This window comes from Planosporangium spinosum, assembly GCF_049999945.1.
Taxonomy (GTDB): Bacteria; Actinomycetota; Actinomycetes; order Mycobacteriales; family Micromonosporaceae; genus Planosporangium; species Planosporangium spinosum.
This window is the reverse complement of record NZ_JBLYUB010000007.1, coordinates 1-57,671: the sequence shown is the minus strand read 5'-3', so window position 1 is coordinate 57,671 and position 57,671 is coordinate 1. Positions and strand designations below refer to the sequence as shown.

Annotated in this window: 50 protein-coding genes, 1 tRNA gene and 1 other RNA gene (1 of these 52 running past the window's edge); 14 read left to right on the top strand and 38 right to left on the bottom strand. The window is 72.0% G+C overall.

The genetic code is table 11. From position 1 onward, the window contains the following. Both ACNTMW_RS11800 and ACNTMW_RS11795 read left to right on the top strand, forming a co-directional pair. On the top strand, positions 1-167 hold the 3' end of the coding sequence (locus tag ACNTMW_RS11800) for a TIGR01777 family oxidoreductase (protein ID WP_426633505.1). Its footprint begins 730 nt before the window's first position; 167 of the gene's 897 nt are visible here — the last part of the coding sequence; the start codon falls outside the window, past its left edge; the stop codon is at positions 165-167. 157 nt (positions 168-324) lie between these two features. Beyond that, positions 325-2,046: a DUF2079 domain-containing protein gene (locus tag ACNTMW_RS11795; RefSeq protein ID WP_426633722.1), complete on the top strand. Its 1,722-nt coding sequence runs from the start codon at positions 325-327 to the stop codon at positions 2,044-2,046. 64 nt (positions 2,047-2,110) lie between these two features. On the opposite strand, the gene ACNTMW_RS11790 is transcribed toward ACNTMW_RS11795, so the two are convergent. Then, complete coding sequence (locus ACNTMW_RS11790) at positions 2,111-4,267, bottom strand: MMPL family transporter (RefSeq protein WP_426633504.1); 2,157 nt, start codon at positions 4,265-4,267, stop codon at positions 2,111-2,113. 156 nt (positions 4,268-4,423) lie between these two features. On the opposite strand from ACNTMW_RS11790, the gene lipB reads away from it, so the two are divergent. After that, entirely contained in the window at positions 4,424-5,068 is a 645-nt protein-coding gene (gene lipB / locus ACNTMW_RS11785; protein WP_426633503.1) for a lipoyl(octanoyl) transferase LipB, read from the top strand. A gap of 93 nt (positions 5,069-5,161) precedes the next feature. Here lipB and aspS read toward each other — a convergent pair whose 3' ends face one another. Next, positions 5,162-6,436, bottom strand: a complete 1,275-nt coding sequence (gene aspS, locus ACNTMW_RS11780; RefSeq protein ID WP_426633502.1) for an aspartate--tRNA(Asn) ligase — start codon at positions 6,434-6,436, stop codon at positions 5,162-5,164. A gap of 287 nt (positions 6,437-6,723) precedes the next feature. Here aspS and lipA point away from each other — a divergent pair, with 287 nt between their 5' ends. Together lipA and ACNTMW_RS11770 are read left to right on the top strand one after the other, a co-directional pair. Then, positions 6,724-7,638, top strand: coding sequence for a lipoyl synthase (lipA, locus tag ACNTMW_RS11775; protein WP_426633721.1), 915 nt, complete (start codon positions 6,724-6,726; stop codon positions 7,636-7,638). A gap of 146 nt (positions 7,639-7,784) precedes the next feature. Beyond that, a complete protein-coding gene (locus ACNTMW_RS11770) occupies positions 7,785-8,474 on the top strand; it encodes a DUF4191 domain-containing protein (protein WP_426633501.1) in 690 nt (229 codons plus the stop codon). Between the two features lie 58 nt (positions 8,475-8,532). Here the strand turns inward: ACNTMW_RS11770 and ACNTMW_RS11765 are convergent, their stop codons facing one another. After that, positions 8,533-8,949: an RDD family protein gene (locus ACNTMW_RS11765; protein WP_426633720.1), complete on the bottom strand. Its 417-nt coding sequence runs from the start codon at positions 8,947-8,949 to the stop codon at positions 8,533-8,535. A gap of 263 nt (positions 8,950-9,212) precedes the next feature. Here ACNTMW_RS11765 and glnA (ACNTMW_RS11760) point away from each other — a divergent pair, with 263 nt between their 5' ends. Continuing rightward, the gene (glnA, locus tag ACNTMW_RS11760) at positions 9,213-10,640 is read left to right on the top strand and encodes a type I glutamate--ammonia ligase (RefSeq protein ID WP_426633500.1); all 1,428 of its coding nucleotides are present in this window, start codon (positions 9,213-9,215) and stop codon (positions 10,638-10,640) included. Positions 10,641-10,854: 214 nt separating this feature from the next. Further along, entirely contained in the window at positions 10,855-13,449 is a 2,595-nt protein-coding gene (locus ACNTMW_RS11755; protein WP_426633719.1) for a penicillin acylase family protein, read from the top strand. A gap of 81 nt (positions 13,450-13,530) precedes the next feature. Here the strand turns inward: ACNTMW_RS11755 and ACNTMW_RS11750 are convergent, their stop codons facing one another. From ACNTMW_RS11750 to ACNTMW_RS11735, 4 genes are all read right to left on the bottom strand, one after another. Beyond that, on the bottom strand, positions 13,531-14,031 hold the full coding sequence (locus tag ACNTMW_RS11750) for a hemerythrin domain-containing protein (RefSeq protein WP_426633499.1): 501 nt from the start codon (positions 14,029-14,031) through the stop codon (positions 13,531-13,533). 102 nt (positions 14,032-14,133) lie between these two features. Further along, a complete protein-coding gene (locus ACNTMW_RS11745) occupies positions 14,134-15,846 on the bottom strand; it encodes a hypothetical protein (RefSeq protein WP_426633498.1) in 1,713 nt (570 codons plus the stop codon). Continuing rightward, positions 15,836-18,781 carry a bifunctional [glutamine synthetase] adenylyltransferase/[glutamine synthetase]-adenylyl-L-tyrosine phosphorylase gene (locus ACNTMW_RS11740; protein WP_426633497.1) on the bottom strand — a complete coding sequence of 982 codons (2,946 nt, stop codon included), beginning with the start codon at positions 18,779-18,781 and terminating at the stop codon, positions 15,836-15,838. Before ACNTMW_RS11740 ends, ACNTMW_RS11745 begins: the two co-directional genes overlap by 11 nt. Positions 18,782-18,854: 73 nt before the next feature. After that, a complete protein-coding gene (locus tag ACNTMW_RS11735; RefSeq protein WP_426633718.1) occupies positions 18,855-19,649 on the bottom strand; it encodes a type 1 glutamine amidotransferase in 795 nt (264 codons plus the stop codon). Positions 19,650-19,874: 225 nt separating this feature from the next. Here ACNTMW_RS11735 and ACNTMW_RS11730 point away from each other — a divergent pair, with 225 nt between their 5' ends. Further along, complete coding sequence (locus ACNTMW_RS11730) at positions 19,875-20,993, top strand: MGDG synthase family glycosyltransferase (protein WP_426633496.1); 1,119 nt, start codon at positions 19,875-19,877, stop codon at positions 20,991-20,993. 35 nt (positions 20,994-21,028) lie between these two features. On the opposite strand, the gene glnA (ACNTMW_RS11725) is transcribed toward ACNTMW_RS11730, so the two are convergent. Beyond that, positions 21,029-22,381: a type I glutamate--ammonia ligase gene (gene glnA, locus ACNTMW_RS11725; RefSeq protein WP_426633495.1), complete on the bottom strand. Its 1,353-nt coding sequence runs from the start codon at positions 22,379-22,381 to the stop codon at positions 21,029-21,031. A gap of 214 nt (positions 22,382-22,595) precedes the next feature. Here glnA (ACNTMW_RS11725) and ACNTMW_RS11720 point away from each other — a divergent pair, with 214 nt between their 5' ends. Both ACNTMW_RS11720 and panB read left to right on the top strand, forming a co-directional pair. Next, positions 22,596-24,374 (top strand): NAD+ synthase, encoded by a 1,779-nt coding sequence (locus ACNTMW_RS11720; protein WP_426633494.1) that lies wholly within the window; start codon positions 22,596-22,598, stop codon positions 24,372-24,374. A 123-nt stretch (positions 24,375-24,497) separates the two neighbouring features. Further along, positions 24,498-25,337: a 3-methyl-2-oxobutanoate hydroxymethyltransferase gene (gene panB / locus ACNTMW_RS11715; RefSeq protein ID WP_426633493.1), complete on the top strand. Its 840-nt coding sequence runs from the start codon at positions 24,498-24,500 to the stop codon at positions 25,335-25,337. Between the two features lie 201 nt (positions 25,338-25,538). On the opposite strand, the gene ACNTMW_RS11710 is transcribed toward panB, so the two are convergent. The 12 genes from ACNTMW_RS11710 to rnpB form a co-directional block, all read right to left on the bottom strand. Next, positions 25,539-26,732 (bottom strand): cytochrome P450, encoded by a 1,194-nt coding sequence (locus ACNTMW_RS11710; protein ID WP_426633492.1) that lies wholly within the window; start codon positions 26,730-26,732, stop codon positions 25,539-25,541. A gap of 32 nt (positions 26,733-26,764) precedes the next feature. Further along, positions 26,765-27,499 carry a helical backbone metal receptor gene (locus ACNTMW_RS11705; protein ID WP_426633717.1) on the bottom strand — a complete coding sequence of 245 codons (735 nt, stop codon included), beginning with the start codon at positions 27,497-27,499 and terminating at the stop codon, positions 26,765-26,767. Positions 27,500-27,597: 98 nt separating this feature from the next. Next, positions 27,598-28,293: an NADPH-dependent F420 reductase gene (gene npdG / locus ACNTMW_RS11700; RefSeq protein ID WP_426633491.1), complete on the bottom strand. Its 696-nt coding sequence runs from the start codon at positions 28,291-28,293 to the stop codon at positions 27,598-27,600. A gap of 211 nt (positions 28,294-28,504) precedes the next feature. After that, positions 28,505-29,902: an RNB domain-containing ribonuclease gene (locus ACNTMW_RS11695; RefSeq protein ID WP_426633490.1), complete on the bottom strand. Its 1,398-nt coding sequence runs from the start codon at positions 29,900-29,902 to the stop codon at positions 28,505-28,507. Between the two features lie 68 nt (positions 29,903-29,970). Further along, a complete protein-coding gene (locus tag ACNTMW_RS11690) occupies positions 29,971-31,704 on the bottom strand; it encodes a hypothetical protein (protein ID WP_426633489.1) in 1,734 nt (577 codons plus the stop codon). Between the two features lie 61 nt (positions 31,705-31,765). Continuing rightward, positions 31,766-31,966, bottom strand: coding sequence for a hypothetical protein (locus tag ACNTMW_RS11685; protein WP_426633488.1), 201 nt, complete (start codon positions 31,964-31,966; stop codon positions 31,766-31,768). 220 nt (positions 31,967-32,186) lie between these two features. Then, positions 32,187-32,342 (bottom strand): hypothetical protein, encoded by a 156-nt coding sequence (locus tag ACNTMW_RS11680; RefSeq protein ID WP_426633487.1) that lies wholly within the window; start codon positions 32,340-32,342, stop codon positions 32,187-32,189. Between the two features lie 142 nt (positions 32,343-32,484). Further along, a complete protein-coding gene (locus ACNTMW_RS11675) occupies positions 32,485-32,754 on the bottom strand; it encodes a DUF2795 domain-containing protein (protein ID WP_426633486.1) in 270 nt (89 codons plus the stop codon). Between the two features lie 205 nt (positions 32,755-32,959). Further along, complete coding sequence (locus ACNTMW_RS11670) at positions 32,960-33,571, bottom strand: histidine phosphatase family protein (protein WP_426633485.1); 612 nt, start codon at positions 33,569-33,571, stop codon at positions 32,960-32,962. A gap of 84 nt (positions 33,572-33,655) precedes the next feature. Further along, positions 33,656-34,456, bottom strand: coding sequence for a hypothetical protein (locus tag ACNTMW_RS11665; protein WP_426633484.1), 801 nt, complete (start codon positions 34,454-34,456; stop codon positions 33,656-33,658). A gap of 505 nt (positions 34,457-34,961) precedes the next feature. After that, entirely contained in the window at positions 34,962-35,321 is a 360-nt protein-coding gene (locus tag ACNTMW_RS11660) for a nuclear transport factor 2 family protein (protein WP_426633483.1), read from the bottom strand. A gap of 40 nt (positions 35,322-35,361) precedes the next feature. Beyond that, an RNA gene (gene rnpB / locus ACNTMW_RS11655) (RNase P RNA component class A) lies at positions 35,362-35,772 on the bottom strand. 128 nt (positions 35,773-35,900) lie between these two features. Between rnpB and ACNTMW_RS11650 the strand changes: the two genes are divergently transcribed. After that, on the top strand, positions 35,901-36,692 hold the full coding sequence (locus ACNTMW_RS11650; RefSeq protein ID WP_426633482.1) for a sulfite exporter TauE/SafE family protein: 792 nt from the start codon (positions 35,901-35,903) through the stop codon (positions 36,690-36,692). 38 nt (positions 36,693-36,730) lie between these two features. Here ACNTMW_RS11650 and ACNTMW_RS11645 read toward each other — a convergent pair whose 3' ends face one another. The 4 genes from ACNTMW_RS11645 to ACNTMW_RS11630 all read right to left on the bottom strand — a co-directional run bounded on the left by ACNTMW_RS11645 (position 36,731) and on the right by ACNTMW_RS11630 (position 39,573). Further along, positions 36,731-36,973, bottom strand: a complete 243-nt coding sequence (locus ACNTMW_RS11645; RefSeq protein ID WP_426633481.1) for a helix-turn-helix domain-containing protein — start codon at positions 36,971-36,973, stop codon at positions 36,731-36,733. Then, positions 36,973-37,575 carry a DUF2975 domain-containing protein gene (locus ACNTMW_RS11640; RefSeq protein WP_426633480.1) on the bottom strand — a complete coding sequence of 201 codons (603 nt, stop codon included), beginning with the start codon at positions 37,573-37,575 and terminating at the stop codon, positions 36,973-36,975. The genes ACNTMW_RS11645 and ACNTMW_RS11640 overlap by 1 nt, the downstream gene beginning before the upstream one ends. Before the next feature lie 117 nt (positions 37,576-37,692). Next, entirely contained in the window at positions 37,693-39,339 is a 1,647-nt protein-coding gene (gene mctP / locus ACNTMW_RS11635) for a monocarboxylate uptake permease MctP (protein WP_426633479.1), read from the bottom strand. 6 nt (positions 39,340-39,345) lie between these two features. Continuing rightward, entirely contained in the window at positions 39,346-39,573 is a 228-nt protein-coding gene (locus tag ACNTMW_RS11630; protein WP_426633478.1) for a DUF3311 domain-containing protein, read from the bottom strand. A gap of 124 nt (positions 39,574-39,697) precedes the next feature. Between ACNTMW_RS11630 and ACNTMW_RS11625 the strand changes: the two genes are divergently transcribed. Further along, the gene (locus ACNTMW_RS11625) at positions 39,698-40,969 is read left to right on the top strand and encodes an SLC13 family permease (protein WP_426633477.1); all 1,272 of its coding nucleotides are present in this window, start codon (positions 39,698-39,700) and stop codon (positions 40,967-40,969) included. A 59-nt stretch (positions 40,970-41,028) separates the two neighbouring features. Beyond that, on the top strand, positions 41,029-41,514 hold the full coding sequence (locus ACNTMW_RS11620) for a universal stress protein (protein ID WP_426633476.1): 486 nt from the start codon (positions 41,029-41,031) through the stop codon (positions 41,512-41,514). A 19-nt stretch (positions 41,515-41,533) separates the two neighbouring features. Here the strand turns inward: ACNTMW_RS11620 and ACNTMW_RS11615 are convergent, their stop codons facing one another. From ACNTMW_RS11615 to ACNTMW_RS11555, 14 genes are all read right to left on the bottom strand, one after another. Further along, positions 41,534-42,367 carry a DUF4262 domain-containing protein gene (locus tag ACNTMW_RS11615; protein WP_426633475.1) on the bottom strand — a complete coding sequence of 278 codons (834 nt, stop codon included), beginning with the start codon at positions 42,365-42,367 and terminating at the stop codon, positions 41,534-41,536. Positions 42,368-42,385: 18 nt separating this feature from the next. Beyond that, a complete protein-coding gene (locus tag ACNTMW_RS11610; protein WP_426633474.1) occupies positions 42,386-43,531 on the bottom strand; it encodes a bifunctional RNase H/acid phosphatase in 1,146 nt (381 codons plus the stop codon). Further along, positions 43,528-44,265, bottom strand: coding sequence for a zinc ribbon domain-containing protein (locus ACNTMW_RS11605; protein WP_426633473.1), 738 nt, complete (start codon positions 44,263-44,265; stop codon positions 43,528-43,530). Before ACNTMW_RS11605 ends, ACNTMW_RS11610 begins: the two co-directional genes overlap by 4 nt. Continuing rightward, positions 44,262-45,197, bottom strand: coding sequence for a Nif3-like dinuclear metal center hexameric protein (locus ACNTMW_RS11600; RefSeq protein WP_426633472.1), 936 nt, complete (start codon positions 45,195-45,197; stop codon positions 44,262-44,264). The genes ACNTMW_RS11605 and ACNTMW_RS11600 overlap by 4 nt, the downstream gene beginning before the upstream one ends. Positions 45,198-45,258: 61 nt before the next feature. Then, positions 45,259-46,491, bottom strand: a complete 1,233-nt coding sequence (locus ACNTMW_RS11595) for a helix-turn-helix domain-containing protein (protein WP_426633471.1) — start codon at positions 46,489-46,491, stop codon at positions 45,259-45,261. 345 nt (positions 46,492-46,836) lie between these two features. Then, positions 46,837-47,985, bottom strand: coding sequence for an AI-2E family transporter (locus ACNTMW_RS11590; protein WP_426633470.1), 1,149 nt, complete (start codon positions 47,983-47,985; stop codon positions 46,837-46,839). 30 nt (positions 47,986-48,015) lie between these two features. Then, on the bottom strand, positions 48,016-49,200 hold the full coding sequence (locus ACNTMW_RS11585) for an MFS transporter (protein WP_426633469.1): 1,185 nt from the start codon (positions 49,198-49,200) through the stop codon (positions 48,016-48,018). A 130-nt stretch (positions 49,201-49,330) separates the two neighbouring features. Beyond that, complete coding sequence (locus ACNTMW_RS34300) at positions 49,331-49,444, bottom strand: Sec-independent protein translocase family protein (protein WP_483428537.1); 114 nt, start codon at positions 49,442-49,444, stop codon at positions 49,331-49,333. Positions 49,445-49,577: 133 nt separating this feature from the next. Then, positions 49,578-49,757 (bottom strand): hypothetical protein, encoded by a 180-nt coding sequence (locus ACNTMW_RS11580; RefSeq protein ID WP_426633468.1) that lies wholly within the window; start codon positions 49,755-49,757, stop codon positions 49,578-49,580. Positions 49,758-50,302: 545 nt separating this feature from the next. Beyond that, positions 50,303-50,374, bottom strand: a tRNA-Val gene (locus tag ACNTMW_RS11575). Positions 50,375-50,596: 222 nt separating this feature from the next. Continuing rightward, positions 50,597-51,058, bottom strand: coding sequence for a peroxiredoxin (locus ACNTMW_RS11570; protein WP_426633467.1), 462 nt, complete (start codon positions 51,056-51,058; stop codon positions 50,597-50,599). Positions 51,059-51,281: 223 nt separating this feature from the next. Beyond that, positions 51,282-51,716, bottom strand: a complete 435-nt coding sequence (locus tag ACNTMW_RS11565) for a DUF3052 domain-containing protein (protein WP_426633466.1) — start codon at positions 51,714-51,716, stop codon at positions 51,282-51,284. 134 nt (positions 51,717-51,850) lie between these two features. Further along, positions 51,851-54,307, bottom strand: coding sequence for a thiamine pyrophosphate-dependent enzyme (locus ACNTMW_RS11560; RefSeq protein ID WP_426633716.1), 2,457 nt, complete (start codon positions 54,305-54,307; stop codon positions 51,851-51,853). A gap of 72 nt (positions 54,308-54,379) precedes the next feature. Beyond that, on the bottom strand, positions 54,380-54,784 hold the full coding sequence (locus tag ACNTMW_RS11555; protein WP_426633465.1) for a YjbQ family protein: 405 nt from the start codon (positions 54,782-54,784) through the stop codon (positions 54,380-54,382). 102 nt (positions 54,785-54,886) lie between these two features. Here ACNTMW_RS11555 and aceE point away from each other — a divergent pair, with 102 nt between their 5' ends. Continuing rightward, positions 54,887-57,625: a pyruvate dehydrogenase (acetyl-transferring), homodimeric type gene (gene aceE / locus ACNTMW_RS11550; RefSeq protein WP_426633464.1), complete on the top strand. Its 2,739-nt coding sequence runs from the start codon at positions 54,887-54,889 to the stop codon at positions 57,623-57,625. Positions 57,626-57,671 lie beyond the last annotated feature (46 nt).

Below are 57,671 nucleotides of genomic sequence, written 5' to 3'. Positions count from 1 at the left end.
TGCTGCCGGTACCCCGCCCGGCGCTGCGGGTGGCCCTCGGTGAGTTCGCCACCGAGGCACTCGCCAGCCAGCGGGCCCTTCCCGGCGTGCTGACCGCGGCCGGCTTCGATTTCCGGTACCAGGATGTGACCTCGGCGTTGCGCTGGGCGGTCAACCATGGTGACTGACAGGCGCGACGGATCTCCCGACGAGCGCATTGATACCCTCCCCCGAGTGTCAGTGACGCAGCGAGACAGTGCCGGTACGGTCGACCGCGGCACCCGGGCCGGGACAGCGCCCCGGCCAGCCGATGACCGGCGGCGCAGTCGCCGCGCAGACCTGCTCATGGTGGTGCTGGCGGTGGTCGGCGCCGGGTGGCTCACCAGCGGCCTGTGGGTCGGCCCCCACCACCGGGCGCTGGTCGTCAACGCCAGCGACCAGGCCCTCTTCGAGTGGATGCTGTCCTACGCCGCGAACGCGCTGCGCCACGGCCACAACCCGTTCTTCACCCCGGTGCTCAACGCACCCCTGGGGGCGAACCTCGCCGTCAACACGGCGGTCAGCGTCGTGGGCTGGGTACTCGCTCCGGTGACGCTGCTGCTGGGCCCGTCGGTGTCGGTCACGCTCGCGCTGACGTTCGGGATCGCCGCCACCCCGGTGGCCTGGTACCTGCTGCTGTCACGGCACGTGGTGCACAGCCGGGCGGCGGCGATCGTCGGGGCGGCGTTCTGCGGCTTCGCCCCGGGGCTGGTCTCGCACGCCAACGGGCACGTGAACTTCGCCTCCGGGTACCTGGTGCCGCTGATCGTGTGGCGGGTCCTCCAACTCCGCCACCCCGGTCGGAGCCTGCGCAACGGGCTGATCCTCGGCGTACTGGTCGCCGTGCAGTACTCCCTCGGCGGCGAGACGCTGTTCTTCACCGCCCTGGCCACCGGGGTGCTCCTCGGCTGCTGGGTGCTGGCCGGCCACCGGGAGCCGCGCGCCAACCTGGTGGCGTTCGCCAAGGGGCTGGGCGCTACCGCGGTGACCGCGGGCGCGCTGCTGGCGTACCCGCTGTGGATGATGTTCCTCGGTCCGCAGAGTTACCACGGCACCGGGTTCGACCAGGTCCAGCACAGCGAGGACCTGCTCGCGTACGGTGCGTTCCCGCGCCGGTCGCTGGCCGGCGTGGTCGGGCTCGACAACCGGCTGGCGCCCAACTCGACCGAGGAGAACAGCTTCTTCGGCCTGCCCGCGCTGCTGCTCCTGATCGCCGCCGGGGCGCTGACCGTGCGCGTCGGCGACCTCGCCCGCCGACGGCTGGCGCGGGCCGTCGTCGCCAGCACGCTGGTGTTCGCGCTGCTCTCGCTCGGGCCCCGGCTGCGGTTCGACGGCCAGCGCACCGACTACCTGCTGCCGTACGCGCTGCTGCGGCACGCTCCCCTGTTCGACTCGGCGCTGCCCGGCCGGCTGGCGCTGATCGTGGCGGCGCTGGCCGGCGTGCTGCTCGCCCTGTTCCTCGACGAGCTGCCCCGGCTCCGGTACCCCCGGCTGGTCGCGGCGGGCGTGGCGGTCGGGCTGCTACCGATCGTGCCGGTGCCGCTGCTGACCATGGAGCGCACGCCGGTGCCGCACTTCTTCAGCTCCGGTGCCTGGCGCGGGTACGTCAAGCCGGGCGAGACCCTGATCCCGGTACCGCTGCCGTCGGACTGGCTCCCCGACGGCCAGCGCTGGCAGGCGGCGGCGCTGTCCAGCGGCGACGGCGCGACGTTCCGGATCCCGGCCGGGTTCTTCCTCGGTCCGGACGTGACCGGCCGCGGGCGCATCGGCCCGGTGCCGCGCTGGACCCAGACCACCTTCTCGCGGGCGGCGCTGGCGGGCGAGCGGCCGCTGGCCGTCACCCCGGTGATGCAGGAGGAGGCGCGCAAGGACCTGCGGTACTGGGGCGGCAGCGTGCTGGTGATGCCCGACCACGGCGGCCGGGGCAACCGGTGGTGGCGCAACCACGGCCTGGTCCTGAAGCTGGCGACCGAGCTGTACGGCCAGCCGACCCACGTCGACGACGTCTACCTGTGGCGGGTCGGCTGAGACCCTCCTTTCGCAGCTCGTGGGCTGACCCCTCCGGGGCTCAGCCCACGGGTCCCTCGGGCGCTCAGCCCACGAGCTCCGGTTCGCGCCGCTCGGCGCGGTCGGGGTCCGGCCGCCGCCACAGCCGGCCCGGCCACCACACCGGCCGGCCGACGTCGACGGTGAGCGCCGGTACCAGCAGCGACCGCACGACCAGGGTGTCGAGCAGGACCCCGAACGCCACCGCGAACGCCAACTGCGCGACGAACACCAGCGGCAGCACCGACAGGGCCGCGAACGTCGCCGCGAGGACCACCCCGGCCGAGGTGATCACGCCGCCGGTGACGGACAGGCCGGCGAGGGTACCGGGGCGGTGGCCGCGCCGGCCGGCCTCCTCGCGTACCCGGGTCATCAGGAAGATGTTGTAGTCCACTCCGAGCGCGACCAGGAACACGAACGCGAACAGCGGGAACGACGAGTCCGCCCCGGCGAAGCCGAGCAGGTCGCGGAAGACGACGCCGCAGACGCCCAGGGTGGCGAAGAACGACGCGACCACGGTCACCACCAGCAGCAGCGGCGCGACGACCGCGCGCAGCAGCAGCATCAGCACGACGAAGACCACCGCGAGGACCAGCGGGATGACCAGTTTGCGGTCGCGCTGCGCGGTCGTCTGCACGTCCAGGTTGAGGGCGGTGTACCCGCCGACCTTCGCCTCGGCGCCGGGCAGCGCGTGGACCGCCGCGCGGAGGTCCCGGATCACGTCGTCGGCCTTCTCCGAGTCGGCCGGTACGGCCAGGGTCACGTCGACCCGGACCAGCCCGTCGATGATCTTGGGCAGGGGCGTGGCGATCGGCGGGGTGGCGCCGGGCGGCGGTACCGGTGTGAACGGCGTCACCTCGGCCACCCCCGGTACGCCCTGGGCGGCTTTCACCACGGCGTTCAGCGCGTCCGCCTTCGCCACCACGATCGCGGGGCTGCCGGCGCCGGCCGGGAAGTGCCGGCCGATGTCGGCCTGCGCGACCTTGGAGTCCGGGTTGCCCACGAACTGCTCGGTCTGCGGGATGCCGCTGGCCTCCAGCCGGAACAGGCCGGTGGCGAACAGGCCGAGGACCAGCGCGGTGGCGATCCACACCATCCGCGGCCGGGCGCCGACCACCCGGGCGACCCGGGCCCAGATGCCGTGCTCCTCGGCCGGGTGGGAGCCGAACCGCGGCCGGAACGGCCAGAACGCGACCCGCCCGCACAGCGCCAGGACGGCCGGCAGCAGGAACAGCATGCAGACCAGGGCGCAGGCGATGCCGATCGCGGCCACCGGCCCCATCCCCTGGTTGGACTTCAGGTCCGACACCAGCAGGCAGAGCAGGCCCAGGATGACCGTGGCGGCGCTCGCCACGATCGGCTCGACCGACGCGCGCCAGGCGGTGCGGATCGCGTCGTAGCGCGACTCGTGCCGGCGCAGCTCCTCGCGGAACCGGGAGACCATCAGCAGCGCGTAGTCGGTGCCGGCGCCGACCACGAGCACGTCCAGGATCGCCTGTGTCTGTCCCGATACGGTCAGAATGTCATTCTTGGCGAGCAGGTACACCAGCCCGTTGGCCATGCCCAGGGCCACGCCCGCCACGCCGAGGACCACGATCGGCAGGATCGGGCTGCGGTACACGACGACGAGGATGAACAGCACGATGCCGGCGGTCGTGACCAGCAGCATCCCGTTGATGGCGTCGAACACCTTCATCAGGTCGGCCATGATGCCGCCCGGTCCGCCGACGTGGCCGCGAAGCCCAGGGGTGTCGCCGGCGCGTGCGCGGATCCAGTTGATGTCGGTCTTGAGCTTCTGCGGGTCCGAGCCGGCGAACTGCACAATGATCTGGGCTGCCTGCCGGTCGGCGGACGGGACCGGCCCGATCGGCGGCGCGACCAGCTTGGCGCCGAGCCGGTCGTTGATCGCCCGCAGGTCGCCGGCGATCTTCTGCTGGTCTGCGGGGGTCAGACCGCCGGGACGGCTGTACACGATCACCGCCGGCATGCTGTCGCCGCCGGCGAACCGCTTGACCAGGTCCTGCACCCGGGTCGACTCGGCGCTGGCCGGAAGGTACTCGGCACTGTCGTTGCGCTGTACCTCGCCGACCTTGCCGGCGAAGCTGCCCAACCCCCCTCCGACCAGCAGAAACGCGATGATGCCCAGCGCCGGTAGCAGCCAGCGCAGCCGCCGTCGGACCACCGTGCCGCCGTCACCCGCCATGACCCCTCCGCTCCCCGTCGTCACAAAGTGGCACGCACTGCCAGAACGCAGAGAGGGTACCGGCGGCGGTGCGTCCGCCTGACGGGTACCCCGCAGTGCCGCCCGGCTCACCTGGGTACGCGCAGGTAGCGGCCCCACAGCGCTACGCTCATCGACGTGACCAGTGCGAGCCTTGGCACCCTACGAACGGTGCATGCCGGTGTGATGGACTATCTGACCGCCTGGGACGAGCAGCGGCGGCTGCACGAGGCGGTGGTGACCGGCACCGAGTCGGACACCGTTCTGCTGCTGGAGCACCCGAGCGTCTACACCGCCGGCAAGCGCACCGACGTGTGGGACCGGCCGATGGACGGCACGCCGGTCGTCGACGTCGACCGCGGCGGCAAGATCACCTGGCACGGCCCCGGCCAGCTCGTCGGGTACCCGATCATCAAGCTGCCGGACCCGATCGACGTCGTGGCGTACGTGCGCCGGGTCGAGCAGTTGCTCATCGACGTCTGCGCGGAGTTCGGCCTGCCGACCATCCGGGTCGAGGGCCGCAGCGGGGTCTGGGTGGCGGCCGACGAGCGCGGCCCGGAGCGCAAGGTCGCCGCGATCGGGATCCGGGTCGCCCGGGGCGCCACCATGCACGGCTTCTCCCTCAACTGCGACTGCGACCTGGGCGCATACGACCGTTTCGTGCCCTGCGGCATCCGGGACGCCGGCGTCACGTCGCTCTCGGCCGAACTGGGCCGGCAGATCACCGTCGCCGACGCGCTGCCGGTCGTCGAGAAGCACCTGTCGACGATCCTCGCGTCCTGAGTGCCCCCTCGGGCCTCCTTGATCGTCACAACGTCCCGGACGTTGTGGTCTCGGTTCACCACCATGACCACAACGTCCCGGACGTTGAGTCGATCAGGGCGTCAACCGGTGCAGGTCGCGCGGGAACAGCGTGACCTCACGGACGTTCGCCGCCCCGACCAACCGCGCCACGAACCGTTCCAGGCCGATCGCGAACCCGCCGTGCGGCGGCATGCCGAAGCGGAAGGCGTCCAGGTACCACCGGTACGGCTCCAGCGGCTGCCCGGCCAGCGCCGCGACGTAGTCGTCGTACCGGTGCAGCCGCTGGCCGCCGGTGACCAGCTCGACGCCCCGGAACAGCAGGTCGAAGCTGTTCGAGTACGCCGGGTCGGGCGAGGGGTGGGTGTAGAAGGGCCGCTTGCGCATCGGGTACCCGGTAACGAACAGGAAGTCGGACCCGTGCTCGGCGACCGCCCACTCCCCCAGCGCCCGCTCGTGCGCCGGCGCCAGGTCGGGCTCGTCGTCCGGCGCGACGACCAGCGCGAGGGCCTCGGCGAAGTGGATCTCCGGGATCGTCTCGGGGACCGAAGGCACGTCGGCCGCGGACAGCGCGACCTCCGCGGGCCGGGCGGCCACCGCGTCGACCATGGCGTTGATCACGTCCCGCAGGACCGCCATCACGTCCCGGTGGTCGCGGACGAACCCCAGCTCCGCGTCGAGGGACGTGTACTGCGCCAGGTGCCGGGCGGTGTCGTGCGGCTCGGCCCGGAACACCGGCCCCACCTCGTACACCCGCTCGAACACCCCGACCAGGGTCTGCTTGTAGAACTGCGGGCTCTGCGCCAGGTAGGCCGGCCGCCCGAAGTAGTCGACCTCGAACAGGTTCGCCCCGCTCTCGGTCGCGGCGGCGACCAGCTTCGGCGTGTGTACCTCGGTGAACCCGAGGCCGTCGAGCACCGACCGGAAGCCGCCGGCCGCGGCCGCGGCGAGCCGGGCCGCCGCGCGCCGGGCCGGGTGACGCAGCGTCACCGGAGCCGCGTCCAGGGTCACCGGCAGGCTCGCGGAAAGGCGGGGCCGGAAGAGGTCGACCGGCACCGGCTCGGCGCCCGGTGACAGCGCGGTGACGGTCGGGTCGGCCAGTTCGAACCCGCCCGGTGCGTCGGCGTTGGCCACGACCGTGGCGGTGACCGACACGGCGGTCTCCTCGGGCAGCTTCTCCAACCGGGCCCGGGTGTCCGGGTCGGTGACCACGACCTGGGCCAGCCCGGCCCGGTCCCGCAGGATCAGGAACGCCACGGTGCGCAGCAACCGGCGGCGGTGCACCCAGCCGGCCAGCGTCACCTCGGCGCCGGCGTGTGCGGACAGTTCGGTGGACAGGATGCGTTGCATGTGGCGCACCTCCTACTCGGGTCGCAACGCTTCCCCCGGTAGGTGTGGGCGAGTGGGGTGCTCGCGGTGCCACCACACCTTCACCGCGCGTGGGCACGCGCGGCCTCATTCGGGTCCTCAAGCTCGGGAGTCGTCAGTTCCGTCATCGCTTTGATCCCAGTCGTACCGGACCCGGCCGTCCGGCGCGACCCATTTCGTGACGCTCATCGCGGTCATTGCCACGGCAGGGAAACGGCGCCTGGGCGTACGCTGGCCACGTGACGATCGTCCAGCCCGAGGGCCGCCGGATGCTGCGCATTGAGGCCCGCAACGCCGAGACCCCCATCGAGCGCAAACCGCCGTGGATCAAGGTCAAAGCCAAGATGGGCCCCGAGTACACCGAGCTGCGCGGCCTGGTGAGCCGTGAGGGGCTGCACACGGTCTGCCAGGAGGCGGGCTGTCCCAACATCTACGAGTGTTGGGAGGACCGGGAGGCGACCTTCCTCATCGGCGGTGACCAGTGCACCCGCCGCTGCGACTTCTGCCAGATCGACACCGGCAAGCCGGCCGAGTTCGACGCCGACGAGCCGCGCCGGGTGGCCGAGTCGGTCGCGACGATGGGACTGCGGTACGCCACGATCACCGGCGTGGCCCGGGACGACCTGCCCGACGGCGGCGCCTGGCTGTACGCGGAGACGGTCCGCCAGATCCACACTCTCCTGCCCGGCTGCGGTGTCGAGCTGCTGATCCCCGACTTCAACGCCGACCCCGCACAGCTCGCCGAGGTCTTCGGCGCCGCCCCCGAGGTGCTGGCACACAACGTCGAGACCGTCCCGCGCATCTTCAAGCGGATCCGGCCGGCGTTCCGGTATGAGCGCTCGCTCGAGGTCATCACCAAGGCCCGCGCGGCCGGACTGGTCACCAAGTCCAACCTGATCCTGGGCCTGGGCGAGGCGCGCGCCGAGGTGTCGCAGGCGCTGCGCGACCTGTACGAGGCCGGCTGCGAACTGATCACGATCACGCAGTACCTGCGGCCGACCCCGCGCCACCACCCGGTCGAACGCTGGGTGAAGCCGGAGGAGTTCGTCGAGCTGCGCGAGGAGGCCGAGCAGATCGGCTTCGCCGGTGTGATGTCCGGCCCACTGGTCCGCTCGTCCTACCGGGCCGGCCGGCTGTACCAGCAGGCGATCGACGCCCGCAGCGTCACGCCGACCTCCGCCTGACCCGAACCGCGGTCGTGGACACGGCGCGGGGCCGATGACCCCGTCCCGTGTCCACGATCGCGGGTGAGTCGTCTCCCGGGTGACCTCGGGCGACCAGGTGCGGCACCGCCAATGGCATGCCGACCGCGCCCACTAGACTCTGCTGCATGGCCACCGCCCCGGAGAAAGTCAAGTTCCGCGATCGCCTCAAGCAGATCGGCATGGTGTTCTCGTTCACCGCCAAACGGGACAAGCTGTTTGTACCCCTTGTCCTGGTCGCGACGCTCGTACCGCTTCTGGCTGCCGGCATCGCGGTGGCGCTGGGTGCGAGCTGGACCTGGCTGGCGCTGGGCGTCCTCGGCGCGGCGCTCGCCGTGATGATCGTGCTGAACCTGCGCTCCAACAAGGCCATGATGTCGGAGATGCACGGCCAGCCGGGCGCCGCCGCCGCCCTGGTCGAGAACATGCGCGGCGACTGGCGGGTGACCCAGGCCGTGCAGTTCACGGGCCAGTTCGACGTCGTGCACCTGGTGGTCGGCCGGCCCGGCGTGATCCTGCTCGGTGAGGGCAACCCGCAGCGGGTACGCCAGTTGCTGGGCCAGGAGAAGCGGCGGCTGGCGAAGGTGATCGGCAGCGTCGAGATGCGCGACTTCATCGTCGGCGACGCCGAGGGCCTGGTGCCGCTGGGCAAGCTGCGCAACACCCTGATGCGGCTGCCCCGTACGGTCAGCGGCAAGGACGTCAACGCACTGGACAAGCGGCTGAAGGCGCTGTCCGCCCGGCCGAAGATGCCCCAGGGGCAGATCCCGAAGAACATGCGGCCGAAGGGCGCGTTCCGCGCGATGCGCGGTCGCTGACGTCCGCGACGCGGCCACCCCGGCAGCGCCCCGGCCGGGGAAAACAGCCCCGGCCGGGTCAGTGCACGGCGGTCCAGTGTTCCCGGTCGGCCGCCGCGGCGGGCTTCGTGGCGACCACGACCGAGCCGGCGGCCCGGTCGTGCCAGCCACGCCGGTACCGGTCCATGATCAGCGCCGGCACCAGGAGCGCCAGGAGCACGCCGCGCAGGAACGCGCGGGGAATGCCGATGGGGCGCCCGTCGGCCGCCGACACGCAGGCGATCCCGGTCAGCCGCATGCCGGGGGTCTGCCCGAACAGGCCGAGGAAAAAGGCGTACTCGACGACCAGGACGAACACCGCCCAGTTGTTCGGGAACCGGCCGAGGAATCCGGCGACCAGCAGGCACAGCAGCCAGTCGATCATGAGCGCGCCGAACCGGCGCTGCAGGCTCGCGACCGGCCACGGCGCGGCTCCCGCCGTCCCACCTGCGGGCATCGTGCCATCGGGCGCGTTACTCTCGGTCACGGCTGCCGGCTTCGCCGGCTTCTGGTGTTCCGCCACGGCTCACCAGCCTATTCGGCCGGGCAGGGACAGTCACGCTGGGTGCCGTCGACCGACGGGACCTGACCAACAGCGGCGATCACGGACGGAAACATGACCGAAACAGTCGGGACATGCGAGGGCAATCCCATCCGCCTACGGTCGCCCCTAGCTTTCCGTACGAGCCTGCTACCTGCACCACTCAGCCTGGAGGACGTGTGTTCGCCAATTCCGAGGAGCTTCTGCGGTACCTCAAGGACGAGGGCGTCCGCTTCATCGACGTGCGCTTCTGCGACCTGCCCGGCGTCATGCAGCATTTCAACCTGCCGGTCGAGTCGGTCGACGACAGCCTGTTCACCGAGGGTCTGGCCTTCGACGGCTCGTCGATCCGTGGTTTCCAGGAGATCCACGAGTCGGACATGCTCCTCCTGCCGGACGTGGCGACCGCGTTCATCGACCCGTTCCGGATCGAGAAGACCCTCGCGCTGAACTTCTTCGTGCACGACCCGTTCACCCGCGAGGCCTACAGCCGCGACCCGCGTAACGTCGCCAAGAAGGCCGAGGCGTACCTGGCCGCGAGCGGCATCGCCGACACCGCGTACTTCGGGGCCGAGGCGGAGTTCTACGTCTTCGACTCGATCCGGTACGCGGCGAACTCCGTGAACGAGTCGTTCTACCACATCGACGCCATCGAGGGCTCCTGGAACACGGGACGCGAGGAGCCGGGCGGCAACCGCGGCTACAAGACGGCCCTCAAGGGCGGCTACTTCCCGGTCCCGCCGGTCGACCACCTCGCCGACCTGCGCGACCAGATGGTGCGGCGGCTGATCGGCGCCGGCTTCACCGTCGAGCGCTCGCACCACGAGGTCGGCACCGGCGGCCAGTGCGAGATCAACTACAGGTTCGGGACGCTGCTGCACGCCGCGGACCAGCTGCAGCTGTTCAAGTACATCATCAAGAACGAGGCCTGGGCCGCCGGCAAGACCGTGACGTTCATGCCCAAGCCGCTGTTCGGTGACAACGGCTCCGGCATGCACACCCACCAGAGCCTCTGGCTGGGTGGCGAGCCGCTGTTCTACGACGAGACCGGCTACGCCGGCCTCTCCGACATGGCCCGCTGGTACATCGGTGGCCTGCTGCACCACTCGCCGTCGTTGCTGGCGTTCACCAACCCGACGGTCAACTCGTTCCGCCGCCTGGTACCCGGTTTCGAGGCGCCGGTCAACCTGGTGTACTCGCAGCGCAACCGCTCCGCCTGTACCCGCATCCCGGTGACCGGCACCAACGCCAAGGCCAAGCGCGTCGAGTACCGGGTGCCCGACCCGTCGAGCAACCCGTACCTGGCCTTCTCCGCGATGCTGATGGCCGGCCTGGACGGCATCAAGAACAAGATCGAGCCGGCCGAGCCGATCGACAAGGACCTGTACGACCTGCCGCCGGACGAATTCGCCAACGTCAAGCAGGTGCCGGGTTCGCTGGACGCGGTGCTCGACAGCCTGGAGGCCGACCACGACTACCTGCTCGAGGGCGGCGTGTTCACCCCCGACCTGATCTCGACGTGGGTGAGCTGGAAGCGGGCCAACGAGGTCGACCCGGTCCGGCTGCGCCCGACCCCGCACGAGTTCGCGATGTACTTCGACTGCTGATTCGTCGCCTGACCGGAGAGGGCCGGACCCGCCACCGTGGCGGGCCCGGCCCTCTCGTCGTGCGCGCCGGACCCGATTCTGCGCGCCGGCCCACTCCCGGTGCACCCTTTCGGCTGGTACTGACGGGTAGCCGGTACCTCTAAAGTCTGCCGATGTGAATGATGCACATGTTCCGTTCCGGCGGCGCCGCTGGCTGCGCGTCCTGACCGGATCGTTGGTGGCGCTGCTGGTCCTGGCGCTGGTGGCAGCCGCCGCCGGGGTCTGGACCGTGCGCCGGTCCTTCGCCCGGTACGACGGCACCCTCCGGCTGGACGGGCTGTCCGCCGACGTGACGGTGTACCGCGACGACCACGGCATCCCGCAGGTGTACGCGCGTACCGCCGACGACCTGTACCGGGCGCAGGGCTACGTGCACGCCCAGGAACGGTTCTGGGAGATGGACTTCCGCCGGCACGTCACCGCCGGGCGGCTGTCCGAACTGTTCGGCTCCGGGCAGGTCGAGACCGACGTCTACCTGCGCACCCTGGGCTGGCGCCGGGTGGCGCAGCAGGAGTGGGACCTGCTGTCGGCCGACACCCGCCGGTACCTGACCGCGTACGCCGACGGGGTCAACGCCTGGCTCGCCGACCACGACGGCAGTACGGCCAGCCTGGAGTACGCGGTCCTGGGACTGCAGAACAGCGGGTACCGCATCGAGCGGTGGGACCCGGTCGACAGCCTCGCCTGGCTCAAGGCGATGGCCTGGGACCTGCGCGGCAACATGGCGCAGGAGATCGAGCGGGCGGTGCTGCTGGGCTCCGGCCTGACCCGCGCGCAGGTGGAGCAGCTGTTCCCGGCGTACCCGTTCGACCGCAACGCCCCGATCGTCTCCGGCGGCACCGTCACGGCCGGGGCGTTCACCGCGAGCGGGACCAGCGCGACCTCCACCCCGGGCGGCGGGGCCGCACCGGCGTCGGGCACGGGCGGCGGCACCGGCACCGACCTCGGCGACGCGCCGGTGACCGGCGCGGAGTTGGGCGCCGCTCCCCTCGGCCGGCTCGGCGACGACCTGGCGCGCCTGCCCGAACTGCTCGGCACCAACGGCGCCGGCATCGGCTCCAACTCGTGGGTGCTGGCCGGCTCCCGGACCGTCACCGGCAAGCCGATCCTCGCCAACGACCCGCACCTCGGCCCGAGCATGCCGGCCATCTGGTTCCAGATCGGACTGCACTGCGACTGCGGCCTGAACGTCGAGGGCTTCAGCTTCTCCGGCCTGCCCGGCGTCGTGATCGGCCACAACGACCGGATCGCCTGGGGCTTCACCAACCTCGGACCGGACGTGACCGACCTGTACCTGGAGAAGGTCGACGGCGACCGGTACCTGGTCGACGGCCAGTGGCGCGACCTCGACAAGCGCCAGGAGACGATCACCGTCGCCGGTGGGAAGCCGGTGACGGTGACCGTCCGTACCAGCAAGGACGGCCCGCTGCTGTCCGACGCCTCCGCCGAGCTGCGCGGCATCGGCACCGCCGCACCCGTCACCGCCGACGGCCGGGCCACCGACACCGCGGCGAAGACCAGCCCCGGGTACGCGGTGGCGCTGCGCTGGACCGCGCTGGACCCCGGCCGCACCGCCGAGGCGATCTTCACGCTCAACAACGCGCGCGGCTGGTCGGACTTCCGCCGGGCGGCGGCCCAGTTCGAGGTACCGGCGCAGAACCTGGTCTACGCCGACGTGGACGGCAACATCGGCTACCAGTCGCCGGGACGCATCCCGGTACGCGGCAAGGGCGACGGCCACTGGCCGGCACCCGGCTGGGACTCCGCGTACGAGTGGAAGAGCTTCGTCCCGTTCGACGAGCTGCCCAGCGTGTTCAACCCGGAGCAGGGGTACGTGGTGACCGCCAACCAGGCCGTCATCGACGCCGCGTACCCGCGGTTCCTGACCGACGACTGGTCCTACGGCTACCGGGCGCAGCGCATCAAGGACATGATCGACGGCGCGGGTACCCGGATCAGCGTCGCCGACGTCACCCGGATGCAGATGGACAACCGCAACGGGATGGCGCCGGCGCTGGTACCCGCCCTGCTGCGGGCCGACCTGACCGGCCAGGCGGGCCGGGCGCAGGAGCTGCTGCGCGGCTGGGACTTCCAGCAGCCGGCCGACGGCGAGCCCGGCAGCCCCGAGGCGAAGGGCTCCGCCGCGGCGGCGTACTACAACAGCGTCTGGCGGCACCTGCTCCTGCGCACCTTCGACGAGCTGCCCGCCGATCACCGGCCGGACGGCGAGGACCGGTGGTTCGAGGTGGTCCGCGCGCTGCTCGACGACCCGGCGTCGGCCTGGTGGGACGACCGGAGCACACGGGCGCGCGAGACCCGCGACGAGATCGTGGCGGCGGCGATGCGCGACGCGTACGACGAACTGTCGCAGCGCCTCGGCGGCGACCCGAGTACGTGGCGGTGGGGCGCGCTGCACGAGATCACGGTCCGCAACCAGAGCTTCGGCACGTCCGGTATCGCCCCGATCGAGTGGCTGTTCAACGTCGGTCCGGCGCCGACCTCCGGCGGCGGGTCGATCGTGAACGCGACGGGCTGGGACGCGCGCAACGGGTACCAGGTCGACTGGGTGCCGTCGATGCGGATGGTGGTCGATCTGTCCAACCTGGACACTTCGCGCTGGGTGCAGCTCATGGGCCAGTCGGGGCACGCGTTCAGCCCGCACTACCGTGACCAGTTCGAGCTGTGGCGCACCGGCGGGACGCTACCGATGCGCTGGGAGCGCGCCACCATCGCGCGCGAGGCGAAGCACACGCTCACGCTGCACCCCTGATCCCCCTCCGCACGAGGATCGCGGAGGCTCTTGTCGTGTCAGGGCACGGAAGAGCCTCCGCGATCATGAGATGCGGGGCCGCTACGACACGATCGCGTCGACGGCCTTCTTGAGCGCGCTCGGCTGCTGCGGCCGGCGCGGGGCGTCCTCGCGCTTGGCGATCATCGCCTCGCCGATCTGCTGCAGTTCCTTGCGGCCCAACCCCTCGCGGACCTTCGGGAACCACTCCTGCTCCTCCTCCTCGATGTGGTGCGTGACGTTCTCGATGAGGACGGTGGTCTTCGCGTCGAAGTGCTCGTCGTCGGGGCTCATGGCGGCCAGCTCCATGCCCAGGACGTCGGCGACGTGGTGCTCCTCGTAGGACTCCAGCACGTCGTCCTCCAGCTCGGGCATGGCCTTGCGGACGGACGGGTACATGATCTCGTTCTCGAGGTAGGTGTGGACCGTCAGCTCCTCGAGAATCTGATCAACGATCTTGCCCCTCTGGACCCGTGCTCCCTTGCTGGCCTGTTCGAACTCCTTGAACAGCTTCCGGATCTTCTTGTGGTCTTCCTTCAACAACACGATCGCGTCGGTCGACATCTGGCCCCCTCAAACAGGTTGACGCCAGCCCTCTTGCCCCGACACGCGCCGGACGAAACTCCCGGGCGACGGTCGATTCAGCGGTTCGACCCCGGTCACGGCCTACCGCAGCGCGCTGGTGACGGTGTAGCGGCCGGGCCGGGACACGGTCACCAGGCTCCATTCGCCCTGCCGCCTGATCTCCGCCGCGGCCGGGCCCCGGACGGCCAGCCACCGGGAGTACCGCACCCGTACCAGGACGTCCCCCGCCGCGGGAACCTCCATGGTCACCCCGCCCGGCCCGGACGAGACCAGCCGGGCGCCGGACACGATCGACGGGTCGCCCGCCACCCGGTAGAGCACCCATCCTCCGCCGTGCCACACCGGAGACAGGTACGGCAGGCCGCCGCGTACGAGCGTGGCCTCGCGCTGGCCGACCCAGGACGGCTCGGCGCCGGCCAGCGCCACGTAGGAGACGCCGTTCTCGCGCAGCCAGGAGTGGTACCGGTCCGCGGTCAGGGCGCCGTCGAAGAACAGCGGGTGGTACGCCAGGTCGGCCTGGCGTAGCCAGCCCCGCGCCAACGGTGCGACGTCGGGCAGGTACGCCGCCTCCCAGTAGTCCCGGGTCGGGATCACCTCGACCCGGCCCACCGGCGCCCGTCGCGCCAACTCCTCCCGCAGCGGCCGGACGTACTCCCGCGAGGACACCGGATTGCCGGCGTCGGCGAGGTCGGCCCACAACACCGGCGGCTGCCAGCCCGCCGTCGCCAGCAGGACCACCGGGAGCGCGGCGCCGGCGAGCCGGCGCGGCACGGCACCGGATCTCCGGACCCACCCGAGGTCGGCGTACCCGGCCAGGACCGGCAGGGCGAACATCGTGGCGAGCCGGGTGGCGTTGAGGCCGACCGGGGTGTGCAGCAGACAGGCGGCGAGTACGCCCAGCGCCGACAGCGACGCGCCGATCCGTACCGCGCGGCGCGGTACCAGGACCGCGACGGCGAGGCTCGTCACCACCGCGTGGACGGTGTCGGACCGGCTGATGTTCATCCATCCCCCGGAGCCGAAGACGACGCTGGTCACGCCCATCGGCACCGCCGCGCCGAGGGCCACCAGCAGCCCGTCGAGGGCCGGCCGGATCCGGCCGAGGGCCGCCCGCGCCCGGTCGGTCCGTGCGGACGGGCCGACGGTGGACCGACGGCCGGCGAACAGCCGGGAGGCGACCAGGGCGACGCCGGCGAGGCCGACGAACAGCCCGGCGACGGGGCTGGTCAGCGCGGCCAGCGCGGCACCGGCCACCGCCGCGACCATCCGCTGCCGGCGCGCCGGCAGCGTCAGCGCCACCAGCGCGAGCAGGCCGAACGCGACACCCACCGCGTAGGTGGTCCGGCCGGAGACCAGGTTGCCGACGAAGCAGACCGCGCCGATCGCCCCGGCCAGCGCCGGCCGCCGCGCTCCGGTACGGGCCAGCAGGAGCGCGAGCGCGACCGCGGACACCACGGCGGCCAGCGCACCGGCCAGCCGGGCGCCGAGCAGGCCGCCACCCAACCACGTCATCAGCGCCGGGGACACCAGGCTGTACCCGGCCGACGACACACCTCCGTACCAGCCGAAGTCGATCGGTGTCAGGCCGTGCCGGTCGAAGAAGCCGGCCCGGGCCACCTGCGCCGACAGGTCGGTACCCAGCGGCGGTGCCAGCAGGTACGCGGCCGTCAGCACGACGGCGACGAGCGCGGCCACCACCGCCGGCCGCGCGGCGGTGCGCCGTACCCGGACCGGCCCCGGCGAGGCGGGAGCCGGCGGGGCGGACGTGGCCGTGGCCGCTGCCCTAGCCCGCATCGAAGACCCGTTCCACCGCCTGGCGCGCCCGCCGCGCGGTCCGCAGGTACTCGTCGAGGAACTCCTGCGGGTCACCGTGGTCGCCGCCGAGCACCTGGACGGTGGCGGCGAGGTCCACGCCGTGCCGGGGTAGCTGGTCGATCGCGCGGCCACGGACCAGCGTCAGCGCGTTGCGTACCCGGGTGGCCAACCGCCACGCCGCGTCAAGGTCCGCCGCGTCGTCGGCGTCGACCAGCTCCGCCTGCCCGGCGGCGGCGAGCGCGTCGAGGGTACGGGTGGTGCGCAGCCCCGGCATGGAGTGCCCGTTCCGCAGCTGCAGCAGTTGGACCGTCCACTCCACGTCGGCCAGCCCGCCGCGGCCGAGCTTGGTGTGCGTCGCCGGGTCGGCGCCGCGCGGCAGCCGTTCGTTGTCGACGCGCGCCTTGATCCGGCGGATCTCGGTGACCTGGTCGCGGGACAGCCCGCCGTCGGGGTACCGGACCCGGTCGGCCATCTCCAGGAACCGCCGGCCCAGGTCCGGGTCGCCGGCCACGTACCGGGCGCGCAGCAGCGCCTGCGCCTCCCACACCTTCGACCAGCGGGAGTAGTAGCGCCGGTACGCGTCGAGGCTGCGCACCAGCGGACCCTGGCGCCCCTCCGGCCGCAGGTCGGCGTCGACCCCGAGCGGCGGGTCGGGGCACGGCATGGACAGCAGCCGGCGCAGCTCCTCGGCGACGGCGGCCGCGGCGCCGCTGGCGGCGTCGTCGGGCATGCCCGGCGGCGGCTCGGACACGAACAGCACGTCGGCGTCGGACGGGTAGTTCATCTCGGCGCTGCCCAGCCGCCCCATCCCGATGATGGCGAGCGGCAGTCCGGTCGGGTTGGCGATGGTGAGCGCCGCGGCCAGGGTCGCGTCGGTGACGTCGGCGAGCGCCTCCCCGACGGCGCACACGTCGAGCTGGCCGAGCAGGTCGGCGGCGGCGATCCGGAACAGCTCGCGCCGGCGCAGCGCCCGGACCGCGGCGATGGCCTGCTCCGGGTCGTCGTGGCGGGCTGCGGCGGCGAGGAAGCCCTCGCAGAGCGCGTCGGCGGACCGGGGCACCAGCTCGCTGTCCTCGGCAAGCAGCCGCAGCGCCTCCGGGTCGCGGCTGAGCAGGTCGGTGACGTACCGGGACAGCCCGAGCAGCCGGGCCAGCCGCAGCGCGACCGGCCCCTCGTCGCGCAGCAGCCGCAGGTACCACGGGGTGCTGCCGAGCTTGTCCGACACCTGCCGGTAGGCCAGCAGTCCCCGGTCCGGCTCGGGCGCGTCGGCGAACTCGCTCAGCAGCGCCGGCAGGAGCTGGCGCTGGATCAGCGCGGTCCGGGACACGCCGCCGGTGAGCGCCTGGATGTGGCGCAGCGCGCCGGCCGGGTCGGCGTAGCCGAGCGTCTTCAGCCGCGCCCCGGCCGCCTCCGGGGTCAATCGCAGCTCGTCCGACGGCACCCGCGCCACCGCCTCCAGCAGCGGCCGGTACAGCAGTTTGGCGTGCAGCCGCCGGACGTCGCCGGCGTGGTGGTGCCAGTCGGCGGAGAACGCCTCGACCGCGTCGCGGCGGGCGTCGCCGGAGTACCCCAGCGAGTGGGCCAGCCAGCGCAGCGCCTCGGGGTTGTCGGGCACGGTGTGGGTACGCCGCAGCCGCTGCAGCTGCAGCCGGTGCTCGACGGTGCGCAGGAACCGGTACGCCCGCCCGAGCGCCTCCCCGTCGGTACGGCCGACGTAGCCGCCGTCGGTGAGCGCCCGCAGTGCCTCCAGCGTGGACGGTGACCGCAGCGACTCGTCGACCCGCCCGTGCACCAGCTGCAGCAGCTGCACCGCGAACTCGATGTCGCGCAGGCCGCCGGGGCCGCGCTTGATCTCGCGGTCCAGCTCGCTCTTCGGTACCGCGTCGATGATCCGTCGGCGCATCGCGCGGACCTCGTCGACGGCCTCGGGGCGTTCGGCGGCGTGCCAGATCAGCGGCTGCAGCTCGCGCAGCCACTGCGCGCCCAGCTCCAGGTCACCGGCGGCGGGCCGGGCCTTGAGCAGCGCCTGGAACTCCCACGTCTTCGCCCATTTGCGGTAGTAGGCCAGGTACGAGGCGAGGGTACGGACCAGCGGCCCCCGGCTGCCCTCCGGCCGCAGCGCGGCGTCCACCGGCCAGGCGACCAGCCCGCAGATGTGAATCATCCGGCTCGCCAGCAGCGCGGCGGCCCGCAGCGCCGCTTCCTGGTCACCATCCGGCGCCCGGTCACCGACGCCACCGGCCGGCTCGGCGACGAACACCACGTCGACGTCGCTGACGTAGTTGAGCTCGCGGCCACCGCATTTGCCCATCGCGACGACGGCGAGCCGGCAGGCCGCCGCGAGGTCCGGCTTCTCGGCCGCGGCGAGCCCGAGCGCCGCCTCCAGGGTGGCGTCGGCCAGCGCGGACAGCGCCGTCATGATCTGCTCCACGTCGCGGGCGCCGGTCAGGTCGTCCGCGACGATCCGCAGCAGCGTGCGCCGGTACGCCCGGCGCAGCGCCGGCACGTCGGGCGCCTCGTCGAGGACCCGGTCGGCCGGCGGCTCGGCCAGCACCCGCCACTCCCCCGGGCTCGCGACGAGGTAGTCGCCGAGGGTCGCCGAGGCGGCGAGGACGACGAGGAGCCGCTCCCGCACGCGGGCGTCGGACAGGACGGCCGCCAGGACCCCGTCGCCGGCGGGGGTGGCGTCCCGGCGTTCGGCCTCCACCATGCGTTCGAGCTGGAGCAGCGCCAGGTCGGCGTCGGCGACCCCGGCGAACGCCTCCAGCAGCGCGTCCACCGCGCCACCGGCCGTCGGTTGGCCGGCGTCGTCCCACAGTCCCAGGCCCTGCGGCCCGAGCAGTTCCCGGGCCCGCGCTCCGTCGGTGAACCCGCTCCGCGCGAGCCGCGCCGCCACGCCGGACGGTCGGGTCATGCCGCGCCTCCCGCGCAATCGTGGACACGTACCGGGGCGGTAGACCCCCTGAGTGTCCACGATCGCAGAGGCTTCATGCTTCGATCACCGGAAGGTGCCGGGAACCGATCGCCGTCGGCCCGGTCAGGGCCAGCGACGCGAAACGCCGGGCGAACGGCCGCCACACCTCTTCCACGTCGGTCATGACCGCGTCGCACGCCTCCAGCAGGTCGATCGGGTCCTGTCCGAGGTCGGCGAGCACGTCGAGGTTGCCCGAGGTCCACTCGGCGAGCATCTCGATGTCGCACTCGATGTGGAACTGCAGTCCCCACGCCGCGTCGCCGAGGCGGAACGCCTGGTGCGGGTAGTGGGTCGAGGCGGCGAGCAGGACCGCGCCGGCCGGAAGCTCGGTGATCTCGTCGAGGTGCCACTGGAACACGTCGGGCGCGAACGGTACGCCGGCGAAGAGCGGGTCGGCGTCGGCGACGTCGCGGCGGGCGACCAGCCGGGGACCGATCTCCGGGCCGGCCGGGCTGCGGTCGACGGTACCGGCGTGGGCGGCCGCGAGCAGCTGCCCGCCCAGGCACACCCCGAGGGTCGGTACCCGTTCCCGGACCGCCTTGCGCAGCAGCCGTTCCAGCGCCGGGAACCAGGGGGCGCCGGGCTCGCCGTCGGGTCCCGGGTAGGCGCTCTGCTCGCCGCCGAGCACGACGACGGCGGCGTACCCGTCGAGCGTGTCGGGTGGCGCCTCGCCGGCGTGCGGGCGCAGGACGGTCAACTCCAGGCCGCCGTCGACCAACCAGTCACCCAGTCGGCGTACGTCGTTGGTCGGGTCGTTCTCCACGACCAGGCATCGGCGGCCCCGCGGCGCCGCGGCTCCGGGTGCCACGGGGCGGTCCGCCGGGCGGTCGGCGCCGCCGGGCTGCTCGGCTTCGCTACTCACGCGTCGAGGCTATCCGGTGGCCCCGGCCGCTCCGGCCGGCCCCGGCCGGGTCGACGACGTGCCTGGCGTACCGGCCGGGAAGATCCCTGATACCTACCGGGGTACGACTGGGGGCTATCTCGGGGACGCGCCCCGGATGGCAGGCGCGGCGGCCATCGGAAGGGTGCAGGCATGACTCTTGCGTTCACCCCACCCCGCCGGGTCGCCGTCGTGTCCGCGAGCATCGGTGCCGGTCACGACGGGGCCGCCCGGGAACTGGGGCGCCGGCTCGCGGCGGCCGGCCTGCGGATCGACCGGTACGACTTCCTCGATCTACTGCCCGCCTCGCTCGGCGCCGCCGTGCGCCGGCTGTACCGGGCGGAACTGGAGGTCGCGCCGCACAGCTGGGAGTGGCTGCTGGGCACCCTGGAACGGCACCCGGGGGTCGCCGCCGCCGTCGGCGCGGCCGCGGGCGTGGCGCGCCGCGCGACCCGGCGCCGCCTGACGGGTGACGGGGGCGCCGACCTGGCCGCCGTGGTGTCCACGTACCCGCTGGCTAGTCAGGTACTGGGTCAGCTGCGGCGGCGTGGGGCGGTACGCGCGCCGGTCGTCACGTACCTCACCGACCTGTCCGTACACCGGCTGTGGGTCGCCCGGGGCGTCGACCTGCACCTCGCGCTGCACCCGGTCGCCGCCGAACAGGCCCGACTCGCCGGTGCCGACCGGGTACGGGTGACCGCACCGGCCCTGGCGCCCGGTTTCGGCCCGGCCGGTGGCGCGGCGCGCCGGCTCGCGGCACGCCGCCGGTTCGGGCTGCCCGCCGCCGCACCGCTGGCCCTGGTCGTCGCCGGCTCCTGGGGCGTGGGTGAGGTCGCGGCGGCGGCGACCGACCTGGCGGCGACCGGGCTGGTCGCTCCGGTCGTGGCCTGCGGGCGCAACGAGACGCTGCGCCACCAGCTCGCCGCCCACGGCGTGATCGCGCTGGGCTGGACCGACGACATGCCGACGCTGCTCGCCGCCTGTGACGTCGTGGTACAGAACGCCGGCGGCCTCACCTCGCTGGAGGCCCTCGCCACCGGCGTTCCGGTCCTCACGTACCGCAGCCTCGACGGCCACGGGCGGACGAACGCCGCCGCGCTGGAGGCGGCGGGCTGGATCCCCTGGGTACGCCACCGCGACGAGCTGGGCCCGCTTCTCCGGTGGGCGCTCGCCCGGCCGGCAGCCAGTGCCCCGTTCCTCGGCGACGACCCGGCCGCGGTAATAGCGGAACTGGGAAGCTTCCGTGATCACCGAGAGTTCGCGGTGCTGTGACACCACGAACTCTCGGTGATCACGGAAAGGCACATTCAGAGCATCGTCAGGTAGCGCTGCCGCTCGTACGGCGTCACCACCCGGCGGTACTCCTCCCACTCGGTGCGCTTGTTCTTGAGGAAGAAGTCGAACACGTGCTCGCCGAGGACCTCGGCCACCAGCTCCGAGCCGGCCATCACATCGAGCGCCTCGGACAGGTTCTCCGGCAGCGACTCGTACCCGGCGGCCTTGCGCTCGGCGTGCGACAGCGACCAGACGTCGTCCTCGGCGCCCGGCGGCAGCTCGTACCCCTCCTCGATGCCCTTCAGGCCGGCGCCGAGCAGCACGGCGTAGGCGAGGTACGGGTTGCACGCCGAGTCCAGCGAGCGCACCTCGACGCGGGCGGAGTTGGGCTTGCCGTAGGCCGGTACCCGCACCAGGGCACTGCGGTTGAGGTGGCCCCAGCACACGTACGCCGGGGACTCGGTGATCCGGTTGGGCAGCACCTGCGGGAACAGTCGCTTGTAGGAGTTCACCCACTGGTTGGTGATCGCGGTGTACTCGCGGGCGTGGGTGAGCAGCCCGGCGATGAAGGACCGGCCGACCTTCGACAGCTTCATCGGGTCGCCGGGGTCGTGGAAGACGTTGCGCTCGCCCTCGAACAGCGACAGGTGGGTGTGCATGCCGCTGCCCGGCTGGTCCGAGAAGGGCTTGGGCATGAACGTGGCGTGCACCCCGTGCGAGAGCGCGACCTCCTTGATCACGTGCCGGAACGTCATGATGTTGTCGGCCGTGGCGAGGGCGTCGGCGTACCGCAGGTCGATCTCCTGCTGGCCGGGGGCGACCTCGTGGTGGCTGAACTCGACCGAGATGCCGATGCGCTCCAGCGACAGCACCGCCTGGCGGCGGAAGTCGCGCGCGGCGGCGTGGGTGGTGTTGTCGAAGTACCCGCCCTGGTCGACCGGGCGCGGCTCGCCACCGTCGGTCGGCGCGTTCTCCAGCAGGAAGAACTCGATCTCGGGGTGGGTGTAGAAGGTGAAGCCCTTCTCGGCCGCCTTCGACAGCGCCCGGCGCAGCACATGGCGCGGGTCGGCCCAGGACGGCGAGCCGTCGGGCAGCAGGATGTCGCAGAACATCCGCGCGCTCTCGCCGCTGGCGCCACCCTCGAACGGGAAGACCTGGAAGGTGGTCGGGTCGGGCATGGCGACCATGTCGGACTCGTACACCCGGGCGAAGCCCTCGATGGCCGAGCCGTCGAAGCCGATCCCCTCGTCGAATGCCGCCTCCAGTTCGGCCGGCGCTACCGAGACGCTCTTGAGCGTGCCCAGCACGTCGGTGAACCACAGGCGCACGAACCGGATGTCGCGCTCCTCGAGCGTACGGAGGACGAACTCCTGCTGACGGTCCACGGTGTTCCCCTGGTCGAGTCGGCCATTTCCGGGCAAAGTCTTGCCCGGTCTTGTTACGCAGACGTTACGGCGCCGGGGCCGACCGGCATTTCCTTGGGGTGGTCGGCCCACGCCGGACCCCGACGGCCGACAATCGGGCGCCGCGGAGGCTACCCGGTCGCGGCCGTGGAGGGTGTCCTCCCGGCTCGCGGGCGAGCTGCGCGAAGATGGATAGATGCCGCAGCTCCGCATCGCCCTCGCCCAGGTCGACCCTACCGTCGGTGACCTGCCGGGCAACGCCGCAATCGTGCGAGAACACACCCGCCGGGCCGCCGAGGTGGACGCCCAGCTCGTCGCGTTCCCGGAGATGATGATCACCGGGTACCCCGTCGAGGACCTGGTGTTCCGGGAGTCGTTCGTGGCCGCCTCCCGGGCCACGGTCCACCGGCTCGCCGCCGACCTGGCCGCCGACGGGCTCGGCGACGTGGCCGTGGTGGTGGGTTACCTCGACGCCGACGGGCCGGCGAAGCGCGGCGCCGACGCCGCACCGGACCGCGGTCCGCGCAACGCCCTGGCGCTGCTGCACGGCGGGCGCGTGGTCACCACGTACGTCAAGCACCACCTGCCCAACTACGGCGTCTTCGACGAGGACCGGTACTTCGTGCCCGGCGACACGCTGAAAATCGTGCGTATCGGCGGTGTCGACGTCGCGCTGACCGTGTGCGAGGACATCTGGCAGCCGGGCGGCCCGTTCACGGTCGCCGGGCAGGCCGACGTCGGGCTGGTCCTCAACATCAACAGCTCGCCGTACGAGCTGAACAAGGACGACGTGCGGTTGCCGCTGGTCCAGCGGCGGGCGGCCGAGGCGGGTTCGGCAGTGGCGTACGTGAACGTGACCGGTGGCCAGGACGAGCTGATCTTCGACGGCGACTCGATGATCGTCGCGACCGACGGCACGCTGCTGGCACGGGCCCCGCAGTTCGCCGAGCACCTGCTGGTACACGATCTGGACCTGCCCGAGGCGCGCTCCGACGCCGAGGGTGACTTCGGCGAGATGGCCGTCGAACGCCTGGACCTGGGTGGCGAGCTGCGGGCGACGTCGGGCGCGCTGCTGCCGCCCCCGCTCACCGAGCGCCTGCCCGACGACGCGGAGGTATGGCAGGCGCTGGTCCTGGGCCTGCGCGACTACGTGAACAAGAACGGCTTCCGCTCGGTCGTGCTCGGGCTGTCGGGCGGGATCGACTCGTCCGTCGTCGCCGCGATCGCCTGCGACGCGATCGGCCCGGAGCGCGTCGTCGGCGTGTCGCTGCCCAGCCAGCACTCCTCCGAGCACTCCAAGGACGACGCCGCCGACCTGGCCAAGCGCACCGGGCTGGACTACCGGGTCGAGCCGATCCAGCCCATGGTCGACGCGTTCCTGGCCACCATGTCGCTGTCCGGCGTGGCCGTGGAGAACCTGCAGGCACGGGTACGCGGGGTCATCCTCATGGCGCTGTCGAACTCCGAGGGGCACCTGGTCCTCACCACGGGCAACAAGAGCGAGCTGGCGGTGGGGTACTCGACGCTGTACGGCGACTCGGTCGGCGGGTTCAACCCGATCAAGGACGTGTGGAAGACGCGGGTGTGGCGGCTGGCGCAGTGGCGCAACGCCGAGGCGGTACGCCGGGGCGAGACCCCGCCGATCCCGGAGAACTCCATCACCAAGCCGCCGAGCGCGGAGCTGCGGCCGGGCCAGCTCGACACCGACTCGCTGCCCGACTACGCGGTCCTCGACGCGATCCTCATCGGCTACATCGACCGTGACCTGGGCCGCGACGAGCTGGTCGCGGCCGGCCACGACCCGGCGCTGGTCGACCGGGTGCTGCGGATGGTCGACCTCGCCGAGTACAAGCGCCGCCAGTCCGCGCCGGGGCCGAAGATCTCCATCAAGGCGTTCGGCCGCGACCGCCGGCTGCCGATCACGAACCGGTTCAGAGAAGGATTCAGTCAGGAGGGAGCCGCCCCCACGGTCTGATGGCACCGCGGCCGGTTGTGAGATTCCGCATCGAACGTTGCTCGGCGGGGCGGCGGGAGTGCGACGATCGACACATCACCCGGGGACCCGACAGCGGGCCTCGAGGAGCGTGAGGAGACAGCGATGTCCCAGCCCGACGTGGTATCCCTCTACGGTGGCGTCACCAGCCGCCGGGTACGCACCCGCGACCTGCTCGCCGCCAAGGAGCGCGGCGAGCGGTGGGCGATGCTCACCAGCTACGACCAGTACACGGCGTCCATCTTCGACGCGGCCGGCATCCCGGTCCTGCTGGTCGGCGACTCCGCCGGCAACAACGTGTTCGGCTACTCCACGACCCTCCCGGTCACCGTCGACGAGCTGCTGCCGCTGGTACGCGCGGTGGTACGCGCCACGAAGCGCCCGCTCGTCGTCGCCGACCTGCCCTTCGGCTCGTACGAGGAGGGGCCCGTACAGGCGCTGCGCACGGCGGTTCGGTTCATGAAGGAGGGCGGTGCGCACGCGGTCAAGTTGGAGGGCGGCCGCCGCTGCGCCCCGCAGATCGCCGCGCTGACCGGCGCCGGCATCCCGGTGATGGCGCACATCGGGTTCACCCCGCAGAGCGAGCACACCCTCGGCGGGTACCGGGTGCAGGGCCGCGGGGACGCCGCCGCCGACCTGCTGGCCGACGCGCACGCGGTGGCTGAGGCCGGCGCGTTCTCGGTGGTCCTGGAGATGGTGCCGGGTGAGGTGGCCAAGGAGGTCACGCACGAGCTGCCGATCCCGACCGTCGGCATCGGCGCCGGACCGGACACCGACGCCCAGGTACTGGTCTGGCAGGACATGGCCGGCCTGCGTGCCGGCACGGGCCCCCGCTTCGTCAAGCGGTACGCCGACCTGGCCGGCGTCCTGACGGACGCGACCCGTCGCTTCGCCGACGAGGTACGCGACGGCGCCTTCCCGGCGGCCGAGCACACGTTCGAGTAACCGGCACGCCCTTGATCGGCTAACCGGCACGCCCTTGATCGGCGCAACTTCCGGGAAGTTGTGGTCTCAGCACCACCGTGAGACCGCAACTTCCGGCAAGTTGTGTCGATCAAGGGCGGCCTGGGCGGCCGTCAGGCCTTGCCCGTCAGGCCTTGCCCGTCAGGCCTTGCCCGTCAGGCTTTGCCCGTCAGGCCTTGCCCGTCATACCTCGACCAGCAGGGCCTCCAGGCCGCGCATGACGTAACCCGGCTTCCACTGCGGCGTCTCCACCAGCTTCATCGCCGGCGCCTTCGCCAGCAGCGCGCCGTACGAGGCGGTCAGCTCGATGCGCGCCAGCGGGGCGCCCAGGCAGTAGTGGATGCCCGCGCCGAACGTGATGTGCGGGTTGTCGGTACGCCCGAGGTCGAGCCGGGCCGGGTCGGTGAACACGGCCGGGTCATGGTTGGCCGATCCGAACAGCAGCGCCACCTCGCTCCCGCGTGGGATGTCGACGCCCTGTACCGAGAGGTCCTCCAGCACCCAGCGCTCGAACATCTGCAGCGGGGTGTCGTAGCGCATCAGCTCCTCGATCGCGGTCGGCAGCAGGTCCGGCGTAGCCCGCAACCGCTCCAGCTCGCCAGGGTTGCGGAACAGCGCCCACCAGCCGTTGCCGGTCGTGTTCACGGTCGCCTCGTGGCCGGCGTTGAGCAGCAGCACGCAGGTGCCGATGAGCTCGTCCTCGGTCAGCCCGTCCACCTGGGTAAGCGCGCTGATCAGGTCGTCGCACGGCTCGGCGCGACGCTCCGCCGCCAGTCCCCGCAGATAGTCGGAGAACTCGAGGCAGGCCCGTACCGCCCGGTCTGCGGTCTCCCGCGACGGGTTCAGCTCGTACATCCCGCAGATGTCGGCCGACCAGGGGCGCAGCAGGTGCCGGTCGGCTTCCGGTACGCCCAGCATCTCGGCGATCACGGTGACCGGCAGCGGCTCGGCGATCCGCGCGATCAGGTCTCCCCCGCCGTCAGCGACGAACGCGTCGACCAGTTCGTCGGCGATCCGCCGCACGGTCGGCCGCAGGGCCTCGACCCGCCGCGGGGTGAACGCCTGGGAGACCAGGCGGCGCAGCCGGGTGTGGTCCGGCGGCTCCATGTCGAGCAGACCGTTGCGGATGAGGTGCCAGAACGGCGCGAGGTACTCGGGGTCGTCCGGGCGGCCCATCTCGGCGTGACTGGCCACGTGCAGGTAGGTGCGGCCGAGTCGCCGGTCGCGCAGCAGGGCGTTGACGTCGGAGTGCCGCGAGATCAGCCACTGCCCGGTGGGCTCGAACCAGCTGACCGGTTCGTGCTCGCGCAGGTGGGCGTAGACGTCGTACGGATGGGCCACGAACATCGGCGACCAGGGGTCAAAAGCGGGTCTCACGCCATGCAGCGTAACTGTGCAGCTCAGCGGCCCTACCGACCCGCCCGTACCCACGCCTCCGGGGTCAATTGCGCGCGCAGCACCGACCGGGCCTCCACCAGCGACGGCCCGTACCAGGTCAGGTGCCGGCCGGAGACCAGCGCGCAGGGCCGACCGCCGAACGACTCGGGCCCGTCGGCCGCGCTGAACGCGTACGGCTCGTCGGGCAGGACGACGAGGTCGCACGCCGGGATCTCGGCCAGCGCCGGCCGGGGATAGCGCTCGGGCGCCTCGGCGTAGGCGTTGACCAGGCCCAGCCGGGCGAGCACGTCGCCGGCGAACGTCCCGCCACCGAGGACGATCCACGGGCGGCGCCAGACCGGCACCACCACCCGCAGGTCGTACTCCGGCGGAGCCGCCCACTCCCGCCTCGCGTCGTCCAGCCAGCCCGGCCGGTCGGCGCCGAGCACGGCCAGCATCCGCGCGAGCGAGCCGAACGCCTCGTCGACGGTGCGCGGGAACGTCACCCACACCGGCACTCCGGCGGCCCGCAGCGCGGCGACGTCCTCGGGCCGGTTCTCCTCCGCGTTGGCCAGGACCAGGTCCGGGCGCAACTCGAGGACGCGCGGGAGCGACGGGTACTTCGACCCGCCGACCCGTGCCACGTCCAGTGACGCCGGATGGGTGCAGTAGTCCGTCGCGCCGACCAGCAGGCCCGGCGCGGTGACGGCGACCGTCTCGGTCAGCGACGGCACCAGCGACACCACCCGCCGGGGCGGCGCCGTCAGCGGAAGCGGCTCACCGAGGTCGTCGCGCGGGCTCGGCGTCGACAGGTCGTCGCGCGGGCCCGGCGTCGACAGGTCGTCGCGCGGGCTGACGTGCCGGCTCACACGTCGGTGACGCGGACGCCGGCGTGCGCCTTGTACCGCCGGTTCATCGCGATGAGGTTGGCGGTCAGCCCCTCGATCTGGCCGGCGTTGCGCAGCCGTCCGGCGTGCAGGCCGCGCATGCCGTCGATCCGCCCGGCGAGCGCCTGCACCACGGCGACCGCGCCCCGGTCGTCACCGAGCACGAGCACATCGAGGTCCATCGCGGGCACCTCCGGGTCGCTCAACAGCACCGCGCTGACGTGGTGGAACGCCGCGCACACCCGGGACTCGGGCAGCAGCGCCTCGGCCTGCTGCGCGGCGCTACCCTCGGGTACCGGCAGCACGTACGGCCCCTGCTTGTCGAACCCGAGCGGGTTGACACAGTCGACGACGATCTTCCCGGCCAGCGCGCCGGCGAGGCTGGTGAGCAGGTCGTCGTGCCCCTCCCACGGGACGGCGACGATGACCACGTCCGCGCCGCAGGCGTACGCGTTGTCGCCACCGGTGACGTGGTTACCGCTGACGACACCGGGCATCCCGGCGATCTCCGCGGCGGCCTGGGCACCTCGCTCGGTCGACCGGGAACCGATGCGTACCTGCTGGCCGGCGCGGGCGAACCGGTAGGCCAGCCCGCGGCCCTGTGGTCCGGTGCCGCCGAGAATGCCGACGGTCAGGTCCGACACGTCCGGCAGAGTGGTCGGGTCGAAGCTCATGCCGCCAGTCTCGCAGAACCGGTCGCCCGCGCATGTCGGGCGTCGCGATCATCACAGGTTTCCGGCACCGCCCGATGAACGCGCTCTCCGCCGCGAACGGCGAGACGTGGCAGCAGCGTGGAACTGTCGAGGTCTACGACGCCGGGGCGCACCCCTGCCGGTACACGGTGGACAGGTGCCCTGAGCGCTCTGGCGTTCCGGTGGCGCACGCTCAGGCCAGCTCGAAGACGACCTTCCGCCGAGAGGGATCGGCTTCGATCAGCCGTACGCGTACCCGGTCCCCCGGGACGAGTCCGTCGCCGGAGCACCGGGCCCGCACCGCCGGCTCGTCCAGCGCCACCACACCGGGGTGGACGTCCAGCACGGCCGCGTCGAACACCTCACCGACCCGGCCGGCCAGCAGCACCGCCTCCACCAGGTCGACCGCGCCCCGCTCGGCCGCACCGGCGATCCGGTCGGTCGACGCCATCACCTCGGGCAGCCCCGGCAGCGCCTGCCGTACCCAGGCCGGCACCTCGACGCCGCCGCGCAGCGCCACGCAGACCTCGCTCGCGTACCGGTCGGCCAGCCGCCGCAGCGGCGCAGTGACATGAGCGTACGGCGCGGCCACCGCACCGTGGCCGGCGTCGACCGGGGCTTCGCCGGAGAAGGCCCGGTAGCCGGCACCCCGCATCAACTCCGCCGCCTGGTCCAGAAACGCCGCCGCCCGCGGATCGGCCGGGTCGAGCGTGGCGATGACCCCACCGACCTGCACGCCGTCGGGCCAGAGCACGCCGAGCGCCGGCGCCGCCGCGCGCAGCCTGGCGACCGCCTCGGGGTCGGGAGCGGGCATGGTCCGCAGCAGGCCCACCCGCCCATCGATCATGATTTTCGCCGCGCACACGCCGGTGAGCAGGGAGATCTGGGCGTTGTACTCCTCCACCACCAGCGGCGCCCGCAACCGCAGCCGCCAACCGTCGCCGTCGCGCTCCACCTCCTGGTCGGGTATCGGCAGGTTGACCGCGCCCCGGGCGAGGCCCCGTTCGATGAGCAGCTTGCCTATCTCGGGCAGCAGGGCCACCGGATCGGCCGCCCGGCCCGCATCCACCTCGGACTGCACCCGCTCGTAGTCGAGCTTGGCCCGGCTGCGTACCAGCGCGCGTTCGACCGCCACTCCCACGGTGGCGCCATCGGCGTCGAGGTCGATCGTCCACAGCACCGCCGGCCGGTCCCGGTCTGGCAGCAGGCTCGCGGCGCCCTCGCTGAGCACCTTCGGGTGCAGCGGCACCGTACCGTCGGGCAGGTACACCGTCTGCCCGCGGCGCCAGGTCTCGAGGTCCACCGCGCCGCCGGGGCGCACCCACGCCGCGACGTCAGCGATGGCGTAGTACACCCGGTAGCCACCCCCTGACCTGCGCTGCAGGCACATCGCCTGGTCGAGGTCGAGCGAGCCGGGCGGGTCGATCGTCACGAACGGGATGTCGGTGCGGTCGACCGGGGATCTCGGGGGCTGGGCGGCGCTCTCCTCCGCCTCCGCCTGGGCAGCCGGCGGGTAACCCTCCGGCAGGTTCAGCTCGCGGCGCAGTGCGCCGAAGTCGATGTGGGGCGCACGGACGCGTCGAAGAGCCACAGGTATGTCCTATCACTCCCGCGTACGGCGCCCCACCCGTCTTACCTGCGAATGTGCTCCGCGTTCGGTCAGCCGGCGGCCGGAGCGGTACCGGTCTCGCCGTTACCGTTGCCGCTGGCCCGCCGACGCGGGGCCGGCACGGTGACACCGGCGGCCTTGGTGGCCTTGGTGGCCTTGGTGGCCTTGGCCGCGGCGGTCTTCGTCACCTCGGTCGCCTTGGCCGCGGCCACCTCGGTGGCCTTCGCCGCAGCCGCCTCGACAGCCGACGCAGCCTTGGCCGCGATGGTCGCCGCCGACTTGGCGGTGTCGGCCGCCTTCGTCACCGCCGACCGGGCCGTCTTGGTGGCCCGCTGCGCCGTACCGGTCGCCGTGGCGGCGGTCGGCTTGGCCGTGGTCGCCCTGGCCGTGGTCGGCTTGGCCGTGGTCGCCCTGGCCGTGGTCGCCCTGGCCGTGGTCGCCCTGGCCGTGGTCGCCCTGGCGGTCCTCGCCTTCGGCACCATCACCTTGGCGGCGGTCGGCTTGACCGCCGTCGCTTCGGCGGCAGCAGCGCGCGGGCGCATCTTCCGAGTCGCCGCGGTGGTGACCGCCTTCGCCGCCGGCGTCGCCTTCCGGGTCGCCGTCGTGGTCGCCTTCGTGGCCGCCGTCTTACGCGGAGCGGCGGGCGCCGTCGTGGCCGCCTTCGTGGCCACCGTCTTACGCGGAGCGGCGGGCGCCGTCGTGGCCGCCTTCGTGGCCACCGTCTTACGCGGAGCGGCGGTCACCTTCGGCGCCGCCGTCTTCCGAGCAGTGGTCGCGGTCTTCTTGGCGGCAGCGGTCCGGGCGGAGGCCGGCCGGGTCGCGGCCGTCTTCTTGGCCGGTGCGGTCTTCTTCGCCGCGGCCACCGTGGCGGCCGTCTTCACCGGCGCGGCCTTCCCGGTGACGGGCGTCCCCTTCTTCGCCGCGGTCACCGACTTCGTCGGCGCGGTCTTCCTGGTGGCGGGCGCCGCCTTCGCGGTCGCCTTCGTCGCCGTCTTCTTGGCGGCAGCGGTCCGGGCAGAGGCCGGCCGGGTCGCGGCCGTCTTCTTGGCGGCAGCGGTCCGGGCAGAGGCCGGCCGGGTCGCGGCCGTCTTCTTGGCCGGCGCGGTCTTCTTCGCTGCGGCCACCGTGGCGGCCGTCTTCACCGGCGCGGCCTTCCTGGTGGCGGGCGCTGCCTTCTTCGCCGCGGTCACCGACTTCGTCGGCGCGGTCTTCCTGGCGGCGGGCGCCGCCTTCGCGGTCGTCTTCGCGGTCGCCGCCTTCGCGGTCGCCGCCTTCGCGGTCGTCTTCGCGGTCGTCTTCGTCGTGGCCTTCTTCGCCTCGGCGGTCGACGTCGGCGCCGGCGTCTTCCGCGCAGGCGCCGACTTGGCGGCGGACCTGGTGGCGGGCGCCGACTTGGTGGCGGACCTGGTGGCGGGCGCCGTCTTCCGGGCGGTACCCGTGCCTCGCGCTGCCGACGCCGTCGTGGTGCGCCGGGCGTCGGTCGCCTGCGCCGCCACCGACCGCTTCGCCGTCTTGGCAGCGCCGGCCTTCGCGGTACCCGCCGGCTTCGCCGAGGCGGTGGTGACGGCCTTGGACCCGGCCGTACCGGGTTTCGCCGCGGCGACGGTCTTCTTGGCCGCGGCTGTCTTCGTGGTCGCCGTCTTCGCCGCATTGGCCCGCGTGCCGGCGCTCTTGGCCACGCCTGCCTTGCTGGTCACGGCACGGGTACCGGTGCTCTTGGTCGTGGTCGCACCGGTCGCGCGCTTGGCAGCCGGCGTGGTGGTGGCCTTGTTCGCTACGGCCATCGTCGTTTCCCCCTTGTCGGGGACTTCCGCTGGTCAGCCGACGAGGGCGTTACGAGAACACCTACGTCCGTTCCCCGCTCCAGCGGCTGTCCTCCGCATCCCAAGTCTCGTTTCGTTCGCGTACGCGCTCGAGGGCATGCTCGGCTTCCTGTGCCGACGCATACGGCCCGAGGCGGTTGACCGAGGCACAGGCGTTCTCCTCGGTCTCGACACGGTGATGCAGAATGCACCAGTAGTACTGGGTGGCACCGCTGCTGCTCATGTCATCACTGTGCACCGCAAATCGTCCGTCCGCTACCGATTCTTATAAATTTGTCCAAGAGAATCCATAATAGACCCGCCGGGCCGACAACCGGGCCTCGCAGTGATGCCCTGAATCCCACCGGTGAAACGCTCCCCCGGGGCGATCGAACGGGCCTCGGGTTTTCGTCGCAGTACCGGACGGATGCGATTCGCACCGAGTAGTACCGGCCGGATGCGATTCACACCGGCGTCCTCGATGCCGTCACCCTGCGAATGACCTTGGTACGCAGATACGGCGGGACGCCACGGATACGCCCGGCACGACGCCGGCTGGTGAACGCCGACAGGATCCGGTCGGCGGTGCGGAAAATGCGATGGGGCGACGGCAGGGTCATCAGACCGTCAGGGTCGTCGGGCCGTCGTCGCGATTCACCCCTCGACTCGCCAGACTGCGAGGAGGACGCGCGGAACAGGCGCCGTCAGCGGACCGGCGGCGTTACACCACGCAGCGCCGGGTCAGGTGATCAATGCTGGCGGTCAGGTCCGCCGCAGGTACTCGGCCACCCGCTGGTGTTTGTGGTCGCGAGCCTTCTCGGCCTTCTCGGCCGGTGTCTCTTCCGCGATTTCGGTCTTCGCCGAACGAAGAACCTCCTCCTTGTTGTGATAATCAACGGGCGGCATGCCGCGCAGTGCCTTCACGACATCCTCCGAAGCCCCCAGCTTCCGGGCCGCTTCGACGATCTCGTCCCGACTGGCCGGGAAATCCACGTCCTTGAGGTACGGCCGTACCCCGTCCCTGGTCACCATGACGATCGCGCCTCTCGACTCCCGTCTGGTCGTCAAATGAGCGCCTACCCGAGAACCTCGACACGAACCACGGTGGTCCCGCGACCGGTCGGCACCGATTTCCGCACCCCATTCCCGCGGCATAGACGACAACCGGGGACGACGCTCGACGTGGATCGCGCGAGGGCCCGGCGGGGTACCGGACCGACCACGCGGGGCGTCACCCTCAGATGCGGGCTTCGGGCGGGTAATCGGTTCCGCGCAGCGCGGGTGGTAGGTGTCCGGTGTCGTTGTACGTGATGACCTTGACCCGGTCGTCCAGGTACATGATCACTGTCAGCGCGCAGTTGTAGTCGAGCATGCGCATCCAGGCCCAACTCGGCGCGTCCAGCGTCCGGCACACGAACCAATTGATCAGGTTGCCATGGGTGACCAGCAGTTCGTGCTGGCCCTCACCCTCCAACCCGGCGAACCGCGCGACAACCGCTTCGGCCTGCGCCGCACCCTCCACGACGAGGTCCGCCGAAAGTTCCTCGAACCAGCTCACCTGACCGGCCGTCAGCCGGTCCGCCGGTGGCACCACGGGAACGCACTCCCGCAGGAGGTCGGACGGGTGGACCGGAACGCCGGGAAAGCGCGCGGCGATGACGCCCGCCGTCTGCGCCGCCCTCTCCCAGGGGCTGTGGTGGATGGCCGCGAACGGAACGTGCCGCAACCGCTCGGCCAGCAACTCGGCTTGCTGCCGGCCCAGATCGGTGAGGGACCCCGCGTCCGGCCCGGCGTCCGGGTCCGCCGTGCTCTCGCCGTGTCGTACCAGGTACAGCAGCCGATGCGCCATCGCGTCCCTTCCGTATCGGGCGCGGTCCACCCGGAGCCGTCAGGTCGCCGGGCCGCGACCACGCCACCAGGAAACACGATCATGTCAAGCGCCCGCGGCGGCGGGTCGGACCGGCCGCCGGCCGGTGAGCGCCCGGACCAGGCGGTCGTGCTCCGCCTGGGTGCCGATCGCCGCCCGGCACCGGGGGTACGCGACGTAGTACGCGATCGCGGCGCCGAGGAACCGTGGGTCGACGGCGTCCGCGCTGATCCAGCGGCGACCGAACGTCAGACCGCGACGGCGCACCAGTTCCGGCCTGGTGTAGGTGAGGGTGAGCCAACCGGCCGAGAGAGAACGCAACCGCGGGTAGCCGGGCGCCAGCGCCTCCCACGGCACGGTCAGCGACCCGAACAGCTCCCCGCAGACCAGGCCGTCCGGCCGCAACCGCACGTCGAGAGCGCCCCGCCACACTCCGACTACCCACCCCGTCGCCGCGATGGCGGACAGGCCGATGGATACGGCGCTCATCCAGGCCATGACCCGTGGCTCCGGGTCGTCGAGCGACGGGTCCCGCCCGGCGCTGTCGAGCGCCATGGCGACCTGACTAGCGAGGAGGAGGACGAGTCCGACAGCCAGGTAGACGTTTCGGGTGCCGGACATCGTGCGGAACGCGCGGGCACGCGTATCGACAGCGAACATCCACGGCCGCGACCACTGCGTGAAGACCAGGGCCAGTACCGACGACGCCATTCCCAGCACAAGGGGCAGCACCATGAACACGGAACCGATGAGACTCATCGGCGGCATCGCCAGCCCGATCCACGGACACGCCACCGCCAGACCGATGCCCACGCCGAGGATCAGGCGTTGGCGCCGGACCGTGCCGGCAGCGATCGTCGAGAGCATGGCGGCAGCGTACGGAATCACCGGTGATCGAGGCGACCACCAGCGGTGCGACCGGCCGATCGGGCCAGGGCGCCGGACGGTACCCAGCTTGATCAACACGCTATGCGTGCGGCTCGCTGTGTGATGGTCACGCCTGGTGGCTACCGCCAGCGTCGCCGACGGTCGACGCGTACCGGTTCGGATGGTCCACGGTGCCAGCCGTCGACGGATTCCTCCCGCGCTCACCATCGACGGCGCCGTGCAGCATCTCCGCGATGACCGGTTGAACCCGTCGTGTCAAGCATCTACTGAGACCGGACATGCTCGACGCGTAGCTAATGCCGAATTCGCCTTTGATGACTCAAACGCGCCGCGCAAGCGCGGCGGGACCGTGCCGGCGCGGCGCGGCGCGCTCTGGACCTCCGGCCCGCCACGCACGCGCCGGACGGCCGGCCGCACCGTTGCTACGGTGATTGCCCGGGAACGACAGCGCCAAGACACCCGGACCCGACGGCAGCCGCACTCCTCAGCCGATCTCGGCGTTGCCCTCGCGGTAGATCTTCGCCGACGCGATGCGCCCGTCGCGCACCTGGTAGAACCCCGCGATGGAGAACGTCCGCTCCTCACCGTCCCACGTCAGCCTCTCGGTCATTTCACACGCGGCCCGGTCGCTCTCGGCAAGCAAGTTCCGGATCGCCAACGTCGGCAGCAGGCCTTCCATCGCACCAGCGAAGAGTTCGACCAGCTCACTGTGCCCTCGGGCCACACTGGTGCCGGTGACCCACAAGGCATTCTCCGTGAAACCAGCCATCAGGCCATCAAGGTCGCGGGCGTTGAAGGCCTCCACGTGCCTCCGCACGACATCGGCCGCATCTACTTCGATCACGGAGGGGAGTCTGGCAGAGCGGCGCCGGCCAGGGGGGCGACGGACGAGTCGACCTGTACGCCGGGTTCTGTGGACCCGCCTTGCGGCGGGCCGGCGGCCATCCATCTCGGCCTGCCGTCGCCGACAGGCTCTAGCAGCCTACCCGCAGGCATCGGACGGGCCGTCCTCAAGCGCCTGCGCAGGCCACCACCGTTGCGGGTGGCGGCCCTCTTGGCCTTGCTCCGGGTGGGGTTTACCTAGCCACCCCGGTCACCCGGGGTGCTGGTGGGCTCTTACCCCACCGTTTCACCCTTACCTCGACGCCGTGGGGCGCGAGGCGGTCTGTTTTCTGTGGCACTGTCCCGCGGGTCGCCCCGGGTTGCCGTTAGCAACCACCCTGCCCTGTGGAGCCCGGACGTTCCTCGGCAGCGCGGCTGCGAAGCCACGCTGACGCGACCGCCCGGTCGACTCGTCCGTCGCACCGTCAATGGTACTAACCACCCCCGACCCGCCGCCGTTACCCATGATCAGGCCGCGTGTGGCGGTTCATACCGGCACAAAGTGTTCAGGTTCATGAATAGCCGCTAGCCTGGCGGCACCATGACTGCCGCTCACATCGCGCTCCTGCTGGCCGCCGGCCTCGCCGCCGGTACCGTCAACGCCATCGCCGGCGGTGGTTCGCTGGTGACGTTCCCGGCGCTGCTGGCCACCGGACTGCCGGCGGTCGCGGCCAACGTGACGAACTCGATCGCCGTCTTCCCCGGGTACGTCGGCAGCGTCGTCGGCAGCCGGCACGACCTCGCCGACCTCGCCGCCGAGGACGGTCCGCACGGTCGCCGCCGACTGCTGGCCCTCCTACCGACCGCGGTCGCGGGTACGGCCGCCGGCTGCGCCCTGCTGCTCGCCACGCCGGCGAGCGCGTTCGACCTGGTCGTACCGTTTCTCGTCCTCGGCGCGGCCGCGGTGCTCGCGTTCCAGACCCGGCTGCGTGGCCTGGTCGGGCATCCGCACGACATGTCGCCGCGCCGCCGGACGCTGTCCCTGCACGGCATGGTCTTCCTCGGGTCGGTGTACGGCGGGTACTTCGGCGCGGCGCTGGGCGTCATGCTGGTCGCGGCGCTGGGGCTGGTGCTCGCCACGAACCTGGCGCGCATCAGCGCCCTGAAGAACGCGCTGTCGGCGCTCGTCGGCCTCATCACGCTGCTGGTGTTCGCCGCGTTCGGCCCGGTCGACTGGGCGGACGTGGCGCTGCTCGCGCCGGCGACGGTGACCGGCGGGTACGTCGGCGCCCGGGTGGCCCGCCGGCTGCCGGCGCCGGTCCTGCGCGCGGTCATCGTCGTCTTCGCCGGCGCCGTCGGCCTGGTCCTGCTCGTCAAGGCGTTCGCACGGTAGCGCCACGCCGCACGGTAGCGCCACGGCGCGCGGTAGCGTCACGGCGTCCGCGCCGCGGCGCCCGGCCGGATGGTGAACAGGTCCCCGGGTTGGCAGTCCAGCGCATCGCAGAGCGCGGTCAGGGTGGAGAACCGGATCGCGCGGGCCCGGCCGTTCTTCAGCACCGACAGGTTGGCCAGGGTGATGCCGACCCGGTCGGCCAGCTCGGTCAGGGTCATCCCCCGCTCGGCGACCAGCCGGTCGAGGTGCACCTCGACCCGGTGCTCCTCCTCCGGCGGCACTAGATCACCTCGTCCAGTTCGGCCCGCATCGTCCGGCCACGACTGACCACCTCGGCGATCGCGAGGAACCCGAACCCCACCAGGTACCACCATCCGGACAGCTCGATGGTGGCCCCGGGCGCCACACCGGGCGCGACGCTGCTGCCGAGCGCGAATGCGCTGACCGCACCGGTGACCGTGTCCGCCACTCCGCCAACCAGCACCACCAGGCCCAGGACCCGCAACCGGCGCACGTTCACGGCGGCGAACGGGTCGCCCCGGCGCGCGGTACGCACGATCCGCAGCAGCGTCACCAGCGTGTACGCGACGACCAGGAACACCGGCGCGGAGCCGGCCAGATACCAGGCCACCTGCGCGCTCGTGGGGTGGTCCACGAGAACCTGGACGGTCCCGCCGTCGCCGAGTCGGACGTTCGGCCGGACGCCGGACAGGTCGGGGCGCACGATCCCCTCGCTGGGCAGGTCCACCGGGATGGGGTCGCGCCGCACGAGGGACACGGCGGCGACGACCACACCCACCCCGACGAGCACGAGCCCGGTCACCAGTACCGCCTGCATCTCCGCCAGCCAGTCCGGACGGCGGAGGCGTTCCGACAGACTCATGACGCCGGCCTTCCCTTATCGAAAAACGATATGCCGATAATCGATAAGGGAAGGCCGGCCGTCAAGTGGCCGGGCGGCCGAGTGGCTACACGGCCGAGTGGCTACACGGCCGAGTGGCTACGCGGTCGCCGGCTCCGGGTACTGCTCGCTGCCCGGCTTGACCCGGGGGTCGCCCTCGTCGACGTGGTAGTCGTCCTCGACGGTGGCGTCGACGCCGTCGGGCGTCTTCAGCGCCCGCAGCACCAGCGTCCCGAGTACCGCCACCACCAGGTTGATCAACACCGCGAGGAACCCGGTGTACACCGTCACCTTGGTGTCGATGCCGAGGTGGCTCAGGGCGAACGCCGACCCGCCGAAGTGCTCCCGCTTCGTGGCGAGGTTCGGCGTCAGCCACAGCATCCAGAACCCGGCGGCCATGCCCGCCGCCCACCCGGCGATCAGCGCGCCGCGGTGGAACCAGCGGGTGTACAGGCCGAGCGCCACCGCCGGCAGCGTCTGCAGGATGATGACGCCACCGATGAGCTGCAGGTCGATGGAGAACTGCGGGTCGAGGAAGATGATGAACGCCAGCGCGCCCACCTTCACCACCAGCGAGGTCACCTTGCTGACCTGAGCCTCCTGTGCGGGCGTGGCACCCGGGCGCAGGTACTCCTTGTAGACGTTGCGGGTGAACAGGTTCGCCGCCGCGATCGACATGATCGCCGCCGGGACCAGCGCGCCGATGCCGACGGCCGCGAACGCGATACCGGCGAACCACCCCGGGAACATCTTCTGGAACAGCAGCGGCACGACCGTGTTGCTGTCGACCGTGCCCTGCGTGGCGCCGGCGAGCGGCTTGATGCCCGCGGCGATCGCCATGTAGCCCAGCAGCGCGATCAGACCGAGCAGCAGCGAGTACGCCGGCAGCGCCGACATGTTCCGCTTGATCACGCCACGGTTCCGGCTGGCCAGCACGCCGGTCACGCTGTGCGGGTACAGGAACAGCGCGAGCGCCGACCCCAGCGCGAGCGTGACGTACTGCCACTGGTTGGCCGAGTTCAGCAGGATGCCGTCGGTCGCCGCCGGTGTCTTGTCGAACTTGGCCTGCGCCGCCCCGAACACCGCGTCCCAGCCGCCGAGCTTGGCCGGGATGTACAGCACGGCGACGATGATGACGAGGTAGATCAGGGTGTCCTTGATGAACGCGATCAGCGCCGGCGCCCGCAGGCCCGACTGGTAGGTGTAGGCGGCGAGGATCGCGAACGCGATGATGATCGGCAGGTGCCGGGCGAGCAGGCTGTCGCCGGTCACGCCCATCGTCTTCAGGACCGCCTCGATGCCGACGAGCTGCAGCGCGATGTACGGCATCGTGGCGACGATGCCGGTGATCGCGACGACCAGCGCCAGGGTCGGCGAGCCGAACCGGGCCCGGACGAAGTCGGCCGGCGTGACGAAGCCGTGCCGGTGCGACACCGACCACAGGCGCAGCAGCACCAGGAACACCATCGGATAGACGATGATCGTGTACGGGACCGCGAAGAAGCCCATCGCGCCAGCACCGAACAGCAGCGCGGGTACGGCCACGAAGGTGTACGCGGTGTACAGGTCACCACCGATGAGGAACCAGGTGATCCAGGAACCGAAGCTGCGCCCGCCCAGGCCCCACTCGTCGAGGTGGGCGAGGGTGTCCGGGCGCCGCCACCGGGCCGCGACGAAGCCCAGGGCGCTGACGGCCAGGAACAGGACCGTGAAGATGACGATCTCGGTGAGATGGTCTTTCCACATCGACGCTCACCCCCGCCGCTTCGTGGTCCGGTAGACCAGCGTGGTGGTGGTCACGCCGACGATGATGAAGGCGAGCTGGAGCCAGTAGAAGCGCGGGAGCCCGAACAGCCGGGGTCCGTCGGCGTTGAACAATGGTACGAGCAACGGCACCACGACAGGTACGAGCAGCAGCCAGTTGAGCGGGCTACGCTCGCGTCGGTTCGCTGGTACCGGCTCGTTATGAAGGGATGTCACAGTGATCCTCCTGACGTACCGGCGGTGTGGCGGAGGTAACCAGAGCCACGCCGAACCGCGACAGCGCGGCACGCTGCCGTGCGCCCAGCGGCCGCACCGGTGCGCCCAACGGTCGTCGATGTAGATGGCGTTCGTCGCGACCGTCGCCCTTCTCATCCTGCTCGCCGTGCTCGGCTTCGCGGTGGCCCGGCCCTTCGGCCTGCCCGAGGCGGTCGCCGCCGTACCCGCGGCCGCGCTCGTCCTCGGGTTGCACCTGGTGCCCTGGGACGCGGCCGTCGCGGAACTGGCCGCGCTCGCCCCGACGGTCGGGTTTCTTGCCGCGATCCTGGTCCTGGCCCACCTCTGCGACACCGAGGGCGTGTTCCGCTACGCCGGTACGCTCGCCGCCCGGCTCAGTCGCGGCTCGCCCCGGCGGCTGCTCGGCGTCGTGTTCGTCGTCGCCGCCTTCGTCACCGCGGTGCTCAGTCTCGACGCGACGGTCGTGCTGTTCACCCCGGTCGTGTTCGCCACGGCCGCCGCTGTGGGCGGCCGGCCGCGCCCGCACGTGTACGCCTGCACGCACCTGGCGAACTCGGCGTCGCTGCTGCTCCCGGTATCCAATCTGACGAACCTGCTGGCGTTCGCCGCGAGCGGGCTGTCGTTCGGCCGGTTCGCCGCGCTGATGGCCGCGCCGTGGCTGGCCGCCATCGCGGTGGAGTACCTGGTGTTCCGCCGGTTCTTCGCCGCCGACCTCGCCACCCCGGTACACCCGGTGGCTCCCGCCTCCGTCGCCACCCCCGCGTTCGCGCTGACCGTCCTGGCGGCGGTGCTCGCCGGCTTCGTCGTCCTCGAACCGCTCGGCGTGCACCCCGCGATCGTGGCGGCAGTCGGCGCGCTCGCCCTGGCGGCGCGGCGCGGCGCCAGGACCGCCGTCGGCCGCGCCGGCGAACTGGTACAGGCGGCCAACCCGGCGTTCCTGGCGTTCGTGCTGGCGCTCGGCGTCGTGGTGCTCGCGGTCCGCCGCAGCGGCCTGGGCGCGGCCGTCGCGCACGTCACCCCGGCCCACGGCGACCTGCTCGGGCTGCTCGCGATGGCCGCGCTGGCCGCGCTGCTGGCCAACCTGCTCAACAACCTCCCGGCCACGCTGATGCTGGTGCCGCTCGTGACGCACTCCCCCGCCCTGGTGCTCGCCACGCTCATCGGAGTGAACGTCGGGCCGAACCTCACGTACGTGGGATCGCTGGCCACCCTGCTGTGGCGCCAGGTCCTGCACGCCCGGGACGCGCCGCCGTCGACGGCCGAGTTCCTGCGGTTGGGGCTGCTCACCGTACCGGCCTGCCTCGTCGTTGCGGTGGCCGCGCTCTGGACCGGTCTGCGGCTCTGGGGACCACTCCCGTTACCGCTTACGCCGCGCTGACGCCCGGCCGGCGGCACACTGGCGATTGTGCCGGTCAGACACGACAGATCGGGGGGACCATGAGGACCGTCGTCTGGATCGCGGAGGGCACGTGGGAGGCATGCGTCGACGCGGCCCGGGACTCGGCGAGGGGTCCCGTCACACTGGTGCACGCGTCGGATCCGGCATTGGACGCGGCCATGCACGGCGCCCGGCTGGGGCTGCTCGGACGGTGGCGGCACACCTCGGATCCGGAGGTCGTGCTCGAACGAGCCATCGCGGAGGCGGAGGAGGCGCTGTTCCACGCCGCCGAACGCCGACTCGGCCGGCCATGCGTACGTAAGGCGCTTCGCGGCCGCCCCGAACAGGCGGTGATCGCCGCGTGCGCCGGGGCGGACCTGCTCGTCCTGGCCCGCGACGGCGACCATTCCCGGCTCGGCCCGGCCAGCCTCGCCCCGCCGACCCGCTTCGTCGTCGACCACGCGCCGTGCCGCGTCCTGCTCGTCTGGCCCGACGAGCCACCCGACCTGGCGACGCTGCCGCCTGCCCCGCACCCGGGGTCGTGAGGCGGCGGCCGGCCACAGGTCACGAGGCGGCCGGCTCGACCGCCTCACTGAAGCGGCGGACGTGCCACTCGCCGTCCCCGTCCAACCACGCCTGGCTGTCGGGGGCCAGGTCGGCGAACCGGACCAGCCAGGGCTGTGCCTGGTACAGCGCGCCGAAGTGGACCCGGCCGGCCGCCTCGTCGGCGTACCCGCGCGGGTCGAGGAAGTCCCACCCGCCGTCGGCGTCGTGGGTGACCGCCACGATCGGCAGTTCCCCGGCGACCACCTCGGCCGAGACCATGACGGTGGTGTCCGGTTCCAGGGACGGGAAGGGCCAGTCCGCCGACAGCTCCCCGACCAGCCGCCAACCACCCTCGGCGTGCCGGTCCACCGGTACCCACGCCCGCGGCTGGCGCTCCCGGCAGCTCACGGTGGCCGCGTCGTGCCACGGCCAGATCCCGTCCCGGTCCGGCCAGACGAGCTGCCGCACCGGGACGTCGAACGAGCCGTAGTAGCCGCCCATGGCGCCGAACAGCGGCCGGTACCAGGACGGGTCGACCGCGCGCAGTTGTACCGGGAAACGGTCGAGGACACCGCCGAACGGCGTCCCGTCGGCGATCGGGGGCCGGCTGTCCCGCAGGATCCGGCCGCAGTTGTTCAACCAGATCTGCATGTCCTGCCCGCGCAGGCCGAACATGGCCACCTCGGGCAGCCCGTACGAGTGCCAGAGGCCGATCGTGAACGCGTACGGCGTCTCGCCGCTGACCGCGACCACCGCCCAGCCGGCATCGGCGACCGTGTCGCGTACCCAGCGCTCCCAGGGGCCGCGGTCACCGTCCGGGCGGCAGCAGCCCAGCCCGGCGTGGCCGGTCATGCTCGTCACCATCCGACGTCACGCGATCCCCGGCAGGTGGCCCGTCTCGTTGACGCCGCGCACCGCGATCCCGCCGTCCGGCCAGAAGTCCACGGTGGACAAACCGGCCGGGTCGAGATAGCAGCGGTGCAGGAAGGCCGGGCCGGCGGCGAGCGCGTCCCGCAGCACCAGTTTGATCGGCGACACGTGGCTGACCACGACGACCCGGCCGCCGGGGTACTCCGCGCGCAGCCGCTCCACCGCCCGGCTCACCCGCCGCGCCACCTCGTCGAACGACTCGCCGCCGGGCGGCGGATGAGCCGGCGACGCCAGCCATTCCCGCATCTCGTCCGGCCAGCGCTCGCTCACCTGCGCGAAGCTCAGCCCCTCCCAGGCACCGAAGTCGCACTCCACCAGGTCGGCGTCGGTGCGCACCGGCACGCCCCCGGCCGCCTGCGCGACCAGTTCGGCGGTGCGGGTACACCGACTCAGCGGCGAGGTGACGACGGCGGCGACCGGCTGTGCCGCCACCCGCTGCGCCGCCGCCCGCGCCTGGGCGAGGCCGTGGGGGGTCAGCGCCGCCTCACCCCGGCCCGAGTACAGCCGGCGCACGGTGTACTCGGTCTCACCGTGGCGGACCAGGATCAGCCGGGTGGCCGGTCCGGTCGGCGGCACCCAGGACCCGGTGCCGGCCGGCGCGGCGGCCGCGCGGTTCGTGCTGCTCGTCGGTTCCGTGGCCGCCGGCGCGGTGGCGGCGGCCACGGGAGCGGGATCCGCTGGCGCGGGCCGGCCGTCCATCGCGGCGTTGGCCAGCGCGTCGGCCCGCTTGTTGCGCTCCCGCGGGATCCAGGTGAACGTCACCGACCGGAACCGGCGGACCAGGTCGGCCGCCTGCGCGGCGAGCGGACGCAGCCCCGGATGCTTGATCTGCCACCGGCCCGACATCTGCTCCACGACGAGTTTGGAGTCCATCCGGACCTCGACCGAGTCCGCGCCCAGTTCGGCCGCGGCCGCCAGGCCGGCGATCAGCCCCTGGTACTCGGCGATGTTGTTGGTGGTGACGCCCAGCGCTCCGAGCCGCTGTGCCAGCACCTCGCCGGTGTCCGGGTCAAGGACGACGGCGCCGTACCCGGCGGTGCCCGGGTTGCCCCGCGAGCCCCCGTCGGCTTCGACAACGAGCTTCACAGACCGGACTCCTCGGTACGGACCATGATGCGTCCGCACTCCTCGCACCGTACGACCTCGTCCGCCGGGGCCGTCTTCACCCGGGACAGTTCGCTGCCGAACAGTTCCAGCCGGCAGGCGCCACAGCGGCCGGCGCGCAGCAGCGCGGCGCCGATACCGCTCTGTTCCCGGATCCGCTCGTACAGCGCCACCAGGTCGGCCGGCAGGTCGGACGAGAGCGGCGCCCGGCCGGAGCGGCGGAACTCCTCGTCCCGCGTGATCTCCGACAGCGCCTCGTCGCGGCGCCGCTCGACCTCGTCGCGCTGCTGGCGCAGCGCGATCAGGCGCTGGTCGATCTCGTCCAGGGTGCCCTGGGCGGACTCGCGCTGCTCCATCAGCTCCAGCTCGGCGTCCTCCAGCTCGCCCTGCCGGCGGGCCAGCGTGCCCAGCTCGTGCTGCAACGCCTCCAGCTCCCGCGCCGGGCCGGTGCCGGCGTCCAGCCGGGTCTGGTCCTTGGCCGCCCGCGCGCGTACCTGGTCGACGTCCTTCTCCAGCCGGGCGATGTCGCGGTCGAGGTCGTCCACGCCGACCTGGACGCGTACCCGCTCGTCCTCCAACGCGGACAGGTCCCGCGCCAGCCGATCCAGCTCCGCGTACTCCGGCAGGGTCTTGCGCTTGTGCGCCAGCTGCGCCAGCGTCGTGTCGATCGTCTGCAGGTCGAGCAGGCGGCGCTGGGCTTGCGGGTCGGCCTTCATCGGCGGAGCTCCTCGGGTGTCGTCTGCGGTCCGCGCGCGGTGTCAGCTGCGTGCGACTGCGATCCTCGCAAGTCGCGGTCCTCGCGCTGCGCCGTGGTGATGGTGGGAGAGCCAGCGTGCAACGTCCACGGATCGGTGTCGAGGTCGGAGACGACCGTGTCGACACCGAGCGCGCCGCGCAGGTGGCCGGCGACGTCGTCGAGCCACGGCCGTTCGGTGGCCCAGTGGGCGGCGTCGAGCAGGGCCGGCCCGCCCTCGGACAGGAACTCGCTGGCAGGATGGTGGCGCAGGTCGGCGGTCAGGTAGGCGTCCACACCGGCCGCGACGGCATCGGCGAGGAAACCGTCGCCCGCACCACCGCACACCGCCACGGTTGCTATCTTGCGCCCCGGCACTCCGGCGGCCCGCACCCCCCACGCGGTCGCCGGCAGCGCCCGCGCCGCGAGGTCGGTCAGCTCGGCCAGCGTGACCGGCTGCGGCAACCGGCCGATCCGTCCGGTACCGCGCCCGGCGCCGGCCGCGACGCCCGACGCCGGGCGCAGGGGCCGCAGGTCGACCAGTCCCAGGCGCGCGGCGAGGGCGTCGGAGACGCCGGGGTTGGCGACGTCGGCATTGGTGTGTGCGGTGTACAGCGCGATCCCGGCGCGGATGAGCCGGTGGATCAGGCGACCTTTGTACGTGGTGGGCGCGATCGACGACACCCCACGCAACAGCAGCGGATGGTGCGCCACGATCAGGTCGGCGCCGCCCGCGACGGCCTCCTCGACCGTCTCGGGCACGCAGTCGACGACGCACAGGACCCGCCGCACCGGCGCTTCGGGCTCGCCGAGGACGAGGCCGACGCGGTCCCAGTCCTCCGCCCAGGCCGGTGGGTAGCGCTCCTCGAGGACGGCTACGACGTCGGTCACGGTGGGCGGCTGGGCGACGGTCACGGGCGAGACGCTACCCCACTGACGGTTACCGGTCAGCGCGGTGCGACCACCGGCGCCCCGGCTACGCCGCCACCCCCATGTTCTCGGCCAGCTCCGCGAGGGGCGCCGGCGGCGTACCCCGGCTGCGGCGCAGCACGTCGGTCAGCACCTCGCGGGCGATCGGCCGGCAGCGGATCTCCGACGGGGCGAGCCGGTCACCCTCCAGCAGCATCTCGCCGGCCCCGTCCACGTCGCCGATCTGGGCGTACCCGCGGGCGAGGTCGAGAAAGTGGTGCGCCCGCCGCTCGGGCAGCAGGGCGCCGAAGCCGTACCGGTCGATGCGGCGGTGGGTCTCGACCGCGAGCTTGCCCTCACCCAGTTCGACGGCGGCGGCCGCCCGGTGCAGCTGCACGTTGGTCGGACCGAACGAGGTCCAGTAGTGGTTGTGGTCGCCGCCCAGCGCGCGGGCCGCCTCGTCGGCGCCGGCGAGCAGGTCCCGTACGGATGCGGTGTCACCGATCCGCGCGGCGGCGATGGCGCCCTGGAGCAGCAGCATCCCGTACACCGACAGCCGCTCCGGCGTGGCGGGCTTGCCGTCGGAGCCCGGGGCTAGCCGGTTGGCGACGTTGACATTGACCTCCAACGCCGGGCGGGCCCGGCCGAGCGCCAGCAGCGACAGCGCGACCCGGTAGGTGGCGACCCCGGCGAGCAGCGGGTCGCCCGAGCGCTGCGCGGCGGCGATGGCCCGGTCGGCCGCGAGCCACGACAGCTCGTGCTCGCCGAGCTTGCGCAGGGTCGAGGAGGCGAGCTGGTATACCTGCGCCAGCAGGTGGGCGGCGGTACGAGCCTCCTCGGTACCGGCGTACGCGGTGTCGGCCGCCTGGGCGTCGCGCAGCAGCTTGGGCAGCGCGCGGGTGAGCATGCCGCACTTGGCGTGCTGGTAGGTCAGCCAGGCGTGGTTGACGGCCTTGTGCATCTGGGCCAGCGGCGGCGGCTCGGACGGCGCGTGGAAGAACGCGCTGATCTGGTCGTAGCGCTCCAGCGCGGCCCGGATCTCCTCGACCTCGACCTGGTCGACACCGCTGACGCCGTCCGGGCGCCGCTCCGGCTCCTTGCCGAGCAGCAGCTGCACGTCCACCTGGAGGACGTCGGCGATCTCGTAGACCACGGAGAACTTGTCGAGCCGGCGGACCCCCCGCTCCACCTTGTCCACCCAGCTCTTGGATTTGCCCAGCCGGTCGGCGAACACCTGCTGCGACATCTTGCGTCGCCCACGCCAGTACGCCACACGGCGCCCGATCGGCAGCTCCTCCATCTCCGTGCGCTCCCTCCCCTGCCCGGCAGCCGTGCCCTCCGGACTCCGGTCGGGTCATACCGCCCTCGGCGGCCGTCGTCCCGGTTCACACATGTATGAGCGGCGGCATCCGGTGGACGCCTCCGCGTCGGATGCGCGGTGCCGCTGGAGTGTGTTCCCCACCGGTAAACGATCTAGCGGCGATACCGGTGACGCTCGATATGCCCGCCACGGCGATCCGCCCCACTCTAGACCGCGGAGAATGTCGCTGGCCGGGACTGTGAGCGACCGCGCACCCCGCGCCACCAGGAGATAGCCGATCGGATGACGGCGATCGCCGGCCAGGCTCCGGCGCCGCCCGGGGCCTCAGGGACGCTCGGGCGGATCAGCCGCCCGTGCGTCGCCGGCCGCCGTCCGTACGTCGTGGGTCGGCACCGCCCGTACCTCGTCGGCCGCCACCGCCCGCGCGGTCCGCCTGGCCCGCCGTTGCGCCCACACGTCCCGGGCGATGATCTGGATCATGCCGGCGACCGGGATCGCGAGCAGGGCACCCAGGATGCCGGCCAGTTCGGTGGCGATCAGGATGCTGACCAGTACCGTCAACGGATCGAGCTGCACCGTGCGGGACAGGATCACCGGCTGCAGCAGATGGTTCTCCACCTGCTGGTAGACGACGAAGAACACGACGACGACGATGCCGGCGGTCAGCGAGTGGATGAACCCCGCGAGCGCCGCGACCACCGCGCCGAGCGTCGCGCCGACCAGCGGAATCAGGTCGGCGATGGCCACGAACAGCGCGATCAGCCCGGCGAAGGGCACCCGCAGCACCGCCAGCACCGCGTAGGTCAGTACCCCGCAGATCACGCTGATCAGCAGGTTGCCGCTGATGTACCCGGTGACCGTACGGGCGCAGTCGCGGCCGACGCGGTGGATGCGCTCGGCGCGCGGCGGGTCGAACAGCGAGAGGAACCCGTTCACCACCCTCGGCCCCTCCAGCACCATCAGGTACGAGAGCACGAAGACGGTGATGACACCGACCACGGTGGTGGCCGCCCCGCGCAGGAACGCCAGCGTGGGCGCGCCCAGCCCGGACAGGTACTCACGGAGCTGACCGCTGTGCTGCTCGGCGTACTGGCGCAGGTGGAACCGGTCGATCAGGCCGCCGAGCGGCCCCCGGCCGGCGCGAGCCTCGTGGATCATGCGCGGCAGCTCGTCGACGAACTGGCCGGCCTCCCTGACCAGCGGTGTCACGAACAGGGCCACGAGCCCCCCGAGGATCAGAAACACCAGGACGAAGACCAGCAGCGTCGACAGCCACCGCCGGCACCAGGAGGCACGGCGCTCCACCCAGGTGACCAGGGGGTGCAGCGCGGTGGCGAAGAACCCGGCAATGACGATCCAGGTGAGCACCCGGCGGGTCTCGTACACCAGGAACAGGCCCAGGGCGGTGAGCAGCACCAGCCCGATGACGGTCAGGGTAGTGCGGGCGGGCGTCCGGGCGCTCGGCGTCGTCACCCTACGGCTACTCCCCGTGGCCGGCATCGATCAAACGTCACCGGTGCGGGGGCGCAGCTGCGGCGCGAGGACGCTGATGGCGGCGGCCAGGACGATCAGGACGAGGAGGGCCCGGCCGAGGCCGGCGTGGTCGGCGAGGAAGCCGATGAGCGGAGGCCCGATGAGGATGCCCGCGTACCCGACGGTGGAGACGGCGGCGATGGCGTCGGTCGGGCGGTCGGGCGACTCGCCGGCGGCGCTGATCGTGGCCGGGAAGATCAGGCAGACCCCGAGCGCCCAGGCCGTCGCCCCCACGAACGCCAGCGGGGTCCACGGGCCCAGAACGGTCAGCGCCACGCCGGCCGCGATCGTCAGACCGCCCACGCGTGCCGCGCCGTGACGGCTCAACCGGCGTGTGATCGGCGTACCGGCGAACCGCCCGGCCGCCATGGCGCCGGAGAAGACCGCGTACCCGGCGGCGCCGAGCGAGTCGCCGGTGTGCCGCTCGTCGACCAGGTACAGCGCGAGCCAGTCCGCCGCCGCCCCCTCGATGACCACGGCGCACAGCGTGATCGTGCCGATGATGACCAGCCGGCGCGTCACCACCCGCGACCACGCCGCCCGCCTACCGGTCGCGGGCTGCCGCGCGGTCTCCCGGTCCGGGATGTGCACCCGCAGGGCACCCAGTACTAGCAGCGCACCGACGACCGTGACCAGACCGAAGTGCACGGGCACCGGGATGCCGGCGCGCGCGGCCAGCCCGCCCAGCGCGGCGCCGACGATCCCGCCGACGCTCCAGCAGGCGTGGTAGCGGGGCATCCACTCCCGGCCGGCGCGCTGCTCGACGGCGCTGCCCTGCACGTTCATCGACACGTCCCACGCGCCGAAGAACATGCCCCACACGAACAGGACCGCGCCCAGGGTGTACAGCGACGGCGCGACCGCGAGCGCGAAGACCACCGCGCAGCAGGGCAGGGCGGTGACCGCGACCGCCGTACGGCTGCCCAGGCGGCGGCACAGCCAGCCGGTCGCCGGCATGGAGACCAGCGAACCCAGGCCCGGGGCGAGCAGCACCAGGCCCAGTTCGGCCGGGCTGGCGTGCAGCCGGTCGCGGATCGCCGGGATCCGGGACACCCAGGTGCCGAGGAGCACACCGCTCACGGCGAAGACCAGCGCGGTGCCCAGCGCGGCCCGGCGCAGTCGGGCGTAGGTCAACTCGCCCCCAGAGACCACCATCGAAAGATCATCACCTGCCGTACGGGTACAGGCAAGCGGCCAAGGCCTCGGACGGTAAGGAGCGCAATGGCATTTCGGGTGTTACGCGGATGACCGTAACCGCCGGTCCGCAACTGGGAGGGCGGTCGTGCTAGGTCTGGTCGTGGTGCCGACTGACCGACCAGAGCGCCGCACCGATACCGGCACCCAGAATCATCACGATGACCAGAATCAGCATGAGGTGCCACAGCCGGATAGCTCCCATGCCCGAATGATACGGGTCTATCTAACTGGCGTCGTCTGCGCACGGATGCCGTTATCCGCCCGAAGATCCGGCGCCCGACCGGAGATCCGGCGCGCCACCCGAGATCCCGGCGTACTACCGGAGACCCGGCGCGCTACCAGCGACGGCCCCGCCGACGGGCCGACAGCAGCCGCCGCCCCCGCTGGACGGCCCGGTCGACCGCGGGCAGGACATCGTCGGTGATCGGCCTGGTCACGGCCTCCACCGCCCACCGGTCCAGGGCCATGGCACCGGTCACGGCCTTCACGACCCAACGGTCCAGCGACTGCAGCACAACGGCAGCTTAGGCGGTAAGTGCCATAAAAGGTAACTAACCATCATTAGTGGGATGTAAGACTCATAATCGACGGTACCGATGCCGGCATGACCTCGCGTCACGCACGCCTCGCGGAGGGCTCCGCATCCGCTCACGTGCCGGCAACTGGAGCATCGGGATGGCAGCGGGGCAGGGGACGCTACGCGCGTCGAGCTCCGATGGCGATCAGGCCTGCGGCAGGCAGGGACAACGGGGGTTCATCGGTACACCAGGCGCATTCGGCAGCAGCCAGCGCACCACCCTTCGCCCGCAGCAGCAGCTCACCGGCCGCATCGCCCGACATGCCACGGCGAGCGTTGACCTGGAGCGGGCATACGCGCCGAGTGTTCACCATCCAGCGCAGCGCCTCCCCCACACCTGATTCCCAGACAGCCACTCGCACCCGGCGTCCCCCGGCGGTTGGCGAGCCACAACTGGCCGGGTGCATCCACGGTCGACGGAACGCAGCGGCGAAGATCGGGATAAAGCACGATGACCTGGGCAGACACCCAGGTCATCCGGTGTGGGCGCGGCTGGGTTCGAACCAGCGACCCTCCGCTTGTAAGGCGGATGCTCTTCCACTGAGCTACGCACCCGGAATCGGCGGTTAGCTTACCTTGCCGCGCGAGGATACCGCCTCCGCGCCGCGCTGCTCCACCGGCACACCGCCCCGCCCCGTTCCCCGCGCCACACCCAGCACCAACGCCGCGCGGCTCCCGCCGCACCGCCCCACCGTGATCAGGGAGAGTCCGTGGGGCCATGACCCCACAAAGTCTCCCCGATCACGGGAAAGTCGCGCCTCGGGGAGGCGTGCAGCGTCAGGCGAGCTCGGCGAGCACCTTGCGCCACGCGCCCTGGTCGCGAGGCTCGCCGGGCTCGTTCATCTCGGCATAACGGATAATTCCGTCACGGTCGATCACGAACGTACCCCGGTTGGCGAAGCCCTTGTCCCGGTTGAACACGCCGTACGCGTGCGCCACCTCGCCGTGCGGCCAGAAGTCCGACAGCAGCGGGAACTCGAAGCCCTCCCGCTCGGCCCAGATCTTGTGGGCGAAGACCGAGTCCACGCTGATCGCCAGTACCTGGACGCTGTCGCTCTGGAAGTCACCGATGTTGTCCCGCACCTGGCAGAGTTCACCCTGGCAGACGCCGGTGAACGCGAGCGGGTAGAAGACCAGGAGGACGTTCTTGCTACCTCGGAAGTCCGCGAGCCGGACGTCCTGGTTGTTCTGGTCCTTGAGGACGAAGTCGGGTGCCTGCGCACCCACCTCGAGCGGCATGTCTTCTCCTACGGTCGCCGGAATGCCGGCCGGCCACCGGAGCGTCGCCACCAGCGGGCGGACAGCTTCCAGTGACCGGGCATCGGACACGGTCGCCTAGAGGATACGGGCGCCGGCACCAGGACGGGCCGCCGGCCATCGCGGACCAGCGCCAGGACGGGCCGCCGGCTATGGCTGGCCGGCGGTCCGCGAAGGCCCGAAAGCTCCGAAAAAGGCGGGGACGTCAGCGCTGCTTGGCCCGGGCACCCCTCGGGACGACCAGGCGAGCCGCCGTCCAGTCCCGGCCGGCGTTGACCGTGGACGTCTGCTGCAGTCCAGCGGTCGGCGCCGACTCGTTGATCTCGCTGGGCTCGACGTGCCCCTCACGCCCGGCCTTGGGCGTGAGAAGCCACACCACGCCGTTGTCGGTCAGCGGGCCGAGGGCGTCGATCAGCGTCTCGACGAGATCACCGTCGCCGTCGCGCCACCACAGCAGCACGGCGTCAACCACCTCGTCGGTGTCCTCGTCCACCAGTTCGCCACACCGGTCGATCAGCGCGTCGCGGAGATCTTCGTCGACGTCATCGTCGTACCCCATCTCCATAACGACCATGCCCGGCTCGATCCCGAACCGGTCCGCCAGGCTCCTCACCTCGGCCTGGCCCGCGGTCGCGTTCACTGTCTGGTGCCTCCCTGTCTTGTCACGTCTAAGCAGCAGTATCCACTTCTCCGGCGCGGTCGTGGACGCTGTTAGCGCGTAGTCCACACAGTTGGGGCGCCCGGCGCAAGTGGCTCACCGAACGAACAGAAAAATCAACGCGCCAGTAGCGACCTCGCCGCCTGGACGATCTGGTCCTCGGATACCAGCACCTGCGCCGAGGCCGGGCCTAGCGGAATGAACGAGTCTACTGCGGCGACCCTGCGCGCCACCCCTACGTACCCGGTGTCGACGAGCGCGGCGAGCACCCCCTCGCCGACCCCGCCGCTGCGGCGGGTCTCGTCGACCACCAGGACCCGACCGGTGGCCGAGGATTCCCGGATGATGTCGGCGATCGGCAACGGCGACAGCCAGCGCAGGTCCACGACGCGGCTGCCGATTCCCTCGGCGGCCAGCCGCGCGGCGGCGCGCAGTGACAGCCGGACCCCGTTGCCGAAGGTGATGATGGTGAGGTCCTGGGTCGGGCCGTGTGGGTACACCCGGGCCCGGCCGATCGGTACGTGGGCCTCCGACCACCGCCCGGGCGGCAGGTAGTCGGCCAGCCACTGCCCGTCACCGTCGGCGTGCAGGTCGCGGGTGTGGTAGAGGGCGATCGGTTCCAGGAACACGCACACGCTGCCGTCCACGACCGCGGTCGCGAGGCAGGCGCGCAGCAGCGGCCCGGCGTCCTCGGCCCGGGCCGGCACGGCGACGACCAGGCCGGGGATGTCGCGCAGCACGGCGACGGAGTTGTCGTTGTGGAAGTGGCCACCGAAGCCGGACTGGTAGGCCAGGCCGGCGATCCGGACGACCATCGGGTTGCGGTACGCGCCGCGGGAGAAGAACTGCATCGTGGCGGCCTCGCCGCGCAACTGGTCCTCGGCGTTGTGCAGGTAGGCCAGGTATTGGATCTCGGGCACCGGCAGCATGCCGCCGAGGCCCGCGCCGAGCCCGAGACCCAGGATCGACGTCTCGTCGAGCAGCGTGTCGAAGACCCGGCCGACCCCGAACCGGTCGCGTAGCCCCTTCGTCACCCCGTACACGCCGCCCTTGGCCGCGACGTCCTCACCGAAGATGACCATCTGCGGGTACGCCAGCAGCGCGTCGGTCAGCGTCGCGTTGATGGTCTGGGCGAGGGTGAGCCCGCCGGCTTCCTCCGGCAACCGCCCGCCGAAGGCGCCGATACGGGCGGCGCTGCTGGCCATGCCAGCCCCGATGGTGACCGCCCGGACCCGCGTCGGCTCCGGCGCCTCGGCCCGCTCCGGCTCCCGCCCGTCGGCCGGCTCCGGTGGCTCGGCGACCTCGACCGGCTCCGGCGGATCGGCGACCTCGGCCGGCTCCGGCGCCTCGACCGGCTCCGGCAGGTCGGCGACCTCGGCGGCGGGGGCGGCGAGCCGGGTGGCGGCCTCGGCGACGGCGCGGGCGACACGCACCGGCCGCCGGGGCGCGAGCGGGGCGGTCACCTCGCCGGCGGTGGCGAGCTTCGGCTCGGCGAGCACCTCCTCGGCGGCCCGGCGCACCGCCCAGCCGATCTCGTCGTACCGGGCGAGCAGCTCGGCCGGGCTGGCGAGGCCGGCCCGCACCAGCAACCGCGCGGTGACGAGGACCGGATCGCGGTCGAGGTCGGCCATGATCTCGGCCCGGCTGCGGTAGGCCAGTTCGGCGTCCGCGCCGGCGTGCCCCATCAGCCGCACCATGGACAGGTGCAGCACGGCGGGGCGCCGGTGCCGGCGCACCCAGGACGCCGCCGCCACGGCCGCGTCGTACGCCGCGGCCACGTCGCAGCCGTCGGCGGCGAAGTACCGCAGGCCGGGCCGGCCGCGCAGCACCTGCGCCACCCAGCCGGCCGGGGAGCGCACGCTGATGCCGATGCCGTTGTCCTCGCAGACGAACAGCAGCGGCAGCGGCAGCCCGGTGTGCGCCGACCAGCCGGCGGTGTTCAGGCCGGCGAGGGCACTGGCGTGGTTGACCGAGGCGTCACCGAAGGAGCAGACCACCAGCGCGTCGCGGGGCCAGGCGGTGGCCGGGCCGCCCAGCCGGGAGATCCGCCGGCCGCGTTCGACGGCGTAGGCGACGCCGACGGCGCGGGGCAGGTGCGAGCCGATGGTCGAGGTGGTCGGTACCACGTGCAGGTCGGCGTTGCCGAAGACCTTGTGGCGGCCACCGGCGATCGTTTCCTTCGCCGAGGCGACGATCCCCCGCAGTACGTCGCGGATCGCGTCACTGCCGGTCACCTGGGCGGCGCGGGCGCAGTAGAACGCGCCGGACCGGTAGTGCAGCAGCGCCGGGTCGCTGGCGCGCAGCGCGGCCGCGACCGCGGCGTTCCCTTCGTGTCCGGCCGAGCCGATGGTGTAGTAGCCCTGGTCGAAGCTGCGCAGCCAGCGGGCGGCGAGGTCGAGGTGCCGGCTGGCGAGCTGCGCGTCGAACAGATCCCGGGCCTGTGCACCGGTCAGGGCGGTCCCGTCGTGTACGGGTGCGTCCGGGTCGCGTTTCTCGTCCGCCGGAGCCAGCCCGCCGAGGACCGCCCGGAAGCGCTCATCGAGATCTTGGGGCATGGTCACGACGGACAGCATCTCCGAAGCGACGTCACCCGTGCCAGTCCGGCCGTCCCTGTCCCGATCCACCGGCTCACCCCTCCCGGAAGCTCACCCCGGCAGGAAGGAGAAGCGCACCTGCCGCGTCGGGTTGTCGACATTCGGGTCGACCAGGCAGATCGACTGCCAGGTACCCAGGGCCAGCTTCCCCCCGATGACCGGCAGGGTGGCGGACGGCGCGACGAACGCCGGCAGGACATGGTCCCGGCCGTGCCCGGGTGAGCCGTGGCGGTGCCGCCAGCGGTCGTCGGCGGGCAGGATGTGGTCGACCGCGGTGAGGAGATCCTCGTCACTCCCGGCGCCGGTCTCGATGATCGCCACCCCGGCGGTCGCATGCGGGACGAAAACGTGCAAAAGACCGTCCCCACGCCCGGCCACGAACTCGGCGGCCTCCCCGGTGATGTCCCGCACCGCGGGCCTCGAACCTGTCCGAACCGTTATTACCGATGAGTACATGTGTTGATTGTCCCAATTCGTCCAGCTGAGCCGCGTGACGGAATCCGCGACACCGTGCAGGATGGTCGGTGAGCCTTACCAGACACAACCTAAGGAACGCCTGTGTCCACCGAACGCAAGCGCCCGGTAATCAGCGACGGCCTACCCAGCCAGTTGCCGGACATCGACCCGGACGAGACCAACGAGTGGGTCGAATCCCTCGACGGCGTCGTCGACGAGCGGGGCGCCAAGCGCGCGCGGTACGTCATGCTGCGCCTGCTCGAGCGCGCCCGGGAACGTCAGGTCGGTGTGCCGCCGCTGACCACGACCGACTACATCAACACCATCCCGCCGGAGCGGGAGCCGTGGTTCCCCGGTGACGAGTTCGTCGAGCGGCGCATCCGGGCCTACATCCGGTGGAACGCCGCGATGCTGGTCCACCGGGCGCAGCGCCCCGAGATCGGCGTCGGCGGGCACATGTCGACGTACGCGTCCGCGGCCAGCCTGTACGAGGTCGGGTTCAACCACTTCTTCCGCGGCAAGGACCACCCCGGCGGCGGCGACCAGATCTACTTCCAGGGCCACGCCTCGCCCGGCATCTACGCCCGGGCGTTCCTGGAGGGCCGCCTGTCGGCCGACCAGCTCGACGGGTTCCGCCAGGAGCTGTCGCACCCGGGCGGCGGCCTGCCGTCGTACCCGCACCCGCGGCTGATGCCGGACTTCTGGGAGTTCCCGACGGTCTCCATGGGCCTCGGCCCGCTCAACGCGATCTACCAGGCCCGGTTCAACCGGTACCTGCACCACCGCGGCATCTCCGACACCAGCCAGCAGCACGTCTGGGCGTTCCTCGGCGACGGCGAGATGGACGAGGTCGAGTCGCTCGGCCAGATCGGCGCGGCCGCCCGCGAGGAGCTCGACAACCTCACCTTCGTGATCAACTGCAACCTGCAGCGCCTCGACGGCCCGGTGCGCGGCAACGGCAAGGTCATGCAGGAGCTGGAGGCGTTCTTCCGGGGTGCCGGCTGGAACGTCATCAAGGTCGTGTGGGGTCGCGAGTGGGACCCGCTGCTGGCCGCCGACACCGACGGCGCGCTGGTCAACCTGATGAACATCACGCCCGACGGTGACTACCAGACCTACAAGGCCGAGTCCGGGGCGTACGTGCGCGAGCACTTCTTCGGCCGCGACCCGCGGACCCGCAAGATGGTCGAGCACCTGAGCGACGATGAGATCTGGAACCTCAAGCGGGGTGGCCACGACTACCGCAAGCTCTACGCCGCGTACAAGGCCGCGATGGAGCACACCGGCCAGCCGACGGTCATCCTGGCCAAGACGATCAAGGGCTGGACGCTCGGCTCGCACTTCGAGGGCCGCAACGCCACCCACCAGATGAAGAAGCTGACGCTCGACGACGTCAAGCTCTTCCGCGACCGCCTCTTCCTGGAGATTCCCGACAAGGCGCTGGAAGAGAACCCGTACCTGCCGCCGTACTACAAGCCGGCGGACGACTCCGACGAGATGGAGTACATGCGGGAGCGCCGTCGCCAGCTCGGCGGTGGGGTCCCGGCGCGTCGTACCACCACGATCCCGCTCGCACTGCCGGGCAAGGACGCGTACGACTCGATCAAGAAGGGCTCGGGCAAGCAGAAGGTCGCCACCACGATGGCCTTCGTCCGGCTCCTCAAGGACCTGATGAAGGACAAGAACATCGGCAAGCGGTGGGTGCCGATCATCCCGGACGAGGCCCGCACGTTCGGCATGGACGCGATGTTCCCCACGGCGAAGATCTACTCGCCGTTCGGGCAGAACTACACCCCGGTCGACCGGGAGCTGTTCCTGTCCTACCGGGAGTCCGAGACCGGGCAGATCCTGCACGAGGGCATCAACGAGGCCGGCTCGGTGGCCTCGTTCACGGCCGCCGGTACGTCGTACGCGACGCACAACGAGCCGATGATCCCCGTGTACATCTTCTACTCGATGTTCGGATTCCAGCGCACCGCCGACGGGCTGTGGGCCGCGGCGGACCAGATGGCCCGGGGCTTCCTGCTCGGCGCCACGGCCGGGCGTACCACGCTCAACGGTGAGGGCCTGCAGCACGAGGACGGGCACTCGCTGCTCATCGCGGCGACCAACCCCGCGGCGGTGGCCTACGACCCGGCGTTCGGGTTCGAGGTCGCCCACATCGTGGAGGACGGGTTGCGCCGGATGTACGGCGAGAACCCGGAGAACATCTTCTACTACCTGACGGTCTACAACGAGCCGATCTCGCAGCCGGCCGAGCCGGCCGACCTCGACGTGGACGGCCTGCTGCGCGGCATGTACCGCTACAGCGCCGCCCCGGCGACCGACGGTCCGAAGGCGCAGCTCCTCGCGTCCGGTGTGGGCGTCCAGTGGGCGCTGAAGGCGCAGCAGCTGCTGGCCGAGGACTGGGGGGTGGCCGCCGACGTGTGGTCGGTGACCTCCTGGACCGAGCTGCGCCGCGACGCCGTGGCGGCCGAGGAGTACAACCTGCTGCACCCGGGCGAGGACGAGCGGGTGCCGTACGTGACCGAGAAGCTCGTCGACGCGGCCGGTCCGGTCGTCGCGGTCAGCGACTACATGCGGGCCGTGCAGGACCTGATCTCGCGCTGGGTACCGGGCGACTACACCTCGCTGGGCACCGACGGGTTCGGCATGTCCGACACCCGGCACGCGCTGCGCCGCCACTTCCACGTCGACGCCGAGTCGATCGTCGTGGCGACGCTGCGGCAGCTGGCCCGCCGTGGCGAGGTCCGTGCGTCGGCCCCGGCCGAGGCGGCGAAGAAGTACGCGATCGACGACGTGAACGCCGCCCCGGTCGGCGAGACCGGCGGCGACTCCTGATATCCGCGGTCGTGGACACGTGGACCGGTCATGACCGGTCCACGTG

Bases quoted from the DNA above. Each gene is read 5' to 3' on its own strand.
- ACNTMW_RS11650 (WP_426633482.1), top strand. From the start codon at position 35,901: ATGACTGCCGCTCACATCGCGCTCCTGCTGGCCGCCGGCCTCGCCGCC.
- ACNTMW_RS11795 (WP_426633722.1), top strand. From the start codon at position 325: ATGGTGGTGCTGGCGGTGGTCGGCGCCGGGTGGCTCACCAGCGGCCTG.
- ACNTMW_RS11765 (WP_426633720.1), bottom strand. From the start codon at position 8,949: ATGCCCGCAGGTGGGACGGCGGGAGCCGCGCCGTGGCCGGTCGCGAGC.
- ACNTMW_RS11605 (WP_426633473.1), bottom strand. From the start codon at position 44,265: ATGAAGGCCGACCCGCAAGCCCAGCGCCGCCTGCTCGACCTGCAGACG.
- ACNTMW_RS11720 (WP_426633494.1), top strand. From the start codon at position 22,596: ATGCCGCAGCTCCGCATCGCCCTCGCCCAGGTCGACCCTACCGTCGGT.
- ACNTMW_RS11690 (WP_426633489.1), bottom strand. From the start codon at position 31,704: ATGGCCGTAGCGAACAAGGCCACCACCACGCCGGCTGCCAAGCGCGCG.
- ACNTMW_RS11665 (WP_426633484.1), bottom strand. From the start codon at position 34,456: ATGCTCTCGACGATCGCTGCCGGCACGGTCCGGCGCCAACGCCTGATC.
- ACNTMW_RS11670 (WP_426633485.1), bottom strand. From the start codon at position 33,571: ATGGCGCATCGGCTGCTGTACCTGGTACGACACGGCGAGAGCACGGCG.
- ACNTMW_RS11730 (WP_426633496.1), top strand. From the start codon at position 19,875: ATGACTCTTGCGTTCACCCCACCCCGCCGGGTCGCCGTCGTGTCCGCG.
- panB (WP_426633493.1), top strand. From the start codon at position 24,498: ATGTCCCAGCCCGACGTGGTATCCCTCTACGGTGGCGTCACCAGCCGC.
- ACNTMW_RS11790 (WP_426633504.1), bottom strand. From the start codon at position 4,267: ATGGCGGGTGACGGCGGCACGGTGGTCCGACGGCGGCTGCGCTGGCTG.
- ACNTMW_RS11560 (WP_426633716.1), bottom strand. From the start codon at position 54,307: ATGCTGTCCGTCGTGACCATGCCCCAAGATCTCGATGAGCGCTTCCGG.
- ACNTMW_RS11620 (WP_426633476.1), top strand. From the start codon at position 41,029: ATGAGGACCGTCGTCTGGATCGCGGAGGGCACGTGGGAGGCATGCGTC.
- ACNTMW_RS11685 (WP_426633488.1), bottom strand. From the start codon at position 31,966: ATGAGCAGCAGCGGTGCCACCCAGTACTACTGGTGCATTCTGCATCAC.
- ACNTMW_RS11570 (WP_426633467.1), bottom strand. From the start codon at position 51,058: ATGCCGCTCGAGGTGGGTGCGCAGGCACCCGACTTCGTCCTCAAGGAC.
- ACNTMW_RS11615 (WP_426633475.1), bottom strand. From the start codon at position 42,367: ATGACCGGCCACGCCGGGCTGGGCTGCTGCCGCCCGGACGGTGACCGC.
- npdG (WP_426633491.1), bottom strand. From the start codon at position 28,293: ATGAGCTTCGACCCGACCACTCTGCCGGACGTGTCGGACCTGACCGTC.
- ACNTMW_RS11675 (WP_426633486.1), bottom strand. From the start codon at position 32,754: ATGGTGACCAGGGACGGGGTACGGCCGTACCTCAAGGACGTGGATTTC.
- ACNTMW_RS11555 (WP_426633465.1), bottom strand. From the start codon at position 54,784: ATGTACTCATCGGTAATAACGGTTCGGACAGGTTCGAGGCCCGCGGTG.
- mctP (WP_426633479.1), bottom strand. From the start codon at position 39,339: ATGTGGAAAGACCATCTCACCGAGATCGTCATCTTCACGGTCCTGTTC.
- ACNTMW_RS11680 (WP_426633487.1), bottom strand. From the start codon at position 32,342: ATGACCCTGCCGTCGCCCCATCGCATTTTCCGCACCGCCGACCGGATC.
- ACNTMW_RS34300 (WP_483428537.1), bottom strand. From the start codon at position 49,444: ATGGGAGCTATCCGGCTGTGGCACCTCATGCTGATTCTGGTCATCGTG.
- lipA (WP_426633721.1), top strand. From the start codon at position 6,724: ATGCTGCGCATTGAGGCCCGCAACGCCGAGACCCCCATCGAGCGCAAA.
- ACNTMW_RS11750 (WP_426633499.1), bottom strand. From the start codon at position 14,031: ATGTCGACCGACGCGATCGTGTTGTTGAAGGAAGACCACAAGAAGATC.
- ACNTMW_RS11770 (WP_426633501.1), top strand. From the start codon at position 7,785: ATGGCCACCGCCCCGGAGAAAGTCAAGTTCCGCGATCGCCTCAAGCAG.
- ACNTMW_RS11625 (WP_426633477.1), top strand. From the start codon at position 39,698: ATGGCGTTCGTCGCGACCGTCGCCCTTCTCATCCTGCTCGCCGTGCTC.
- ACNTMW_RS11595 (WP_426633471.1), bottom strand. From the start codon at position 46,491: ATGGAGGAGCTGCCGATCGGGCGCCGTGTGGCGTACTGGCGTGGGCGA.
- ACNTMW_RS11640 (WP_426633480.1), bottom strand. From the start codon at position 37,575: ATGAGTCTGTCGGAACGCCTCCGCCGTCCGGACTGGCTGGCGGAGATG.
- aspS (WP_426633502.1), bottom strand. From the start codon at position 6,436: ATGCAACGCATCCTGTCCACCGAACTGTCCGCACACGCCGGCGCCGAG.
- ACNTMW_RS11585 (WP_426633469.1), bottom strand. From the start codon at position 49,200: ATGGTGGTCTCTGGGGGCGAGTTGACCTACGCCCGACTGCGCCGGGCC.
- ACNTMW_RS11745 (WP_426633498.1), bottom strand. From the start codon at position 15,846: ATGCGGGCTAGGGCAGCGGCCACGGCCACGTCCGCCCCGCCGGCTCCC.
- ACNTMW_RS11740 (WP_426633497.1), bottom strand. From the start codon at position 18,781: ATGACCCGACCGTCCGGCGTGGCGGCGCGGCTCGCGCGGAGCGGGTTC.